Origin of the sequence: Collinsella aerofaciens (assembly GCF_015670795.1) — a bacterium.
Taxonomy (GTDB): domain Bacteria; phylum Actinomycetota; class Coriobacteriia; order Coriobacteriales; family Coriobacteriaceae; genus Collinsella; species Collinsella aerofaciens_Q.
Genome location: NZ_JADPCJ010000003.1, coordinates 46,243 through 103,913, shown reverse-complemented (window position 1 = coordinate 103,913; position 57,671 = coordinate 46,243). Strand labels below are relative to the sequence as shown.

The 57,671-nt window shown below is 59.5% G+C and carries 45 protein-coding genes (1 of these 45 running past the window's edge); 36 read left to right on the top strand and 9 right to left on the bottom strand.

All coding sequences use genetic code 11. From position 1 onward, the window contains the following. The 6 genes from I4W09_RS02205 to I4W09_RS02180 all read left to right on the top strand — a co-directional run. Positions 1 to 1,908, top strand: the 3' portion of a protein-coding gene (locus I4W09_RS02205) for a pectinesterase family protein (RefSeq protein ID WP_196031460.1). The gene continues 258 nt to the left of window position 1, outside the view; the window shows 1,908 of its 2,166 coding nt (coding positions 259-2,166); its start codon lies beyond the left edge, outside the window; the stop codon is at positions 1,906 to 1,908. A gap of 69 nt (positions 1,909 to 1,977) precedes the next feature. After that, the gene (locus I4W09_RS02200; RefSeq protein ID WP_229077198.1) at positions 1,978 to 2,646 is read left to right on the top strand and encodes an SGNH/GDSL hydrolase family protein; all 669 of its coding nucleotides are present in this window, start codon (positions 1,978 to 1,980) and stop codon (positions 2,644 to 2,646) included. A gap of 107 nt (positions 2,647 to 2,753) precedes the next feature. Next, complete coding sequence (locus I4W09_RS02195; protein WP_229077197.1) at positions 2,754 to 3,992, top strand: glycoside hydrolase family 88/105 protein; 1,239 nt, start codon at positions 2,754 to 2,756, stop codon at positions 3,990 to 3,992. A gap of 1 nt (position 3,993) precedes the next feature. Continuing rightward, a complete protein-coding gene (locus I4W09_RS02190; RefSeq protein ID WP_195520943.1) occupies positions 3,994 to 4,899 on the top strand; it encodes a sugar phosphate isomerase/epimerase family protein in 906 nt (301 codons plus the stop codon). A gap of 103 nt (positions 4,900 to 5,002) precedes the next feature. Then, positions 5,003 to 6,220: an FAD-dependent oxidoreductase gene (locus I4W09_RS02185; protein WP_196022536.1), complete on the top strand. Its 1,218-nt coding sequence runs from the start codon at positions 5,003 to 5,005 to the stop codon at positions 6,218 to 6,220. Between the two features lie 197 nt (positions 6,221 to 6,417). After that, positions 6,418 to 8,367 (top strand): FAD-dependent oxidoreductase, encoded by a 1,950-nt coding sequence (locus I4W09_RS02180; RefSeq protein WP_196031459.1) that lies wholly within the window; start codon positions 6,418 to 6,420, stop codon positions 8,365 to 8,367. Positions 8,368 to 8,487: 120 nt separating this feature from the next. On the opposite strand, the gene I4W09_RS02175 is transcribed toward I4W09_RS02180, so the two are convergent. The 3 genes from I4W09_RS02175 to I4W09_RS02165 form a co-directional block, all read right to left on the bottom strand. After that, the gene (locus I4W09_RS02175) at positions 8,488 to 9,129 is read right to left on the bottom strand and encodes an RpiB/LacA/LacB family sugar-phosphate isomerase (RefSeq protein WP_117563655.1); all 642 of its coding nucleotides are present in this window, start codon (positions 9,127 to 9,129) and stop codon (positions 8,488 to 8,490) included. 140 nt (positions 9,130 to 9,269) lie between these two features. Beyond that, complete coding sequence (locus I4W09_RS02170; RefSeq protein WP_055309684.1) at positions 9,270 to 10,079, bottom strand: gluconate 5-dehydrogenase; 810 nt, start codon at positions 10,077 to 10,079, stop codon at positions 9,270 to 9,272. A gap of 160 nt (positions 10,080 to 10,239) precedes the next feature. After that, positions 10,240 to 10,932: a FadR/GntR family transcriptional regulator gene (locus tag I4W09_RS02165; RefSeq protein ID WP_230318618.1), complete on the bottom strand. Its 693-nt coding sequence runs from the start codon at positions 10,930 to 10,932 to the stop codon at positions 10,240 to 10,242. Positions 10,933 to 11,166: 234 nt separating this feature from the next. Here I4W09_RS02165 and I4W09_RS02160 point away from each other — a divergent pair, with 234 nt between their 5' ends. Both I4W09_RS02160 and ilvD read left to right on the top strand, forming a co-directional pair. Then, positions 11,167 to 12,528 carry a GntP family permease gene (locus tag I4W09_RS02160; protein ID WP_117770598.1) on the top strand — a complete coding sequence of 454 codons (1,362 nt, stop codon included), beginning with the start codon at positions 11,167 to 11,169 and terminating at the stop codon, positions 12,526 to 12,528. 108 nt (positions 12,529 to 12,636) lie between these two features. Beyond that, positions 12,637 to 14,415: a dihydroxy-acid dehydratase gene (ilvD, locus tag I4W09_RS02155; protein WP_230318617.1), complete on the top strand. Its 1,779-nt coding sequence runs from the start codon at positions 12,637 to 12,639 to the stop codon at positions 14,413 to 14,415. A gap of 172 nt (positions 14,416 to 14,587) precedes the next feature. On the opposite strand, the gene I4W09_RS02150 is transcribed toward ilvD, so the two are convergent. Then, positions 14,588 to 14,929, bottom strand: a complete 342-nt coding sequence (locus tag I4W09_RS02150; protein WP_006234747.1) for an arsenate reductase family protein — start codon at positions 14,927 to 14,929, stop codon at positions 14,588 to 14,590. 520 nt (positions 14,930 to 15,449) lie between these two features. Here I4W09_RS02150 and I4W09_RS02145 point away from each other — a divergent pair. From I4W09_RS02145 to I4W09_RS02130, 5 genes are all read left to right on the top strand, one after another. Beyond that, positions 15,450 to 16,889: an MDR family MFS transporter gene (locus I4W09_RS02145; RefSeq protein WP_035136865.1), complete on the top strand. Its 1,440-nt coding sequence runs from the start codon at positions 15,450 to 15,452 to the stop codon at positions 16,887 to 16,889. 3 nt (positions 16,890 to 16,892) lie between these two features. Then, the gene (locus I4W09_RS02140; protein ID WP_006234745.1) at positions 16,893 to 17,399 is read left to right on the top strand and encodes a CBS domain-containing protein; all 507 of its coding nucleotides are present in this window, start codon (positions 16,893 to 16,895) and stop codon (positions 17,397 to 17,399) included. A 174-nt stretch (positions 17,400 to 17,573) separates the two neighbouring features. Beyond that, complete coding sequence (locus tag I4W09_RS02135; RefSeq protein ID WP_006234744.1) at positions 17,574 to 17,882, top strand: MGMT family protein; 309 nt, start codon at positions 17,574 to 17,576, stop codon at positions 17,880 to 17,882. Positions 17,883 to 18,467: 585 nt separating this feature from the next. Further along, positions 18,468 to 18,803: a hypothetical protein gene (locus I4W09_RS10330; protein WP_230318616.1), complete on the top strand. Its 336-nt coding sequence runs from the start codon at positions 18,468 to 18,470 to the stop codon at positions 18,801 to 18,803. Positions 18,804 to 18,808: 5 nt separating this feature from the next. Then, positions 18,809 to 19,489, top strand: coding sequence for a site-specific integrase (locus I4W09_RS02130; protein WP_229077193.1), 681 nt, complete (start codon positions 18,809 to 18,811; stop codon positions 19,487 to 19,489). A gap of 411 nt (positions 19,490 to 19,900) precedes the next feature. On the opposite strand, the gene I4W09_RS02125 is transcribed toward I4W09_RS02130, so the two are convergent. Together I4W09_RS02125 and I4W09_RS02120 are read right to left on the bottom strand one after the other, a co-directional pair. Next, entirely contained in the window at positions 19,901 to 20,992 is a 1,092-nt protein-coding gene (locus I4W09_RS02125; RefSeq protein WP_196031458.1) for an ATP-binding protein, read from the bottom strand. A gap of 113 nt (positions 20,993 to 21,105) precedes the next feature. Beyond that, complete coding sequence (locus I4W09_RS02120) at positions 21,106 to 21,786, bottom strand: YczE/YyaS/YitT family protein (RefSeq protein WP_196031457.1); 681 nt, start codon at positions 21,784 to 21,786, stop codon at positions 21,106 to 21,108. 487 nt (positions 21,787 to 22,273) lie between these two features. Here I4W09_RS02120 and I4W09_RS02115 point away from each other — a divergent pair, with 487 nt between their 5' ends. The 3 genes from I4W09_RS02115 (at position 22,274) to I4W09_RS02105 (ending at position 25,053) form a co-directional block, all read left to right on the top strand. Then, the gene (locus I4W09_RS02115; protein ID WP_196031456.1) at positions 22,274 to 22,708 is read left to right on the top strand and encodes an HIT family protein; all 435 of its coding nucleotides are present in this window, start codon (positions 22,274 to 22,276) and stop codon (positions 22,706 to 22,708) included. Positions 22,709 to 22,774: 66 nt separating this feature from the next. Further along, complete coding sequence (locus I4W09_RS02110) at positions 22,775 to 24,109, top strand: gluconate:H+ symporter (RefSeq protein ID WP_196031455.1); 1,335 nt, start codon at positions 22,775 to 22,777, stop codon at positions 24,107 to 24,109. 254 nt (positions 24,110 to 24,363) lie between these two features. Then, on the top strand, positions 24,364 to 25,053 hold the full coding sequence (locus tag I4W09_RS02105; RefSeq protein ID WP_196031454.1) for a GntR family transcriptional regulator: 690 nt from the start codon (positions 24,364 to 24,366) through the stop codon (positions 25,051 to 25,053). Positions 25,054 to 25,444: 391 nt separating this feature from the next. On the opposite strand, the gene eda is transcribed toward I4W09_RS02105, so the two are convergent. Further along, entirely contained in the window at positions 25,445 to 26,086 is a 642-nt protein-coding gene (eda, locus tag I4W09_RS02100; RefSeq protein WP_055286010.1) for a bifunctional 4-hydroxy-2-oxoglutarate aldolase/2-dehydro-3-deoxy-phosphogluconate aldolase, read from the bottom strand. 254 nt (positions 26,087 to 26,340) lie between these two features. Beyond that, positions 26,341 to 27,375: a sugar kinase gene (locus I4W09_RS02095; RefSeq protein ID WP_196031453.1), complete on the bottom strand. Its 1,035-nt coding sequence runs from the start codon at positions 27,373 to 27,375 to the stop codon at positions 26,341 to 26,343. Between the two features lie 235 nt (positions 27,376 to 27,610). On the opposite strand from I4W09_RS02095, the gene I4W09_RS02090 reads away from it, so the two are divergent. The 10 genes from I4W09_RS02090 (at position 27,611) to I4W09_RS10500 (ending at position 37,407) form a co-directional block, all read left to right on the top strand. After that, positions 27,611 to 28,633, top strand: a complete 1,023-nt coding sequence (locus I4W09_RS02090; RefSeq protein ID WP_196031452.1) for a LacI family DNA-binding transcriptional regulator — start codon at positions 27,611 to 27,613, stop codon at positions 28,631 to 28,633. Between the two features lie 42 nt (positions 28,634 to 28,675). Next, positions 28,676 to 29,170: a type II toxin-antitoxin system RelB/DinJ family antitoxin gene (locus I4W09_RS02085; protein WP_196031451.1), complete on the top strand. Its 495-nt coding sequence runs from the start codon at positions 28,676 to 28,678 to the stop codon at positions 29,168 to 29,170. Further along, positions 29,157 to 29,528 (top strand): HepT-like ribonuclease domain-containing protein, encoded by a 372-nt coding sequence (locus tag I4W09_RS02080; protein ID WP_196031450.1) that lies wholly within the window; start codon positions 29,157 to 29,159, stop codon positions 29,526 to 29,528. The genes I4W09_RS02085 and I4W09_RS02080 overlap by 14 nt, the downstream gene beginning before the upstream one ends. A gap of 134 nt (positions 29,529 to 29,662) precedes the next feature. Then, positions 29,663 to 31,000 carry a glutamine synthetase family protein gene (locus tag I4W09_RS02075; protein WP_196031449.1) on the top strand — a complete coding sequence of 446 codons (1,338 nt, stop codon included), beginning with the start codon at positions 29,663 to 29,665 and terminating at the stop codon, positions 30,998 to 31,000. Between the two features lie 50 nt (positions 31,001 to 31,050). Next, a complete protein-coding gene (locus I4W09_RS02070) occupies positions 31,051 to 31,713 on the top strand; it encodes a response regulator transcription factor (RefSeq protein WP_118256204.1) in 663 nt (220 codons plus the stop codon). A gap of 208 nt (positions 31,714 to 31,921) precedes the next feature. Next, positions 31,922 to 33,382, top strand: coding sequence for a S1C family serine protease (locus tag I4W09_RS02065; protein WP_196031448.1), 1,461 nt, complete (start codon positions 31,922 to 31,924; stop codon positions 33,380 to 33,382). A gap of 447 nt (positions 33,383 to 33,829) precedes the next feature. Further along, on the top strand, positions 33,830 to 36,058 hold the full coding sequence (gene ligA / locus I4W09_RS02060; protein ID WP_196031447.1) for an NAD-dependent DNA ligase LigA: 2,229 nt from the start codon (positions 33,830 to 33,832) through the stop codon (positions 36,056 to 36,058). Between the two features lie 284 nt (positions 36,059 to 36,342). After that, on the top strand, positions 36,343 to 36,735 hold the full coding sequence (locus I4W09_RS02055; RefSeq protein WP_195246044.1) for a type II toxin-antitoxin system Phd/YefM family antitoxin: 393 nt from the start codon (positions 36,343 to 36,345) through the stop codon (positions 36,733 to 36,735). After that, positions 36,732 to 37,154, top strand: coding sequence for a PIN domain-containing protein (locus I4W09_RS02050; RefSeq protein ID WP_195246043.1), 423 nt, complete (start codon positions 36,732 to 36,734; stop codon positions 37,152 to 37,154). The genes I4W09_RS02055 and I4W09_RS02050 overlap by 4 nt, the downstream gene beginning before the upstream one ends. Positions 37,155 to 37,278: 124 nt before the next feature. After that, the gene (locus tag I4W09_RS10500) at positions 37,279 to 37,407 is read left to right on the top strand and encodes a hypothetical protein (RefSeq protein WP_006234727.1); all 129 of its coding nucleotides are present in this window, start codon (positions 37,279 to 37,281) and stop codon (positions 37,405 to 37,407) included. Positions 37,408 to 37,547: 140 nt separating this feature from the next. Here I4W09_RS10500 and I4W09_RS02040 read toward each other — a convergent pair whose 3' ends face one another. Then, a complete protein-coding gene (locus I4W09_RS02040) occupies positions 37,548 to 38,894 on the bottom strand; it encodes an MATE family efflux transporter (protein ID WP_196031446.1) in 1,347 nt (448 codons plus the stop codon). A gap of 260 nt (positions 38,895 to 39,154) precedes the next feature. On the opposite strand from I4W09_RS02040, the gene I4W09_RS02035 reads away from it, so the two are divergent. The 10 genes from I4W09_RS02035 (at position 39,155) to I4W09_RS01990 (ending at position 56,846) form a co-directional block, all read left to right on the top strand. Then, entirely contained in the window at positions 39,155 to 40,984 is a 1,830-nt protein-coding gene (locus I4W09_RS02035; protein ID WP_196031445.1) for an ABC transporter ATP-binding protein, read from the top strand. Then, positions 40,977 to 42,875, top strand: a complete 1,899-nt coding sequence (locus I4W09_RS02030; RefSeq protein WP_161115511.1) for an ABC transporter ATP-binding protein — start codon at positions 40,977 to 40,979, stop codon at positions 42,873 to 42,875. Before I4W09_RS02035 ends, I4W09_RS02030 begins: the two co-directional genes overlap by 8 nt. A gap of 215 nt (positions 42,876 to 43,090) precedes the next feature. Further along, entirely contained in the window at positions 43,091 to 44,128 is a 1,038-nt protein-coding gene (locus I4W09_RS02025) for a putative endonuclease domain-containing protein (protein ID WP_196031444.1), read from the top strand. 233 nt (positions 44,129 to 44,361) lie between these two features. Continuing rightward, complete coding sequence (gene moaA, locus I4W09_RS02020; RefSeq protein ID WP_271756726.1) at positions 44,362 to 45,417, top strand: GTP 3',8-cyclase MoaA; 1,056 nt, start codon at positions 44,362 to 44,364, stop codon at positions 45,415 to 45,417. A 4-nt stretch (positions 45,418 to 45,421) separates the two neighbouring features. Then, positions 45,422 to 46,726, top strand: a complete 1,305-nt coding sequence (gene mobB / locus I4W09_RS10625) for a molybdopterin-guanine dinucleotide biosynthesis protein B (protein WP_196031443.1) — start codon at positions 45,422 to 45,424, stop codon at positions 46,724 to 46,726. A 265-nt stretch (positions 46,727 to 46,991) separates the two neighbouring features. Then, complete coding sequence (locus tag I4W09_RS02010; protein WP_196031442.1) at positions 46,992 to 48,272, top strand: MFS transporter; 1,281 nt, start codon at positions 46,992 to 46,994, stop codon at positions 48,270 to 48,272. 218 nt (positions 48,273 to 48,490) lie between these two features. Continuing rightward, the gene (locus I4W09_RS02005; protein ID WP_196031441.1) at positions 48,491 to 49,312 is read left to right on the top strand and encodes an HAD family hydrolase; all 822 of its coding nucleotides are present in this window, start codon (positions 48,491 to 48,493) and stop codon (positions 49,310 to 49,312) included. A gap of 507 nt (positions 49,313 to 49,819) precedes the next feature. Then, positions 49,820 to 53,338, top strand: coding sequence for a Spy0128 family protein (locus tag I4W09_RS02000; RefSeq protein WP_196031440.1), 3,519 nt, complete (start codon positions 49,820 to 49,822; stop codon positions 53,336 to 53,338). Further along, on the top strand, positions 53,331 to 55,001 hold the full coding sequence (locus I4W09_RS01995; RefSeq protein ID WP_196031439.1) for an isopeptide-forming domain-containing fimbrial protein: 1,671 nt from the start codon (positions 53,331 to 53,333) through the stop codon (positions 54,999 to 55,001). The genes I4W09_RS02000 and I4W09_RS01995 overlap by 8 nt, the downstream gene beginning before the upstream one ends. Positions 55,002 to 55,115: 114 nt before the next feature. Then, positions 55,116 to 56,846 carry an isopeptide-forming domain-containing fimbrial protein gene (locus I4W09_RS01990; protein WP_230318615.1) on the top strand — a complete coding sequence of 577 codons (1,731 nt, stop codon included), beginning with the start codon at positions 55,116 to 55,118 and terminating at the stop codon, positions 56,844 to 56,846. Positions 56,847 to 57,671 lie beyond the last annotated feature (825 nt).

Sequence of the window (57,671 nt, the reverse complement as noted above, 5' to 3'; positions counted from 1 at the left end):
GTGGACGGCACGCTCGGCACGTTTAGGACCTATACCGTTTTGGTCGATGCCGACGACGTACGGCTCGAGAACCTCACGATCGAAAACGATGCGGGCGATGGGCGCGAGGTCGGTCAGGCGATTGCCCTGTATGCCGATGGCGACCGTCTGGTTGTCGATGCCTGCTGCATTAAGGGGCACCAGGACACACTGTTTTTGGGTCCGCTGCCGCCGCATGAGGCCAAACCGGGCGGGTTTATAGGACCCAAACAGTATGCGCCGCGCCGGGTGGGGCGCCAGTATTTTCGACGTTGCCGGATCGAGGGCGATGTCGACTTTATCTTTGGCGGCGCGCGTGCCTACTTTGAGGGGTGCGAGATTCGCTCGCTCAATCGCGATATGGATGTCAACGGGTATGTAACGGCAGCCTCCACGCCTAAAGGCGAGCCGTACGGATTTGTGTTCCACGGCTGTTCGTTTACAGCTCCGGATGGCGTGGCGCTGGATTCGGTCTACCTGGGTCGTCCTTGGCGCGAATGGGCGCAAACTGTGCTGATCGATTGCTGGCTGGGGCGACATATCAAGCGCGAAGGCTGGTGGGATTGGAATAAGCCGGCGGCGCACAGCTGCGCGCAGTATGCTGGCGCAATCCTGCATGGGCCGGCGGGTGATACTACCGACTGGGTGCCGTGGGCAAATAAACTCGATGTGATGGCTGCCGCCGGGTACGCTCGCGAGCAGGTGCTTGCCGGTGGGGATGGCTGGGATCCCGAGGGCGGCGACGGTGATGCGGTTGAGACGGCTGGGCTATCTGCCAATGGCCGCACCGTGCACATCGAGACGTACTGCGAAGACGAGCCTGCGCTGCGTGCCCGGCTGAAGCGCGAGGGACGTTCGGCTGCTTTTACGGGCAAGACTCCTGCAGATTTTGAGGCGTGGAAGATTGCGACCAGGACTCGTCTGTACGATGTTTTGGGCCTTTCGCTTATGGACCGCGTCCCGATTGAGATTCGTGAGCTCAGCCGCGTGCGGGTTGCCGGCGGCATCGTGCGCACCCATGCGATGCTGCAGGTGGAGCGCGACGTTTGGATGCCGTTCTACCTGCTCGAGCCGCAGTCGCCTAAGCTCGATGCGTGCGGCCGCAAGTGTTGCTATATCTGCCCGCATGGCCATCAGGGAGCGGGTGCTGCAAGCGTAGCCGGTGTTGCGGGCGTGCCGGCGGTCGATGATGCCGTGCGTAAGTTCAATTACGACTACGGTCTGCGTTTGGCACGCATGGGTTACGTGACCGTCTGCCCCGACGCACGCGGTTGGGGATACCGTCGTGACTGGAAGGGCCAGGGCGATGACGAGAACAGCTTTCTGCGCGGCACGTGCCTAAACCAGGCGCGCATGGCCGAGCCGCTGGGACTTACCGTTGCGGGTCTCAACGCCTGGGATAACATGCGTCTGATCGATTACCTAGAGGCGCGCGGCGACATTGCCATGGACGACCTGGGCTGTTTTGGCTTTTCGGGCGGCGGATACATGACGCTGTATCTGGCGGCGCTCGACCCACGCGTATGCAAGACGTTTGTCTCGGGCTACCTGTACGGTGTCGATGATTCGCTGCTGCACCTCAACGGCAATTGCAGCTGCAACTACACACCCGGACTTTGGCGCTTGCTCGACATGGGCGATATTGCCTCGCTTATTGCGCCACGCCCGCTGTTGGTGCAGAGCTGCGAAGAGGATCATCTGAACGGTTCGCGCGGGCTGAAAAATGTTGACGAGCAGCTCGAGATCGTGCGCGATGCCTACAAGTTACTGGGTCGCAGAGATGGCCTGCGGCACGAGGTGTGTCCGGGTGAACACCATCTGGGCGTGACACATCTTGCCGAGGATATCGAATGGCTCGATTCGCACGTTGCGGAATGCGCCCGTGCATAGCCCCTCGGCATGCTGCGAATAAACGGTACGTTCCTGTATGACCGCCGATGGGCGGATGAGGAGAAGATTATGGAAACGAAGAGTTTGAGTGAATCGACCATTTGCTGCTTTGGCGACTCAACGACCTGGGGCGACAACGGCTGCGGTGGGGGAGGCAACGACATCTCGTGGACCTCGCATTTGGGCGCGTTGCTGGGAGGCGCGGTCGTCGAGAACTTTGGCATCAAGGGTTCGCGTATCGCCATCAAGGCCGACCGTACCGATTCGTTTGTCGAGCGCCTTGACGGTATCGACGATGCGGCCGATATCTACATCGTCTTTGGCGGCGTCAACGACTTTAGCCGCAACGTGCCGCTTGGAGAGCTCGGCAGCACGGACGTGCATGAGTTCTATGGTGCACTCGATTACCTGATCCGTACCATCACGGCGCGCTCGCCTCGGGCAAAGCTCGTGTTTATGACGCCGTGCAAGACGAGCGGCAAGCACGAGAAGGATATCCCGGCAAGCGACGAGCTCAACCACCTGGGGTTGACGCAGGTCGCCTACGTGCGAGCGATGCTCGAGGTCTGCGACCGCTACTCCGTGCCGGTGATTGACCTGTATGCGCAAAGCGGTATCAGCCCGTTTTTGCCGGAGCACCGCGAGCTCTATATGCCGGACGGTCTGCATTACAGTCCTGCCGGCTATGAGCGCCTGGCGCATCGCATCGCCGCGGGTCTCACCGCCGTTTGCCGCTAAAAGTCTGCCGTTCGCGAGGAATATAGGGTTAACGTTCACCCTATATTCCTCGTTCGCGTTACACTAGGGGTAACGTTCACCTATCGTTTATGTCAGAGGGGACAGCAATGGGTTGCAATCAAATCCTGGACCGTTATATCGAGCAGTTGATCGAAACCTCTACGCCGCAGGCGCCGGCTTGGAATATCGAAAAGATTCGCGCCGGCAAGGAGAACACCTGGAACTATATTGACGGCTGCATGATCAAGGCGCTCATCGAACTGTACGAGATCACGGGTGAGCAGCGCTACCTGACTTTCGCCGATGACTACATCGATTTCTTTGTCCAGGACGACGGTACCATAAAGCATTACAACCCCGAGGAGTACAACCTCGATAACGTCAATGCGGGCAAGACCCTCTACAAGCTCTATGACCTGGTGGGCAAGCCCAAGTACCGTGCCGCCATGGACACCATCTACCGCCAGCTCGAGACCCAGCCGCGCACCAAAGAAGGCGTGTTCTGGCACAAGGCCGTCTATCCCAACCAGATTTGGCTCGATGGCATGTACATGGCGCAGCCGTTCTACATGCAGTACGAGCTGAGCTTCCACAACCGTCGTGCCTGCTCGGACAGCTTCCATATGTTCCAGGTCGTGCATGACCTGATGCGCAACCCCCTCAACGGTCTGTACTATCACGCTTACGACGCGAGCCGCAAACAGTTCTGGTGCGACCCGGTCACCGGCCTTTCGGCTAACTTCTGGCTGCGCGCCGAGGGCTGGTTTGCCATGGCGCTCATCGACACCTGGGAGCTTATGCCGCCTTCGATGTCGGCCGAGAAGGACGAGATCCGCAAGATGTTCCACGATCTGATCGACGCCATGCTGCCGTATCAGGACGAGAAGACCGGCATGTGGCACCAGGTTATCAACCTGCCCAATATCGCCCCCAACTACCTGGAGGAGTCGGGCAGCGCCATCTTTGCCAACGCCATCATGAAGGGCGTGCGTCTGGGCGTGCTGGGCGAGCGTTACTACCAGTACGGCCGTCGCGCCTTCGACGGCATCTGCGAGACCTGCCTGTCCGAGTATGACGGGCAGCTGGCGCTCGACAACATCTGCCTGGTTGCGGGCTTGGGAAACACCGCGCACCGCGAGGGCACGTTTGATTACTACATGAGCGAGCCCGTGGTCAAAAATGATGCAAAGGGTGTGGCGCCGCTGGTGCTTGCCTATATCGAGACCATGCATCACGACAAGCTGGCCGGTAAGCGCGATCCGCTCGCCCCCTCGGGCGTGTGCTCCATCGAGGACCCGTTTGGCGGATACACCCCGGGCATCAACGCTCATAAGGGATGTGAATAACGTGGGGGCTATTACTCCGGGCGTACGTTTGCACGACCTTCCGCAGGGGACCGTCGAGGAACGCATTCGCATGGCGGGAGAGCTGGGCTTTTCGTGCATTCAACTGCCGAGCAAGGTGCTCTACGCATCGATGGGGATCGATCGAGGCGGCCTGACCCACGAGCTTGCCGACCATTTGCGTGCGGTGCTCGACGAGGCGGGCGTTTCGGTCACCGTGCTCGGCTGTTATAAGAATCTGGCGACGCCCGATCGCCAACAGCTCATGGATAACTTTGCCGAGTACGAGGCATGCTTGAACTTTGCCCAGATGCTCGGCGGATGCCCGGTTGGCACCGAGACCGGTCGCCCTAATGCACAGAACCGCGTTGCTGACGACCGCATGACCGATGAGGCACTCGATGCGTTTGCAGACGGGCTTGCACACGTCTGCGATCGGGCCGAGGCCGTGGGTGGGCAAATTTTGATCGAGCCTGGTTGGAACGAAACGGTCAACACGCCGGATCGCTGCCGTGAGGTGCTAGAGCGCGTCTCGAGTCCGTCGCTCGGCGTGATCTATGACCCGGTATCACTGCTGCACCCCAGTGTTGTTGACGAAGCGCAGGAAATCACCGCGCGCATGCTCTACTTATGCGGCAGTAAGATCCGCGCGCTGCACGCCAAGGATTTTGAGGTCGTTGATAACGAGGACGAAGCCGGTTGGTGCGACGGTACGGGTTCGCGCCTGGTGTGTCATGGCGTGGGCGAGACGGGACGATATGACTTTGAGCCCGTGGTGGCCTGGGCGGCTGCCGCCTGCCCTGGGATTCCCTGCGTGGTCGAGAACAGCGTGCCGGCGACGGCGGCTGACTGCCTGGCGACACTCGAGCACATGTCCGCTCGCTGCGGGGCTTCGCATCGCGAGTTATAGCATTGGCTTTTGCCGTGTCGGCAGATTGAGATTACCTGTATGGGGGCGGCGGTGAAGGGTCTTTATCGTCGCCCCATTGGATTGCATTAAAAAGGGGAGTTGCGTGGCTATCCACATTGTCGAAGAGGCGAATCGTTGCCTGGGTTGTAAAAGGGCGTTCTGCCAGATTAAGGGCTGCCCGGTTCAGACGCCTATTCCACAGGTCATTGACCTGTTCAAACAACGTCGTCTAGAAGAGGCGGGCGAGCTACTGTTCCAGAACAATCCCATGAGCGCGGTCTGCTCCATGGTTTGCAACCATTCGGGCCAGTGCGAGGGCGCGTGCATCCAGGGCCGCAAGGGCGCGCCGGTGCATTTCTCGAGCATCGAGAACTATATCTCCACGGCATATTTGGATCGTAAGGAGTGGAAGCCCGCACCGTCGTGCGGTAAACAGATTGCTGTGGTCGGTTCCGGTCCCGCTGGTATTACCGTGGCCATTAAGATGGCCCAGCTGGGCTGTGCCGTCACGGTATTTGAGCAGCGGCCCGAGATCGGCGGTGTGCTGGAGTACGGTATCCCCGAGTTCCGCCTGCCCCGTGCGCTCGTGCAAAAGTATCGCCACGTGATGTGCTCGCTTGGCGTGCGCGTGCGCCCCTCGACCACCATCGGTGGCGCGCTGCATATCGACGACCTGCTGCGCGACGGCTACGATGCGGTCTTTGTCGGTACTGGTACCTGGCGAGCTCGAAAGCTGGGTATTCCCGGCGAGTCGCGCGGCAACGTGCTGTTTGGTATCGATTATCTGGTCGATCCCACGAGCGTGGCAATCGGGCAGAACGTGGCGGTTATCGGCGCCGGCAATGTGGCCATGGATGTTGCCCGCACGGCGCTGCGTTCGGGTGCTCGCAAGGTCACTGTGTATGCACGCTCGCGCCATATCTCGGCCATCGACGACGAGGTCGAGCTGACCGAGCTTGACGGTGCCGAGATTGTGCGCGGCAAGGCGATCTGCGCCATCGATGATAACGGTCCGGTGTTCGAGACGGCTATCTTTGACGAGGACAACAATGTGGTGGGCTACGAGGAAGAGCTCGACCATGCGTCTGCCGACACAGTTGTGATTGCGGCTTCGCAGGTGCCCAAGGACAAGCTTGTGCTTACGACGGGCGGTCTGGAGACCGACCATCGCGGCCTTCTTTCGGTCGACGAGCGCGGCATGACCACCGTGCCTGGCGTCTTTGCCGCCGGCGACGTGGTCAACGGCCCGCTGACGGTTGTTCACGCCGTAGCCGGCGCCAAGCTCGCCGTCGAAGGCATGACTACCTATCTGGGCCTCTAACTCCATCCCACCCATCAGTTGCGGTGAAATACGGACTGTTTTGGCTGTCAAAAGCCTCGATTGCTCCGTATTTCACCGCAACTTTTTGGGGTTGAGCAGAGGCTGGAGGAACGCGCACGGTCGGGTGCTGCGCGGTTGCTGGTACAATAGGTACGTCAGCAACTGCCGCCGAGCGGCTCAAATGAAAGGAACCCTGTATGGAGTCCTCCGCCTACCCGATGCTCTTTAGTCCGATCAAGGTCGGTACGACCGAGGTCAAGAACCGCGTCTTTATGCCGCCGGTGTCCACCAACCTGGCCGATCATGGCTATGTGACCGACGACTTGGTCGATCATTACCGTGCCCGCGCCAAGGGCGGCGTGGGCCTCATCATTACCGAGGTCGTGACGGTCGAGCCCACCTATACCTATCTGCCGGGTGACATGTGCTGCTACGACGACACGTTTATCCCTGGCTGGGAAAAGCTCGCCGCCGCCGTGCATGAGTATGGCTGCAAGATCATGCCGCAGCTCTTTCACCCCGCCTACATGGCCTTTAACATTCCGGGCACGCCGCGCCTGATCGCTCCGTCCTTCGTGGGACCGTCCTATGCCCGTGAGGCACCGCGTCCCATCACGGTCGACGAGATTCACGAGCTCACGCATCAGTTTGGCGACGCTGCCGTGCGTATGCAGAAGGCCGGTGTCGATGGCGTCGAGGTCCATGCGGCGCACGCCCACGGCATGCTCGGCGGTTTCTTGACCCCGCTCTATAACAAGCGTACCGATGAGTACGGCGGCTCGCTCGACGCCCGCATGCGCTTTTTGCTCGAGGTCATCGCCGAGATTCGCGAGCGCTGCGGCAAGGACTTTATCATCGACGTCCGCATCTCGGGCGATGAGTACACCGATGGCGGTCTGACCCTCAACGACATGATCTACGTCTCGCGTCGCCTGGAGAAGGCCGGCGTCGACATGATTCATGTGTCGGGCGGCACCACCATCAAGCGCGGCTCCGCAATTCCCGCCGCCGGTACCCAGCAGGCCTCGCATGCCGCCTGCTCGCGCGAGATCAAAAAGCACGTCAACATTCCCGTCGCCACCGTCGGACGTATCAACGAGGCCTGGATCGCCGAGGAGCTGATCGAGGACGGCGCTGCCGACATATGCATGATGGGCCGCGCCAATCTGTGCGATGCCGAGTTCTGCAACAAAGCCGCTGCCGGCAACGCCGATGATATCCGTCCCTGCATTGGCTGCCTGCGCTGCCTGAACGGCATTATGTTTGGCAAGCGCATCTCCTGCACCGTCAACCCGGACGTGGAGCGCGATGAGGCCGGCTACGAGCCTGCCGCCGAGGCCAAGAACGTGCTCGTTGTGGGCGCTGGTCCTGCGGGCATGGAGGCAGCCTACATTGCCGCCAAGCGCGGCCACAACGTGGTGCTCGTGGATAAGCAGGATGAGCCGGGCGGCGAGATGCGCATCGCAGCCGTTCCGCCGGCAAAGCAGGAGCTCACCCGCGTGATCAAGTATCAGTACCGTCGCCTGGCCGAGGCCGGCGTGAAGTGCGTATTTGGCACCGAGCTTACTGCCGAGGACATTCAGCGTGACTACGCGGGTTACGAGGTCGTCCTGACTTATGGCGCCGAGCCCATCGCTCCGGCCTTTATGAAGGGCTTTAAGCAGGTTATGACGGCCGACGACCTGCTGGGTGGCAAGGCTTTCCCGGGTAAGAAGATCGTCGTCGTGGGCGGCGGCACCGTCGGCTGCGAGACGGCAGATTACCTGGCCCCGCTGGTCAATGACCTCTCGCCGGCCAACCGCGATGTCACCGTTATCGAGATGACCAAGACGCTCGCCGCCAACGAGGGTGGCGCCGGTCGCGCGGTGCTCATCACGCGCATGCTCTCCAAGGGCGTCCACGTGCTGACCGAGGCCAAGGTGACCGAGATCACAGAGGACACCATCAGTTACGAAAAGGACGGCGAGGTCCACACCATCACCGGTGCCGATACGCTGGTGCTTGCCATGGGCTATCGTCCCAATACCAAGTTGGCCGACGACCTTGCTGCAGCCGGCGTTACCACCCACGTGTTGGGTGATGCCAACAAGTGCGGCAACATCCGCGACGCCATCGGCGACGGCTACAAGATTGCCTGCGAGCTCTAGTCAACCCCTTGGTGCATGTGAGGCCTATCCCCGCGGCGTCAGTCGGTAGATAGCAAAAAGCGGCGGTCGTCCCGTACGTGGGACGACCGCCGCTTGCGTTAGCCGCAATGAGTCGTGCGATTAGAGCCCCAGGAGCTCCTTGACCTTGGCGATGATGGCCTCGTCGGTGGCGTTGGCAAAGAAGTACTCCTGGAAGTGCTCGCCGGCAAGTGCGCCCTTCACCAGGTCCTGATCGATCTCGCCCAGGACGTCGACGAGCGGACGCATGGTCACAGCGCGCACGCCGTCGAGGATCTTCTTGTTGCGCTGCTCGGGCTCAACGCGCTCGGCAGGATAGCCGTTGCCCGAACCAAAGCCAAAGAGCTTCTCGAAGGTGTACTCAAGATTGAGCTCCTGGCCCCAGCCGTTCTTGAGGGCGAAGGGCATGGCAACGGCGTTGCCATCGTTGACCTGGGCAAAGGTGTAGGCGTCGAGCGGGTCGGCAACGTGGCCGCACAGCACGCCGGGGAAGGAGTTACAGGCGAGCATGGCGCCCTCGCCGGTGCCGCAGCCGGTCACGACGTAGTCGGCAGCGCCGGAGTTCAGCAGCACGGCGGCAAGGATGCCGTTCTGCACGTAGGTGAGGGGCTTGGAATCGGCGTCGGCATACATGCCATAGTTAAAGACGGTGTGCCCCATGGGCTCGACAACCTTCTTAAGGGCAGCCTCGATCATAGGGTTCTTGGAGTTCTGAGAGTTCTCATTGATCAGAGCGATCTTCATTGCGAATTACCTTTCTATTTCTAACTTGCGGTGAAATACGGACTGTTTTGCCTGATAGAAGCCAAAACCAATCCTTATCTCACCGCAACTCAAATGAAAAACGAGTGGATGAAACCTGATATGGGCAGTTGCGGCGACGCTTATTGAGGCTGCTTTCCAATGTATGCGAGGATTCCACCGTCGACGTAGAGGATGTGGCCGTTGACGAAGTTCGATGCATCGGAAGCCAAGAACACGGCGGGGCCCTTCAGATCCTCGGGCGTGCCCCAACGGGCGGCCGGCGTCTTGGCAATGATGAACTGGTCAAACGGGTGGCGGCTGCCGTCGGGCTGCGTCTCGCGCAGGGGTGCGGTTTGCGGCGTGGCGATGTAGCCGGGTCCAATGCCGTTGCACTGGATATTGGCCTCGCCAAACTCCGAGCAGATGTTCTTGGTGAGCATCTTGAGTCCGCCCTTGGCGGCGGCATAGCCGGCGATGGTCTCGCGACCTAGCTCGCTCATCATCGAGCAGATGTTGATGATCTTGCCGTGGCCCTTGGCGATCATGCCGGGCAGGCAGGCCTTGGACACGATAAACGGTGCGTTGAGGTCAATATCGACGACGCGGCGGAAGTCCTCGGCGCTCATGTCGAGCATCGGGGTGCGCTGAATGACGCCGGCATTGTTGACCAGGATGTCGGGCGTGGTGCCAAAGTCGGCCTCGATTTTGGCGATGAGCTCGGCAACGGCGGCCTCGTCGGTGACGTCTGCCACGTAACCATGAGCCTCAAAGCCCAGCTCGCGGTAGTGCTTCTCGGCCTCGGCGACCTTGTCGGCGTGACGTGCGTTAAAGGCGATCTTGGCGCCGGCCTCTCCGAGCGCCTCGGCAATGGCCATACCGATGCCATAGGTGGCGCCGGTCACGAGCGCGACCTTGCCATCCAGGCGGAAGCTGTCCATAAGATCAGACATAGCGATCCTTTCAAAAGAAACGTTCATCTATATAAGTCTTGCTTTTCATACAAGGTCAGTATAGGAGAAGAGGGGGAATTAAAAGACAGATTCTCCTAAAAACAGGTGAACGTTCACTTTTAAAAGGTAAACGGTGGTCTCGCCCTTGCCGTGCGGACGTCTATTTGCTCTGTTCCTGCGCTCCCTCTGCGATCATGTTGCGGTTGTACACCAGATGCAGGTACATCGCGTCGTGCGCGGCGGTGGGATTGCGCGAGGCGATGGCGTCGGCCACATCGCGGTGCGTGCGGATAGTTTCCTCGACGAGCTTTTTGCCAGTCACGTCGATAAAGAGGGGGACGGATGCCTTGAGCACGCCCATCAGGCGGGGAACGACGAGGTTTCCGGAGCTCTCGGCAATGGCATTGTGGAACGCGGTGTCGGCGGCGGAGTAATCCTTACCGGCCTCGGCCAGGCGCTCGGATTCATCGCAGAGCTCTTCGATACAGACGACCTGATCGTTGGTTGCGTGCTCGGCCGCCATGCGTGCCATCTGCGGCTCGATCATAAAGCGCACCTCGAGTAGGTCGCGCGCCAGACGCTGCTTGTCGTCGATAAAGGTAAAGCCCAGCGGGTCGTCGGCAACGCCGGGGTTTGACGCCACATAGGTGCCCGAACCCTGCTTAATGCGCACGATATTGCGCGACTGCAGCAACTTCATGGCCTCGCGCACGGTGCTCCTGCCGGCGCCCAAGCGCTCGACCAGCACGGTTTCCTTAGGTAGGCGATCGCCTTGCTCAAGGTGTTCATCCAGAATCAATTGAATGATTTTCTCCGATATTTGCTCGGGGAGTCCCGATTCGGCGCGGGCCATAGCTATACCTTTCATTACAAAATTCATCTGAGCTATTTTAGCGCACCACGGATGCGATATTGGCCGCTGGATTTGAGTCGGGCGGCTTAGATATACCGTTCGCAGCGCAAATACGACCGTTTACCAAATACATCAGATGTATTTCGAACAAATTTCAAAATGAAACATCAGACCTTTCCAAAACACGCTATAGTCATCAGACGAATTCAAAAGGTCTGATGAATTGGAGGAAAGATGTCAGACCCAACGTTTATGGCTGATCCCACCAGGCTGGTCATCGCCGCCATCGTGGGCATCGCGCTGCTGCTTGCGCTCATCATCAAGTTCAAGCTGCACCCCGTGCTTTCGATGATGGTCTCGGCGCTCGCGATCGGCATCGGCGCCGGTATGCCGCTCGACCTGGTGGCGGACACTGTCACCAAGGGCGTGGGCGCCACGCTGCAAAACATCGCCCTGCTCATTGGCCTGGGCTCGATGTTTGGCCAGATTCTTGAAGAGAGCGGCGGCGCCAAGAAGATTGCCCAGACCTTCATCGATACCTTTGGGCAGGGTCACTCTAGCTGGGCACTGGGTATTACCGGTCTGGTCATCGGCACTACGGTGTTCTTTGAGGCCGGCGTGGTCGTTTTGATCCCGCTTGCCTTTAGCGTGGCGTCGCAGACCAAGAAGTCGACGCTCTACTACGGCATCGCGCTGCTCGCAGGACTTGCCGCTGGCTATGCGTTTGTGCCGCCATCGGCCGGTTCGGTTCTGGTCGCCGGCACGCTCGGTGTCGACCTGGGCACCATGATTCTCGTCGGTATCCCTACCGCCTTCATCGCCATGGCGATCGCCGGCGTCATCTGGGGTCGCAACGTGGGCGGTCGCATCTTTACCGATGTTCCGGAGCACTTTACCTCTGCCGAGGGCGCGAGCGACGAAAAGGAGCTTCCCTCCTTTGGCATGGTGCTTGCCATCGTGCTCACGCCGCTTTGTTTGATTTTGCTGGGCACGCTGTCCTCTTATATCCCCATGCCCGCCGAGCTCGCTTCGATTCTCGCCTTCCTGGGCAAGCCGTTCGTCGCCTTGACGCTTGCCACGCTCGTCGCGATGTATCTGCTGGGCGCGCGCCGCGGCTACTCCGGCGCCGAGCTCAAGGCCTTGCTCGACCGCTCTCTTAAGCCCGTCGGCATGATCTTGCTGGTTATCGCTTGCGGTGGCGTCATGCGTTGGATGCTGCAGGACTGCGGCCTAGGTCAGGTTATTGGCCCCATGCTCGAGGCTTCTCCGCTGCCTTTGGTGGTCGTTGCCTTTTTGATTGCCGTCATGGTGCGTGCCTCTGTCGGCAGCTCCATCGTCGCTATGACCATGGCATCGGGCATTATGGCCGCCATGCCCGCGGTTGCAGGAGCCTCGGTGCTCATGCGTGCCGCTATCTGTCTTGCTATCTGCGGCGGTGCCACGGCCCTCTCGCACGTCAACGATGCCGGTTTTTGGATGTGCTCCTCGTTCCTGGAGATTGACGAGAAGACAACCCTCAAGTCCTGGACCGTTATGGAGACGCTCATCGGCCTTTCGGGTCTTGCCTGCGCCCTGGTGATTTCGTTCTTCGCCTAGTTCGCGTAGCTAAGCATCTTTCACCGAGTGCATCGCTCGGTACCCATTTTCACCTGATTCATTAACCAACGATTGGTACAACCGTTCAAACCAAAAGAGGAGAACATCATGGACGAGAAAACCAAAGCACAGATTCAGCAGGAGGCCGCCGACCTGGTTGCCAAGCTGCAGCCGCGTTCTGGCAAGTTCCGCACCATCAGCCCCGAGATGGACCCGCTGCGCCTGGGCTCTGGCTGGTCCATCGAGGATCTGGACAAGCCGCAGGTCATTATCGAGTCGACGTTCGGCGACTCGCACCCGGGTTCTGCCGGCCTGTTTGATCTGGTCGAGGAGGTCCGTGCTGGCGTTGCCGAGGCTGGCGGTCACGGTGCTCGTTACTTCTGCACCGACATTTGCGACGGTGAGGCCCAGGGCCACGACGGCATCAACTACTCGCTGCCCAGCCGCGACATGATCGCCAACATGATCGAGATTCATGCCAAGGCCACTCCATTCGACGCCGGCGTCTTTGTCGCCAGCTGCGATAAGGGTCTGCCTGCGAACCTCATGGCCATGGGCCGCATCAACATCCCCTCCATCGTCGTTACCGGCGGTGTCATGGATGCCGGTCCCGACCTGCTGACCCTGGAGCAGCTCGGCGCCATCTCGGCCCGCTATGAGCGCGGCGAGATTTCCCGCGAGGAGCTCGAGTTTGCCAAGCACAACGCATGCCCCAGCTGCGGCGCCTGCTCCTTTATGGGTACCGCCTCGACCATGCAGGTTACCGCCGAGGCCCTGGGCCTTATGCTCCCCGGCACGGCTCTGCTGCCCGCAACCAGCTCCGATCTGCGTGAGTTTGCGCGCGAGGCTGGCCGTCAGTCCGTGTGGCTCTCCGAGCACAACCTGTGCCCCCGCGACATCGTGACCAAGGAGTCCTTCGAGAATCTCATCATGGTCCACGGCGCCATCTCCGGTTCCACCAACTCGCTGCTGCACATTCCCGCGATCGCCCGCGAGTTTGGCATCGAGATGTCCGCCGACGACTTCGACCGTCTGCACCGTGGTGCCCACTACCTGCTCAACGTTCGTCCCGCAGGTGAGTGGCCGGCGCAGTTCTTCTACTATGCGGGTGGCGTGCCGCGCATCATGGAGGAGATCAAGTCGATGCTCCACCTCGACGTCATGACCGTCACCGGCAAGACTCTCGGCGAAAACCTCGAGGACCTTAAGAACAACGGCTACTACGAGAAGTGCGGCCGCTACTTGGAGAAATGGAACCTCAAGCGCGAGGACATCATTCGCCCGTTTGACCAGGCTTTTGGTACCGACGGCTCCATCGCCATCCTCCACGGCAACCTTGCCCCCGAGGGCGCCGTCGTCAAGCACACGGTTGTTCCGCGCGAGATGTTCCAGGCCACGCTTAAGGCCCGTCCGTTCGATTGCGAGGAGGACGCCATCCACGCCGTCCTGACGCACGAGGTCAAGCCCGGCGATGCCGTTATCATTCGCTATGAGGGTCCCAAGGGTTCCGGTATGCCCGAGATGTTCTACACCACCGAGGCTATCGCCAGCGATCCCGAGCTGGGTGCGAGCATTGCCCTTATCACCGATGGCCGCTTCTCCGGCGCCTCCAAGGGCCCGGCTATCGGTCACGTTTCGCCCGAGGCTGCCGTGGGCGGCCCGATTGCCCTGATCGAGGAGGGCGACCTTATCCAGATCAACATCCCCGAGCGCTCGCTGTCTATTGTGGGCATCGCCGGCAAGGAGATGGAGCCGGCCGAGATCGATGCCGTCCTGGCCGAGCGCCGAGCCGCTTGGAAGCCCAAGGCTAATCGCTATACCTCCGGCACGCTCAAGTTCTTTACCGAGCATGCAGTTTCCGCCATTCAGGGTGGCTACATGGAGTAGCGCACGTACGCATCGAATATCTCCTCTCATAGATGCGCGGCACAAAGAGCCCCGAGCCACGTCACCGGGGCGCGTTGTTCAGCGCCGCCGGGGCGCTCCACTCAAACGACAAGAGACGTCTTACGCAAGCGCCCGCGTCCGTGGATAAAACCACGGGCGTGGGCGCTTCACTTTATTCCCAGCCCTTCCACACGTCAGGCTCGTAGCCAACGGTTGCCTGGCGGCCGTTGCGAACGATGGGCTCACGAAGAATCTGCTGGTTATCGAGCACCTTTTCGAACTTCTGGTCGGCAGCAAGATACTGTACGAGCGCAACCGTGTCGGCATCTTTCGCCTTTGGATCGATCACAGCGTCGATCCCGCCGACGGCGCGCGCCACGCTTTCGAGCTCGCCTTTGCTCATCCCCTTTTCCTTCAAGTCGATGAACTGGAACTTCACACGACGTTCCTTGAAATAGCGCTGCGCCTTCTTAGTATCGAAGCTTTTCTTCGTGCCGAATATCTGGATGTTCATACGTACCGCCTTCGCTCAATTCTCGTCCGTCCATGATACGACAAGGGAGCCGAGCAAAAACAGAGCAGGCGGAGATGGAGGAGGACGGCGACCGACCGTCGGCAAGAGTCGGCCGGATCGGACTGGCGCCCAGCGCGCGCCGGCGACACGCTCGCAGCTGCACACATAGCCGATGTACAAGCTCGCCGCGGCGTTCCCTCGCCCCGCGGTGTGGCGATAGAGAAGCACGCCACCCGTCAACGATGGCGCCTCGGTGAAGAAAATCAACGTCTGGGTTACATCCCTTGAAAGGGGCGAAGACGGCTGCTAGAATACCTCCCCGCTATGAAGGATTTGACCAAAGCATACATCGCAATTCGGCGGCCCCTGGTATACGGGGCCTCTCCTGTTGTTCCCCAAGTGCGCTCTGAGCAGCCGCTTTCTTCCTGTCGTATCTGATGCACGCATAGCACGTGCATGTTATTTCGCCCGTGGGCCGGCGCGCCTTCGGCGAAGAATCGAATAGATACGAAGGAAGCTTATGTCTGATAATTGTACGGTCGCGCCCGCCAATGGGCGCATTACCGGTACCCAGATCCGCATCGTCGCGGTCGTCGTCCTGGGTGCCTTCTTGGCGCTACTGAACCAAACGGTGATGTCGCCTGCGCTGCCGGTCATCATGTCCGATTTCGCCATCGATGCCTCGACTGCCCAGTGGATCATGTCCATATACCCGCTGGTGAGCGGCATCATGGTCCCCGTTTCGGCGTTCCTTATCGACAAGTTCAGCACCCGCGCGCTATTCTTCGGGGCGACGCTGGTGTTCGCGCTGGGCACGCTGCTGTGCGCCGCAGCCCCTGATTTCCTGTTCCTCATCATCGGTCGCGTGTTGCAAGCGGCGGGCTCAGGCGTGCTCATGCCGCTTGTCTCGGTGGTTCCCATGCTGGTGTTCCCCGTCGAGAAACGAGGAACGGCTATGGGCATGGCGGGCATCGTCATGTCGGCGGGTCCCGCGGTCGGCCCCGTCGTAGGCGGCGCGGTGATCGACACGTACGGCTGGCGCACCATGATCGGCGCCATCGTCCCCCTCGCAATTCTCGTGCTGGTGCTGGGCGTGTTCATGCTGAAAAACGTGGGCGAGCTGAAGAACCCCAAGCTCGACCTGCCCTCGGTCGTCCTCTCCACCATCGCCTTCGGCGGACTTCTCTACGGGTTCTCGAGCGCCTCGTCGATGGGTTGGGGCAACCCCGTGGTGCTCGGCTCGATCGTCGCGGGTGTCGTGTGCTTGGTGCTGTTCGTCGTACGCCAGGGCAAAATCGAGGACCCGCTGCTTCAACTGGGCACGCTCAAGACGCGCGAGTTCCGCGTGGCCGCCATCATCGTCACGCTCATCAACGCCGCATGCCTGGTCACCAACACGCTGTTGCCGTTGCTGCTGCAAACCTCGCTTGGCGCTTCGGCCTTCGAAACCGGCATGGCCATGCTTCCCGCCGCGGCGGTGGGCATCATCATCAGCCCTATCTCCGGCGTGGTGTTCGACAAGTTCGGTCCGCGTGCCATCTCGATCGTCGGCCTGGCCCTCATGACCGGCGCCCTGTTCCTGCTCTCGCTTTCGACGGTAAACACGCCCATCTTGGTGGTTGCGCTGTTCTGCATGCTGCAGTCCGCCGGCCAGTCGCTCGCGAACATGCCGGTGAACACATGGGGTGTCAATGCCTTGAAAAATGACATGATCGCCCACGGCAACGCCATCGCGAACACCGGCCGCCAGGTCGCCGGCGGTTTGTGCACGGCGCTCATCATCACGGTCATGACAAGCGTCACCGCGTCGGCCGGCGTCGATGCGAGCATCCAAGTAGCCACCGCCGTGGGCGCGGGCGTCGCTTACAAGGTGTGCGCGGCAATCGGCCTCGTTTCCCTTATCTGCGCCATATTCAGCGTGCGCACCAAGAAAACCGCACCGAAAACGAAGGAGGCATAAGCGATGTCCGAGATTCTGTCCGAGCGCATCCCGCTCGAGCTCGAGGGGACGCCCGTTTCGAGCATCATGATTGAAGAGCCGTTCACCTGCACGCAGGATTGCACGATTTCCGACGTGGTGCGCATGCTCGCCGAAAACGAGGTGAGCAGCATGCCCGTAATCGATGAGCGCAACCAGGTGGTCGGGTTCATCTCCGACGGCGATGTCATGGGAGCCATCGCGCAGCATCGCGCTCACACCATCTTCACGGGCGGCGACGCGTCCATGCTGTACTTCGACGATCAGAGCCTTGAGCAGCGCATCGAAGACCTGAAGGATCGCTGCGTCATGGATTTCGCGACGCGCCAGGTAGTGTGTGCCCGTCCCGAGCAGAGCATCGCCCGCGTCGCCGCGCTGCTGGCGAAGAAGAAGTTCAAGAAGCTTCCTGTGGTTGATGACGAGGGCAAACTCGTGGGGGTCATCCGCCGCTCCGCCATCACCAAATACATCTTCGGCATCCTTTTCCAATAGGGGCAGGTCGCACTTGAGGCGAACATCTCGAGGCATCGAGCCAGCAACTGGACCAGACAACCTTGACACGCACGCGCTTTCCCTCGATGCTTCGGTAAGGGGAGCTGCGAAAATCGCAGCACGGGTGATCGGCGCCGCGCCCCCGAAGGCAAAAGCGAACACGGGAGCGATACGATGGGAAAAGTCCTGGACGAAGATTTGGTTTATGAGATTCTCTCCGTCGTGGCAGAGATTCCGGCGGGATGCGTCGCCTCGTACGGTCAGATAGCGCGCCTCATCGGCAGGGAGAAAAACTCTCGCCTGGTCGGAGCGGTGCTGAGCGAGGCGGATCGCTACGGCGATTATCCCTGCCACCGCGTCGTCAACCACGCGGGACGCCTCGCGCCAAACTTCCCCGACCAGCGAGCACTACTGACGGAGGAAGGAGTCGCCTTCCGAGACAACGGCTGCGTCGACATGAAAAAGCACCAGTGGAACGAGTAGCCAGGCAGCGTAGCGTCGAAAGGAGCGACGCCACGGGGAACGACCTGCGCCCCGCCGCCGGACAACCTATGGCAAAGTGACACGTCCCACAAAGAGCGGCGCACCAGTACGAGACACGACCGCGACGTAAAAAGACCCTATGATACTCGTAAGCATCTATCTGATTGCCCGTCTCGAGGTACCCAAAGAACGAGAGATGCCGAAACCCCTAGACAAAGAAAAAGGTCGGGAGCTTTTATGCTTCCGACCTGAAGTTTCATGGTCGCGGGGGGCGGATTTGAACCACCGACCTTCGGGTTATGAGGTCGCTACGACGTTGTTTCATTAAGACATTTCGACCCAAATTGAAGTCAATATAACTCCAGGTCATTTGATGTTTTCATAGATTTACGAAAGAAAAGTACGCGGAATAATTCGACCCAAATTCGACCCACAACGAGCTTGAAAGCGGTCAGGCGGAGCATTACCCTTGGGGTGTGACCCCACGCAGGGCCTACCACCAAGGGTAATGCCCACCCGCCCCAGCCCTTTGCGCCATTCCGCGCAACCGAGCGCGATTCTCAGGCACTTCAGGCAAGGAACACGATGAACGACCGACCTCTCGTCATGGGCAAAGGAACGAAGCAACGCCGCGACAAATACACGTGGCGCTACCGTCACAGCCTCGGCAAGGATCCGGTCACGGGCAAATACCGCTATTCGCCGTGGCAGACCATACATACCACCAAAAGCCGAGAGGTCGACGCCGCACTCGAAGCCTACAAGGCAGAACTCAACAGCGGCACCTACGTCCAAAAATCGAGGGACACCGTCGGCTCGTACGCAAAAAAGTTCCACGACAACCGCGAAGGAACCATCACGCCGCTCGCCTACTCGACATCCTACTCAATCGAGAACCGGACGCGCACATCACATGCGTGATGCTCATGCTCGACACCGACATGAGAAGGGCAGAAGCCCTCGGGATGACGTGGTCCGATGTCTCCGTCGAGAACAGAAGCATCCTCATTGAGCAGCAGTTCGCGGCCGATCGAAGCGTTCGCTCGCCCAAAAGCAAGAAAAGCGTGCGGAGGATCTCGATAAGCGAGACGCTGACGTCGTATCTCGAATTCTGGAAAAAGGAGCAGGCCCGCGAAATGGAAGCCTTCGGCCTGGAACAAGTCAAAGGCACTCCGCTCGTCCACTCATTCGAACGAACGAAAGACAGGCATCCCCAAGTCAACTTCATGGACCTGAATGGGTTTTCGCGCTGGTTCAGAAACTTCAGCGTCGAGAACGGGTTCGGCAAGTTCGAAGGCGTTCGAACATACCATTATGTGAAGGAAACTGTCGACGGGGAAACGATTTCGAAGCGTTATGAGCATAAAGAGTGGCTCGAATTGAGGGATTACCTCAGGAAGCATCCCAAGGTTCGCGAGGCGAGGCATATCAGCACATATGAGAGCGAGCACCTTCCTTACGGATATTCGGGCCTATCGAGCCACACCGCTACTGCCGCTACTGCCCGCCAGCTTCCGAACCAGCGGGCGGTAGCAGCACCCCGAACATCTCGCCGACAGCGCAGAGAGTCGTCGACCTGGCGGCCAAGGCCGACATCGAGGACGTGATGCTGTGCGACCTGCCCGGCGTCCTGTCCTTCCTAGGGCTGCCACCTGAGACGGAGATGCCGCCGGGCAACAAGGGGAAGACGAAGCTCAAGAAGCTCTACAGGAAGGTGGCGCCGAACAAGGCATACCACTCCGGCGAGCGCGCCAAGGATTTGATCTCGCACCTCGACATGGCAGAGATCAGGGCATCGGCGCCCGTCCAAGAATTGGGATGCAGTTCAATACGAGCTCGGGGCTCTTTTCGTCTAGATTGGGGACGCATGGCCGGACGAAAACAATTTGCGTCTGGTAATAAGCGTACGAAAGCGCAATTTACGTCTTAATTCCGGACGCAAATCAAGACGTAAACCGTTTGTGTCTGCTATAAATCCGCACGAAAACGGTTTTCGTCTTGCATGGCAGTTACCGCTTCTACAGTTCAACTTCCAGTTCGGCTTTGTGTTCGTAGAGGTAATTGCGCATGTAGGGGATGGCAAATGAGACCTTGCCGTACGAGGGGGCCTCGATAATCGATTCTCTTAACAGGCGGCTGCGGACGGAGCTCACCTGTTGAGGCGTTTTGTTTAGGGCATCGGCAACCATGCTGGTCGAGCTCGTCTGCCCCAAAGACGCCATGCTCAGCAGATAAGCGATGCACGTGGGCGGAATGCGCCGCAGCGCGGGCTCAATCACCATGGCGCAGAAGCGTTCGCGTGCCGTTGCAATGCCGCGCTCGGCTTCTTCTTCTCCAATAATCGCTGTATGTGCACGTCTCGCCAACTGCCATGCGTAGTATCCAACGAGTTGGATCATGAAAGGATAGCCTTGCGTTGCCTCGGCAAGTTGGCCGGCAATACCTGGCTGCAACTCCATGCCAGACGCTTCAATGGTTTCCTCGAGGGAGTACGACACTTCGGTTACTGCCACAGCCTTCAGATCAAAGGGGAGGGCACGGCGCAAAAACGTAAGTGTCTTTCCGTTGATGATGCTTTCAATCATCGAAGGCAGCCCAGCAAAAACAAAGGCTATATCAAGGTCTTCGCCGATAACCTGCTGAATCGCAATGGAGAGCGTTCGGACCTCATCGAGCTCTGCGTCTTGAACCTCGTCGAGAGTGATGAGCAGGCCATTTTCATTCTTGGATATTGTCTGTCTCATGGCGTCGCGTAGCGATGGACCGATTCGCTCAATGTCTATGCTGCCGATGGATATGCCAGCTACGGTGGGCTCAAATCTGGCGTGTTTGGCCTGGAATTTGGGCTGCAGCTGTTCGAGAATGCGTTGGCAAAGTCCCTCGGTTGCGACCTCTTTTATGACCGTCCAGCCACGGCTTTGCGCCAAACGTGAGCACTCGTCAAGGAGGACCGTCTTGCCCGTTCCACGGACGCCGGCTATGCGCATTAGGCGCCCCGGGGCACCAGGCCCGTTGACGAGGCCATCATTGAATTCTTCAAGTACATCTTCGCGGCCGATAATCGTGGGAGGTGTTTTACCTGCTGTGGGCTTAAAAGGGTTTGTTTGCATGTGAGCCACCTTTGCTCAAGATATAGCAAGATATAGCAAAGTATAGCAAGATATAGCAAAGTATAGTGAGATATAGCAACGTATAGCGCTGTTTGCGGGTTCTTACGGTGGTGCTATTTCCCGAATGCCGCGCGCACAAAGCGCTGGGCGAACAGCTTATTAGCGATGTTGATGACATGGCCCAAGAACAGCGCCGAGATGGCGGTGGTCACGCCAAAGCCGCCCAGGTTGTGCATGAGCGCGAGCGACAGAACGAGAGACACGGCGACATGCGAGCAGTCGAACACGACTTTTACGTCGCCAAAGCGGCGTTTAATCTTTTCGGCAATGACCTGCACCAGGCCGTCGGGCGCGTTGGGGACAACACCCATGTTGACGACGAGACTTACGCCAAATGCAGTGACAGCGAGGGAGAGCAGCATGGTCTCAACCTGTATGGGGAGTACTGCGGGATGCAGCGGGTTGACCGCCATGAAGAAGTCGGTGAAGCCGCCGATGAGCGTTGAGAAGCACAGCTCGAGCAGGATGCGCGGCTGGAACTCGCTTCGCAAGATGGCTAATTGCGCCACGATGTAGGCGACGTAGGCCGCGGTGATCCAAAAGCCGAGCGTCTTGCCCGTGAGCATGGATAGGGTCGTGGCAAAGCACGTGAGCGCGACGACGCCCAGACCGGATGCCGTCTGGAGACTCATACCGAGTGCCAGTACTGCAACGCCCACCAGATACATCAGCATCCTGATGACGGTATGGAACCAATCGATCTTCTCGCCATTCATGATGATGAGCGGTCGCATGTTGCTACCCGTCCTTTCGGTTGTGTGAAAAAACTGACCCGGACCGGCAAAAGAGGGTTATCGGAGGCACTGCTGTTAAAGCAGAAAAGCCGGCCCCACGGTCAGTTGTCTAGGAAGTGTCTCGCTGTGCCGGAATGGGACTGAAGGGCCAGCGAGACGGGAGGAAAGCAAATGACATTGCGTGGGCAATAGGATGCCAAGATGGTAGGGTGCGTCTTAGCATCCTATTGCTCACGCTTGACGAAATCGGTTTCGTTTGAGCCTTAGTATACGCACGGGATTCTATTTGCAAAGAGAAAAACAATAAAAAGTGAACGTTCACCTAATCGTAACAACTCGTTGGCTGTATCATGGCGGTAGTCGATACGAAACCGATTTCGTATCGACTACGCATGCGTTGTATCTGTCCATTATCTGGTGGTGTAAACGAGGGGTTACACCTGCCGCAAAAGCGGCATTCATCATTGTCCAGATTGAAAGGATCACCATGGAACAGCATACCGATTGCTCGTACTGCATGTGCGGGACCGACAACACGCTCGTCGATGCCTTTGGCATCCCCATGCTTGACCTGCCTGCCAGCAAGCTCATCTTGTTTAAGGAGCAGAGTCATAAGGGCCGCGTAATCGTGGCCTCCAAGCAGCACGTCGATGACATCTCCTGCATGTCCGAGGAAGACGCCGCCGCCTTTATGGCCGATGTCCGCCACGTCGCGGCGGCACTGCACAAGGCGTTCAATCCCGACAAGATTAACTTTGGTGCCTACGGCGACACCATGCATCACCTGCACGTGCATATCGTCCCCAAGTACAAGGACGACCCGTTTGAGTTTGGCGACGTGTTTGCCATGAACCCCGGTCGCGTCACGCTCGAGTCGGCTCAGTACGACGAGATCGCCCAGGCAATTGTCGCCAACCTGTAAGCGAGTAAAAGCTGCTATTTCGAATAGAAGCACTTGGCTTCATTGCCAGTTAAAAGGAGCTTATCTATGAATGCAGGAGTTGTTTCACTCCTTTGGGTGCTGGTGGGCGTAGTCCTGCTGGTCGCCATGATCGTTAAGTTTAAAATCAACAGCATCATTGCGCTTATTCTTTCCGCCATTTTTATCGCCCTTGCCGACGGCATCTCTGTGGGCGACCTTGTCACCACCATGGAAGATGGACTGGGCGGAACGCTTAAGTCGCTTGCGCTGATCATTATCTTTGGCGCAGCCATCGGAAAACTGATGACCGATTCGGGTGCCTCGCAGCAGATTGCCGACACTATCGTTGACAAGCTCGGTATTAAGCTGCTGCCTGTTGCGCTTCTGATCATCGGCGTTATCTTTGGTATGAGCATGTTCTACGAGGTGGCGTTCCTTATCGTTACGCCGCTCGTTATCAGCATCGCCAAAGAGGCCGACATCCCCTATATGCGCCTGATTATCCCGGCTGTTTCTGGTACCACGATGGGCCATTCTCTTTTTCAGCCGCAGCCTGGTCCTATGGCGCTGGTGAGTGCCTTTGGTGCCGAGGTTCCGCCGGTCTACATCTTTGGTCTGATCGTTACGATTCCGACACTTATCTGCTCTGGTCTTTTGCTGTGCCATTTCATCCCCGGTCTCGATGACATGCCGCTTGGCAATGTTATGAAGCCGGCGGAGCGCAGGCCCGCGGACGAGCTTCCGCCGTTCTGGCTTTCCATTCTGGTGCCGCTGTTCCCGGCAATCATCATGATTGGGGCTTCGATTATCAAGAACACGGTGGGTGAGGGTTGCTTTGCATACGATCTTGCCAGCTGCATCGGTAGCGCAGATATCACTATGCTCATCACGATGATTCTTGCCATGGTTGCGTATGGTTATACGCGCGGCATGGATGGCGGAGAGATCTCTAGCTCTATGTCCGATGCTATCAAGGGCGTCGCGAACGTGCTGCTCGTTATCGGTGCCGGCGGCATCATGAAGCAGGTCATCATTACTTCTGGCGTTGGCGCGACGCTTGCCGACATGGTGAGCCTCATGCCGGTGTCGCCGCTGATTTTGGCTTGGGTGATCACGGTGGTCCTGCGCCTGCTCACCGGCCAGGGTACCGTCTCGGCCATCACCGCCGCCGGCGTCGTGGCACCTATGGTTACGCAGTTTGGCATCAACCCGGTGCTTGCAGTACTGGTCTGCGCCTGCGCATCCAATACCATCACGCCTATGTATGACGGCGGCTACCTGCTGTTCCAGCAGTCGTTTGGCCTGTCGATGAAGGATACCTATAAGACATGGGGCCTGTTGGAGCTCGTCAACTCCGTTGTCGGCCTCATCATGGTTCTAATCCTGAGCCTGTTTATCTAGGCGAGAAACGCATAAGACAAGCGTGTCTCACCGCAAGCCGCGGACAGTTGCCTATCAAACTGTCCGCGGGCCTTTGCTTTTTATACCAACGGCATGTCGCACCCGTCCCCCCATAAGTTGCGGTGGAATAGTTCCTGTTTTTGCTGCTGAAGGCTTTGAGCAGGAACTATTCCACCGCAACTTATGGGGGGACGGGGGATGCGATAGTATTGCATGGTGGTATTCGATTAACCGAGGCTTCATCCGAGGGCTTTATGGAACAGCAGCATTATCAGAGCCTGCAAGACCAGGCGTACAACGCATTGCGGTCCAAGATCATCTATGCCGAGCTCAAGCCCGGCACGCGCCTTTCGGCGATTGGTCTGGAAAAGGAGACGGGAATCGGACGCACGCCCATTCGCGAGTCCTTTGTGCGCCTGCGTGAGCAGGAGCTGGTGGAAACGCGTCCCAAAAGCGGCACCTATGTCTCAAAAATCAGCATGGAGCGCGCCGAGAACGCCTGTTTCTTGCGTGAGAAACTCGAGAGAAGCGTGCTCATTAAATGCTGTTCGGCCGCCTCGCCCGAGCAAAAGCAGCGGATTGAGCAGATCCTTGCCGAGTCCGAGTCGCTCGACCATGGCGAAACGCGCCGTTTCTTTGACCTGGATAACCTGTTCCATGAGACATGTTTTGAGATTGCCGGTCGTCACATGTTGTGGGATTGGATGAAGAGCGTCAACACGCATTTTGAGCGATACAACTGGTTGCGTATGGTGTCGCAGGATCTGGATTGGGAACCGATTCGTCGGCAGCATCGCCGGATTCTCGAGGCCATTAAGAGGGGCGATACCGATGCGGCGAGTTATCTGGCGGAGACGCACTTGCACCTGATGCCCGAGGAGCAGGGCCCGGTTATCGCCTTGCATCCCGACTATTTTGAGCTGTCCAAAGACTCGTTCATCTAATCAATCCCCATATAAGTTGCGGTGAAATAGGGACTGTTTTGCGGCCTAGGTGGCGCAAACAGTCCCTATTTCACCGCAACTGCGTTGGGGCGTAACCGGGGCACAAAGCTGCGGCGCCGCTTGGAGGAAAAGACCGGAAGCAAGGGTCCATTCCTCCAGACGGCGCCGCAGCTGTTTTGATGGCTCGGTTTTTGTCGATGTGGCTCAACTGGGCGCGGTTGCCAGCCGAGTAGGCAAAGCGGCTCGGGGGCGTGTCGCTTCCGTCACGTTCTATCAGCATACAAGACGGTTTTGGTTCTTGTTCGTGACGGAAACGGCGCGCTTCCGAGCCGCTTTAAAAGAAAGGGGGCGAGGTCTAGGGCACGCCCCCTTTCACGATAGAGAGCTAAACCTAGCCGCGGACCTTCTTGACGACGTCCATGGCCTCGCGGGCAATCTGCTCGACCTTGGAGAAGTCGCCGTCGGCAAACAGGGCCGGCTTGACCATCCAGGTGCCACCGCAGGCGATGATGGCGGAGGAGCTCAGGTACTCCTCGACGTTGGCGGTGCTCACGCCGCCGGTGGGCATAAAGCGGTGACCGACAAACGGAGCGGCGAGGGCCTTGATGGTGTTCAGGCCGCCATACTGGGACGCGGGGAAGAACTTGGTGACCTTGAGGCCCAGGTTCTCGGCTGCGGTGACCTCGGAGGGGGTTACGGTGCCGGGAAGGACAGGCAGGTCGATGTCGATGCAGTGCTTCACAACGTCCTCGTTGTAACCCGGGGAGACGATGAACTTGGCACCGGCTGCGCGGGCCTGCTCAACCTGCTCGACGGTCAGGACGGTGCCGGCACCAACGCACATCTCGGGCTCGGCCTCGGCCATAGCGGCGATGCACTCGGCGGCGCAGGCGGTGCGGAAGGTGACCTCGGCGGACTTCATGCCAGCTGCCATAAGGGCGTGGGCGAGCGGAGCGGCGTCCTCGACCTTGTCGAGCACGACGACCGGCACGATGCCCAGGGACTCAAGCGTGGTGTAGAACTGATCGAACATGATGTTCCTTTCGATGTATGGCGCGCATGGGCGCGTGATTGCCAAATATGCTGGTCAGGAGCCGATTTTGGATTGGTTATCGGAGGCACTGCTTGGGGTTCAAGCAATTCCAAAACCGGCTGCTCGACCAGTCATGTAGGGAATGCCAGGCAAAACCGGAATGGGACTGGTGGTTTTGCCCGACCGGAAGAATCGGGGAGCGGGCCGCAGGGGTATGGGATTGGAAAGCTGCGGCCCGCGGAATGGGGAACGAATTAACGGGCGACGCGGGTGCCACCGTCGGCGGCGGATGCCACGGCTGCGATCTCGTCTGCGGTCACCAAGTTGGAATCGCCCTTGATGGTGAGCTTGAGGATCGAGGCTGCAATCGCGTAGTTGACGGCGTCCTGCGGGTCAAAGTCGTTGGTGAGGGCATGGACGAGGCCGGCGTTGAAAGCGTCGCCGGCGGCAACGCCTTCGAGCACGTGCACGTCGTGAGCAGGGGAGAACCAGTGCTCGCCGCTCTCGGCGTCAAAGAGCATGCCCATCCAGATGGAGCGCTCGACGCAGGAGATGTTGCGGACGACCGAGGCGACCTTTTTGCAGCCGTACTCGGCGCAGATCTGACGGGCCATCTCGACGTAGGTGTCGCGCTCCTCGATGCCATGGGCAAGGGAACCGGAGACGCAGGTCATGCCGAGGCCGGCGGGCGCATCCTCGTCGTTGGCGATGCAGATGTCGACGAGCGGCAGGAGTTCCTTCATGGTGGCCTGCGACTTCTCGGGCGACCACATCTTGCCGCGATAGTTCACGTCGCACACGGTGGTGATGCCCTTGGCGCGGCAGGCGGCGAGTGCCTCCTTGCAGGCGGCGGCCATCTCATCGGAGACGGCGGGGGTCACGCCGGAGAAATAGAAGACATCGATGCCCTTGAGGATCTCGTCCCAGTCAAAGACGTCGCGTTTGGCCATGTTGATGGCAGAGAACTTGCGGTCGTAGACGCAGCCGTTGCCGCGCTGCGAGGCGCCGACCTCAAACACATAGGAGCCAAGACGGTCGCCCTGACGCACGACGCGCGTTGTGTCGACGCCGTAGGCCTTCAGCGAGCGCAGCGCGCACTCGCCTAGGCGGTTGGTCGGGACAACGGATACGTAAGCGGCCTTGTCGCCTTGGTAGGCCAGGGAAAGAGCGGTGTTGGCCTCGGCGCCACCGTAGCGGACGTCAAACTCGGTTGCCTGCTCAATGCGCAGATGATCTTTGGGCGAGAGCCTCATCATGATTTCGCCGAAGGTAAGAACCGTTTTACCCATGGTCGCGCAGCTCCTTCTTGCTCGTGCGTACACCTTTGATATGGCGTTGGCGCGGAGGTGCCAAGACGGTAGGGTACATCTTTGCACCTCCGCGCCAACGCTTGCCGAAATCGGTTTACGAAATCGGTTTCGTTTCGAGTTGTAGTATACTCACCTACAGCGTTTTGCAAGCGAGATTTTTAAAAAAATGCCTAAAATGGCTCAGACTGCTGACAATTGGGAAACGGGGTGCGCCATGGCGCAGATGAGAATCAAGGACATTGCCGCCGAGGCGGGCGTGAGTCCGGCCACGGTCTCGCGCTATCTCAACAACCGCCCCGGGCAGATGACCGAGGAAACCCGTGCTCGCATCGCGGCGGTTATCGAGCGCACCGGCTATCGCCCACGTGCCGCCGCACGCAATCTGCGCAGCTCGCGCACCAACCTCATCGGCGTGATCCTGGCCGACATCGCCAACCCGTACTCGAGCGCCATGCTCGAAGGGCTTTCCGCCAGTGCCGCCGCGCGCGGCTGCTCGCTTATGACGGCCATTAGCGGCAACGATCCCGCTAAAGAGGCCGAATCGCTCACCAGGCTTATCGACGCCGGCGTGGACGGCCTGGTCGTCAATACCTGCGGCGGTAACGACGAGGCAATCGCCGCTGCCGCGGGACGTTTACCCGTTGTGCTGCTCGACCGCGATGTTGCCGCCGGCGGTGTCGATCTGGTGACATCTAACAACCGTGAGCTGGTCGCCGGCTTGGTAGACGCCTTGGCCGCCGCTGGCAGTGAGCGCCTGTGCCTGCTCACCGAGGCGAGCGACGACAGCCCCGTCCGTCGCGAGCGCGCCGAGGCCTTTGCCGACGAGCTTTCGCGACGCGGCCTTGCGGGCGAGGTCGTCACCCTGGCCGACGGTGGCGCCACGGGCGTCGGTCGCTTGGACGAGACTATCCGCGGCTATGCAGGCAAAAAGCTCGGCCTCATTGCCGTCAACGGTCTGGTCTTCCTGCGTTTGACCGAGGCGCTAGCACAGCTGGGGCCCTCGCTGCCGGCGGGGCTCAAGATCGCGACGTTTGACGACTACCCCTGGAACCATGTGCTCTTTGGCGGCGTGACCACGGCCGCGCAGGACACCCTCACCATTGCCGAGCGCGTGGTCGAGCGCCTGTTCGAGCGCATCGACATCGTTACCACTACGGTGGGCGAGGCCGCAAAGCTCGCCCCCAAGCGCATCGAGGTCCCCGGCCACATCGAACACCGTGCCTCGACCTCGCGCTAGTCTGTGTGATAATATATAGACAATGTCATACAGGAGGTATCCATGGCTGCGTCTGTGCTGAGTGTGCGAGTGGACTCGTCAATTAAAGACTCATTTGCCGAGCTGTGCGAAGAGCTTGGCATGACTTCGTCTGTTGCGGTCAATATGTTTATGAGGCAGATGCTGCGCGAGCGCTCTCTGCCGTTTGTTCCTTCACTTGGTAAAAGCTCTGCGAGCGAAAGCGCCGCGACGGGCATTTTGGATACTGCCCAGATTGAGTCCGCCGTCCGCGAGGCAGCCAGCTCGATTCCCGCCATCAAAACCGTGATTCTTTTTGGTTCGTATGCCCGGGGCGAGGCACATGTCGATAGCGATATTGACTTGCGTCTCGAAGTCGATCGCGAGCAGGGCTTTGGTCTTTTCGCGTTGTCGGCGTTTGGCGAGGCGGTTCGCAAAGAAACCGGGAAGCAGGTTGACCTTGTCTCGAGTGACTATCTTGATGACGATCTTGCCGCGGTAATCGAGCGCGAAGGAGTGATCCTTTATGATCGCGCGTAAGTCAGACAGCCTTCGCGCCCAAGAGGTTTTGGAGGCCATCTCCGAAACGAACGAGCGCATCAAGGCTTTTGATATCACCGAGGACCAGTTTCTGCATGCGAATGACGTGCGGACGAGGGCGTTGGCGGACTCCCTTTTGATGTGTGCGCTTAGGGTGACGGAAGAAGCGGGCAAATTGTCGGAACGCTCGCAGCGGCTTCATCCCGAAATTGAATGGCGTGGAATTATCGGCATGAGAAATTATCTTGCGCATGATTACGGCAATGTCGACCGCTCGGTTGTTTGGGATGCAGTGACGATGGAGTTCCCTGCGCTGGAACGAGCCTGTAGACAAATTGTCTCCGAATCTGAATGCTAACCGCTCGTTCGCAACGGCCTGTTCGCGCACGTTTTTTGAGCGCTTGATACGCTTTAACCCTGCGGAAACATTTTTCTGCGATAGTATCTGCGATATAGACCAGTCGAAACCCGCCCGAAAGAAAGGGGAGCGACATGAACCAGCAGAACATTGATTACGTACTCCGCTCCGTAGAGCAGCGTGACATCCGCTTTGTGCGTCTGTGGTTTGTCGACATTCTCGGCCGCCTCAAGAACTTTGCCATTAGCCCCGAGGACCTCGAGGTCGCTTTTGAGGAGGGTATTGGCTTTGACGGCTCTGCCATCGAGGGCTTTGCTACGCCCGAGGAAGCCGACATGCTGGCGTTTCCCGATGCTTCGACCTTCCAGATCCTGCCGTGGCGCCCGAGCCACAACGGCGTCGCCCGCGTGTTCTGCGACGTGTGCACCCCCGATCGCAGGCCGTTTGCCGGCGACCCGCGCGACGCCCTGCGCCGCATGTTCTATAAGGCCGAGAAGGCCGGCTACCTGCTCAACGTGGGTGCCGAGCTGGAGTACTATTACTTCCCCGACGAGCACACGCCCGAGCCGCTCGACAACGTGGGCTACTTTGACCTTTCGGTGAGCGATGCCGCCCGCGACCTGCGTCGCAACACGGTCCTCACGCTGGAGAAGATGTCCGTGCCCGTGGAGTACACCTTCCACGCCGCCGGCCGCTCGCAGCACGGCATGAGCTTGCGCCACGCCGAGGCCCTGAGCATGTCCGATGCCATCACCACGGCCAAGCTCATCATTAAGCAGCAGGCCTACGAGAGCGGTTGCCACGCCTCCTTTATGCCCAAGCCGTTGGCGGGCGAGGACGGCAGCGCTATGTTTTTGCATCAGTCGCTGTTCGACCACGACGGCAACAACGTCTTTTGGGGCGAGGACGACGAGAAGTACCATCTCTCCGATACCGCCAAGCACTATATGGCCGGCATCTTGGCGCACGCGCGCGAGATCAGCGCCATCACCAACCCCACGGTCAACTCGTACAAGCGCATCACCACGGGTGGCGACTCCGTGCCGCAGTACGCCACGTGGGGCCTGCGCAACCGCGCGAGCATGATCCGCATCCCGGTCTACAAGCCCGGCAAGCAGCTGTCCACGCGCATCGAGCTGCGCAGCCCCGACCCCATGGCCAATCCGTACCTGGTTAACGCCGTCACGCTGGCGGCTGGTCTCGATGGCATCGAGCGCAAGCTGGAGCTCCCGCCCGAGGCCACGGCCGAGACACTCAAACTCACCGACCGTCAGATGCTCGAGGCCGGCTACACGCCGCTGCCGCGCTCGCTCAAAGAGGCGCTCGACGTCTTTGAGGACTCGCAGTTTATGAAGGATGCCCTCGGCGAGCACATCCACAGCTTCTTCCTCAAAAAGAAGCGCAACGAGTGGCATAAGTTTGAGTCCACGATCACCGAGTGGGAGATCAAGCATTATCTGGCGAACTCCTAATCGCGCTGGCTTGTTCCAGTACGATTGAGCTCATTTCCTTGGAGGCCGATATGTCCGAAAAGAGTGCCCTGTTCATGGCGCGCACGACGCGCTTCCACGAGTTTGCCCGCAGCTTGACGACCACCCTGGGTGTCGAGGTGAGCCTGGCCACCCCCGATTCGCCAACTGCGGCGCACGACTTTGACTTGCTGATTCTCGATTCCGATGGCATCCGCAGCGACCGCATCGATCAGATTGCCAAGTGGCTTGACGATCGTGGCGGCGTCCCCATGCTGGTGATCGTCGATGACGAGGCGCTCGGCACTCTGCGTCTGCCGAATCACGCGCATGCCGACTTTGTATGCCCCACGGCGACGCCCAACGAGCTCAAGGCTCGTGCGCAGCGCCTGATGGGCGAGGAGGAGACCGTCGCCGCCGACGATGTGCTCAACATCGATAACCTCGAGATTAACCTGGCTACCTACCAGGTGACGCTCGATAACGAGCCCATCGACCTGACGCTGATGGAGTACTCGCTGCTGAGCTTTTTGGCGACGCATCCCAACCGTGCCTACAGCCGCGAGGTGCTGCTGCACCGCGTGTGGGGCTTTGAGTACTGCGGCGGCACGCGCACCGTCGACGTGCACATTCGACGCATCCGCTCCAAGGTGGGCCCGCAGATCGCGGCACACATCACCACCGTCCGCGGCGTGGGTTATCTGTTTAAGGACTAGATTTCCACCACAAAGGGGACAGGCACCTTTGTGGTGGTATTGACGCAGGTGCGGGTTCCTTTCGGGCCTGCAACAGAACTTAAGCCTTCCTAAAAGATTGCGTTCTCATACACGTGCGCCCGCATATTGGGGTACAACTCAACGTGAACAATGATGGCCCGCCACATGTTTGGCGGGCCTTTGGTTATTAGACGAAAGGATCGCAGCCATGAGCGAGAACGATTCCCAGCGTCCTCAGGATGCGGGCAACGCTGGCGAGACCCAGCAGCAGCCGCGTGTGCAGGTGGAGTCGACGCCTGCCGGCAGTAACATTCCCTACGTGCAGGCTTACGATACACAGACCGGCCAGCCGCTGGGCGGTCAGCAGGTTGTAAACAAGCACACGGTGGTCAAGACCAAGACCAAAAAGCTGCCGATCTTTATTACGGCACTCGCCGGCTGTGCCTGCGGAGCCCTGCTGGTCATTGCGCTCATTATGAGCGGCACGCTCAATATTGGCGGCGGAAAGAATGCCGTGACGGCGGGCGCTTCGGGTTCATCGACGCAAAAGATCACCATCGACTCCGAGGACACCACGCTGGCCGAGGCCGTTTCTGCCAAGGCCCTGCCTTCCGTCGTTTCCATCACCGCCACTTCGAGCGGCAGCCAGAATGGCTCGCTTTCGCAGTCTGCCGATGAGTCGGACAGCTCGGGCAGTGTCGGTTCGGGCGTGGTGCTCGATACCGAGGGCCACATCCTCACCAACAACCACGTGGTCGATGGCTACGACCAGTACGTGGTGACCATGGACGACGGCACCACCTATGAGGCCGAGTTCGTGGGCAACGACGCCTCGAGCGACCTGGCCGTCATCAAGCTCAAGGATGCTGACGCCTCCAAGCTCACGCCGATCGAGATCGGTGACTCCTCCAAGCTCAACGTGGGCGAGTGGGTCATGGCGATCGGTTCGCCGTTCGGCAACGAGCAGTCTGTCTCCACGGGTATCGTGTCGGCGCTGTATCGCTCCACGGCCATGAGCTCCACCAGTGGTAACACCATCTACGCCAACATGATCCAGACCGATGCCGCCATCAACCCGGGCAACTCCGGCGGCGCGCTTGTCAACGACAACGGCGAGCTCGTGGGTATCAACTCGCTCATCGAGAGCTACTCGGGCTCCAGCTCGGGCGTAGGCTTTGCCATTCCGGTCAACTATGCCAAGAATATTGCCGACCAGATTATCGACGGCAAGACGCCGGTTCATCCGTATCTGGGCGCCACGCTTTCGAGCGTCAACGCGCTCAACGCCCGCACCAACAAGCTGAGCACCGATAGCGGCGCGTATGTGGCGAGCGTCGTTGAGGATGGTCCTGCTGCCAAGGCCGGCATTCAGGAGGGCGACGTCATCACCAAGCTGGGCGACGACGAGATCACGAGCGCCGATGGCCTGATCATCGCGCTGCGCAGCCACGAGGTGGGCGAGAAGGTCGAGATCACGCTTATGCGCGGCAAGGAAGAGAAGAAGGTCACGGTTGAGCTGGGCTCCGACGAGGAGCTGCAGAACCAACAGCAGGACGACAGTTCGACCGACACCGGCAACGGCGGTATTACCGACGAGCAGCTGCGCCAGTATCTGGAGGAGCTGCTGGGCCAGCAGGGCCAGGGTCAGGGCTACGGCCAGGGTTACTAACGAGCCATTTCGCACATGCCGAAGCCAGAGGGGCTGTCCCGCCAGCGCGGGACAGCCCCTCTTTTCTTATTGATCCGTTGGGGACGGAGGAAAACGGATCACTTGTGGCTGGCAAGAGGCCTGGTTCGTAATGGTCTGGACAGTTAGTTCAGATACGTATAAATCTGGGGCAGCTTGGGATGCGTTTTGAGCAATTTTTGATTGGGATGGGGCTCGAATGGGTGTTTGGAAGGGAGAGCGGGACGTTTACATGGTCTCGAGGAGCCCAAATTAGTTGAAACAGGGGTGTTCGTGCCTGATTCAGCTCTAGGATTTATACGTATCTGAACTAACTGTCCACCCCGGTCTGGCGGCTGCCGATTCGGTGCGGTTCGAAAGGGCTATTCGGCCTCATTGCGACCGGTGGTACTCTAGTATCCGTTTGAAATCGAGCGAAGGAGTGCCGCTATGGAGCAATCGAGCCTGTTTGGTGACGGCGTGGACATCGATACCGAAACGCCCGCGAGTGCGGATGCCGCTGCACCGACCGATGCCCGTGCCCAGGCGGCAGCACGTGCGGCCGAACTGCGCCACGAGCTCGATTACCACGCCTATCGCTACTACATGCTCGACGCGCCCGAGATCACGGACGCCGCCTTTGACAAAATGCTCGTTGAACTGCAAGAAATCGAGGCTGCCTACCCCGATCTGGTGACGCCCGACAGCTATACTCAGCGCGTGGGCGGCTACGTGAGCGAGCAGTTTACGCCGGTCACGCACATGGCGCGCATGTATTCCATGGACGATGCCATGGATCTGGACGAACTCGACGCGTGGCTCCAGCGCACCGAGGATGCGCTCGGTGCCGGCAGCGTCACCTATACCTGCGAGCTCAAGATTGACGGCTTGGGCGTTGCGCTTACCTATCAAAACGGCACCTTCGTACGTGCGGCCACACGTGGCGATGGCACCACGGGCGAGGACGTATCGCTCAACGTTCGCACCATCAAGGATGTGCCCATGCACCTGTCCGAGCCGGCGCTCGCTCACATGGGCGCCGACCGCGAGCGCACCATTGAGGTGCGCGGCGAGGTCTACATGCCTAAGGGCAGCTTTGTTCGTCTGAACGACGAGGCCGATGCCGAGGGTCGCGACCCCTTCGCCAACCCGCGCAACGCTGCCGCCGGCAGCCTGCGCCAAAAGGACCCCAAGGTCACGGCGCGCCGCGACCTCGCCACCTTTATCTACGCCATCGCCGATACCGACCCGCTGCACGTCCACAGTCAGCGCGAGTTCCTCGATTGGCTGCGTAGCGCCGGCTTTAGCGTCAACCCCAACGTTGCCCGTTGCGCCACGCCGGCCGAGGTCCACGAGTTCTGTGCCCAGGCGCTCGAGCACCGCGGCGACTTGGACTACGACATCGACGGCGTGGTCGTAAAGGTGGACAGCTTCCAACAGCAGCTCGACCTGGGCTTTACCGCCCGCGCACCGCGCTGGGCCATTGCCTTTAAGTTCCCGCCCGAGGAAAAGCAGACCGTCCTGCGCGAAATTCGCATCCAGGTGGGCCGCACCGGTGTGCTCACGCCGGTCGCCGAGTTCGACCCGGTGACGGTTGCCGGCTCCACCATCGCGCGCGCCACGCTGCACAACATTGACGAGATCCGTCGCAAAAACGTGCGCGAGGGCGACACCATCATCGTGCGCAAGGCAGGCGACGTAATCCCCGAGGTCGTGGGCCCGGTGCTCGATAAGCGCCCGGCCGATTCGGTCGACTGGCACATGCCCGAGGTCTGCCCTGTGTGCGGCAGCCCCGTGGTCCACGAGGATGGTGAGGTCGCTTACCGCTGCGTCTCCATCGACTGCCCCGCGCAGCTCAAGGAGCGCCTGCTTCACTGGGTGAGCCGCGGCTGCATGGACGTCGACGGCCTAGGCGACGAGATTGTCGACAAGATGATCGCCGCTGGGCTGATTCACGATGTTGCGGACTTCTACCAGCTCACGGTCGACGACATCGCCGGCTTGGACACGGGGCGCACCTATGCCAGCTCCAACAGCAAAAAGGGCGTCAAGAAGGGCGATCCCATTCCGGTAGGCCTCAAGACGGCCGAGAAAATCATCGCCGAGCTCAACAAGTCCAAGAGCCAGCCGCTCGGTCGCGTGCTGTTTGCCCTGGGCATCCGCCACGTGGGCAAGAGTGTGGGCGAGGTCATCGCCGAGCGATTCCTGTCGATTGACAAGCTCATTTTGGCGAGCGAAGAGGACATCGCCGAGTGCGAGGGCATCGGTCCCAAGATTGCGGCGAGCGTCAAGCAGTTCCTGGCCGTGCCCGAGAACCTTGCCGTGCTGGAGCGCCTGCGCCAGGCGGGCCTGTCGCTCGAGGTCGACTTGGGCGCCGCGCACGCGCAAGCCGCAGCCGACGCTGGCGTGGCGGGCGAGCTCGCCGACGCACAACCACTCGCAGGCCTGACCTTCGTGCTCACCGGCACGCTCGTCAACCGCACGCGCGACGAGGCGGGCGCGGCGCTCAAGGTGCTTGGTGCCAAGGTTTCGGGCAGTGTTTCAAAGAAGACGAGCTATCTGGTCGCCGGCCCCAAAGCAGGCTCCAAGCTCACCAAGGCCGAGCAGCTGGGCGTACCCGTGCTGGACGAGGGCGCACTCGAGCAGATTTTGGCTACTGGTCAGGTGCCCCAGGCTTAGGACATCGATAATCAAATTAGAAAACCTCCCGGAAAGGTTGATACTTTCCGGGAGGTTTTTATTTGGGCGTGGTGGCGGGCAGCATGATCTGCGTCATGTAGGTTGCTGAGGGTGACCCTGCGGAGCGGTGTCGTTCCGGAGCGATAGAAGATTCATACAAAGCAAAGGGGCCCCGCAGTGAGGTCCCACAACGGGGCTGCCCCATTGTGATGAGTTTTATACACTTTAACATTAACATTAACGTGTATACTTAGCAGTGAAGATATATGTTGAGAGGAGCAGTTATGGTTACCGTCGCGTTTTCGGAACTGCGCCAAAACCTTACGCAGGTGGCCGAAAAGGTTGCCAATGAGGGCGAGGAGGTTGTGGTCTTCAAGCGGAGCAAGCCGTTGTTCAAGATCGTGCCGCTCGACTATCAAAGCCCGGTTGCAGTGGAATATGACGCTGCCCAGGAGCGCGGGGGTGCAAAGCCGACGTGCGGCTCGGACAAGCCCAAGCGCGACGTGGGTACGATGTGGCATCCCAAGATCACCTGGAAGGAGATCCGTGAGATGCTCGCGGAGAATGAGGACTACCAGGAGTATCTCGATATCGTAGCCAAAATGCCAAAAGGAACGCCGCTCGATACGATGACGGTTGAAGATGAAAAGCGCGTCGCGAGGGAGCGCTACCTATGAGAGCATTTCTCGATACCAATTTTCTGCTCGATTGCGTGCTTCCGGGCCGGCCGGAGCACGCAGCGGCGCAAACGATCAAGGGACTCGTCGACGTGGGGCTTATCGAAGGCGTTGTTTCGGCCTGCTCTCTCAAGGACGCGTATTACATTCTCACCAAACAGGCCGGCGAGGCGCGCGGGCGCGAGGTAGTGCGCGACTGCCTTAAGAGCTACTCGGTAGAGTCTCTCGACCAAGAGGCTTGTTTTGCCTCCGCCTATTCCGATGAGCCGGACTTTGAGGACGGCTGTATCCGTGCGATGGCCGAGCGTGCCGGCGTGGACTTTATTATCACGCGTGACCGCGCCGCTTTTGTGCGCTCGACCATCAAGACCTTCTCGCCTGCAGAGTTCATCCGTGCGTTTCCGATTCCGGAGGAGTAAAACCGCCATATCGGGGATTGTCCCCGGCGTTTGGCGAGCTTGTTGGGAGGCCCCTGGTCCAGTGACTGTTACAAAAAACGGCTATAGCAAATTTGTTGTACTTCGATCCGAGGACTACGACCTCATGGTTCAGGAACAGGCTAAGGCTCGTCTGATGGCTCGTATAGCTGTGGCCGAGCGGGAGCGTGCTGCTGGCACGGCGCGTGATGCCTTTGAGGCTCTCGATGACCTTGAGGCAAAATATGGCCTATAACGTCAAGATTCTGCCTTCAGCCGAACGTTTTCTGGGCAGTTCTTATTTGGACGGGGCAACCGGCACCGTGATCTGCGTCACGTAGGTTGTGGGGTCGTCGCTGATGATATCGTCGATGAGGGCGATTTCGCGTCGTCCCGCTACGCCACCAACTTGTCAAAAGCCCCGCGCCGGTTGAGCACGGTAAACGCGACAACACAGATAACTGCCGACAAAATCGATCCGCACGGCGAAGCGATGCCCATGGGAAACAGCGTGTTGGAATAGGCATTCGATAGCAGCCATGCACCGGGCACGCGAATGAGCGCCACGGCCAGCACGTTGTGCGCAAAGCCGATGTAGCTCTTGCCATACGCAGCGAAAAAGCCGCTAAAGCAAATGTGGATGCCGGCAAAGATTGCGTCGAAAATATAGCTGCGCATATAGCCGGTGCCGGCCGCGACCACCGCAGAGTCCTTGGCAAAAAAGCCGATAAACGCCGGCGCCACTAGCCACATCAGCACCGTGATCAGGCAGCCGTACACCAGCGAGATCGTCATGGCGTCTTTGAGCACCTGACGTGCACGGTCGCCCTTGCCCGCGCCGGCGTTTTGCGCCGTGAGTGCACTGACGGTAGCGCCCATGGAACTCGGCACAATGAACAAAAAGCTGATCATCTTCTCGACCAGGCCCACGGCGGCGGCGTCGACGAGCCCTCGGTGGTTGGCGATGACGGTGATAAACATAAACGCCACCTGGATGCAGCCGTCCTGCACGGCCACGGGCACGCCGATCTTAAGAATGCTGCCGAGCACCTCGGGCTGGGGACGCAGGTCGCTGCGCTTAACGTGGATGTTCGTGCGGCGGCTCTTAAGCCACACGAGCGCGAGGGCAACGCTGGCCGTCTGGGCGGTTACCGTGCCGAGCGCCGCGCCCACGGGGCCGAGCCCCATGTGTCCGATAAACAGAAAGTCGAGCGCGATGTTGATGATGCATGCCACGCCAATCACGTACATGGGCGAGCGCGAATCGCCCAGCCCGCGAAAGATGGCCGAAAGAATGTTGTACGCGGCGATAAACGGAATGCCGACAAAGCAGATACGCAGGTAGGCGGCGGTTCCTTCGACTGCCTCGGGTGGCGTGCCAATGAGCGCCACAACCTGCGGGCACAGCGCAAGCAGGACAACGGCCAGCACCACCGAGACACCCATAAAGAGCGTGATGGTGTTGCCGATGGCGGTCTCGGCGCGGTCGAAGCGACGCGAGCCCACGGCGTGGCCGACGATGACCGTCGTTCCCATGGCCAAGCCCACGAGCGTCACGGTAATGATATAGAGCGTCTGAGCGCCATTGCCCACGGCGGTGATGCCGGCGGCGCCGCTAAACTGCCCCATCATGTACAGATCGGCCATGCCGTAGAGCATCTGCAAAAAGTACGAGAGCATATAGGGCAGGGCAAAGACCGCGATGGTCTTAAGGACATTGCCGCGTGTGAGGTCGTGTTCCATGGGCGGGGCACTTTCTGACTGGGTTTGTTTGCGTACCAGTGTAGTGAAAACCCTACAACGATTGTAGAGTCAAGGTTTGTGATGACGTCGGAGCGAAAAAGTCTCGCGCACCATTATTCCGAGTGAATATGGACACACATCACGAGAACTCGCCGCCGGCGCTAACCTTGCAGAAAACGATTTCGGAATACTTGACACCATTATTCGGCGCGCAATAATACGTGCGTTTGCGAACAACGTTTGATGGGGGTTGAACCTGCGTGCGCAATCTCAAAATACTGTTTTCCTATCTAGGGGCATACCGTCGCGATGCCATCCTCGGCGTGTTCTTTGTGTCGGTCGAGACGGTGCTCGAGCTGTTTATCCCGGTCATCATGGCCAACATCATCGATGTGGGCGTGCCTGCGTGTGATATCAACTACATGCTGCTACAGGGTGCGTACATGTTGGTGTGCGCTGCGCTTTCGCTGGTACTGGGCTTGGGTTATGCCCGCACGTCCGCCCGCGTTGCCTCGGGCCTAGGCGCTAACCTGCGCGAGGCCGAGTACAAAAAGATTCAGACGCTCGCTTTTGGTAACCTGGACAACTACGACGCCAGCTCGCTCGTCACCCGCATGACCACGGACATCACCGTTATCCAAAATGCTGTGGGCAACGGCTTTCGCCCTATGGTGCGCGGCCCGGTGACGCTTATCGTCGGCCTTATCTACGCGCTGATGCTGTCGCGCCCGCTCGCCACCGTCTTTGCGATCATCTTGCCCGTGCTTGCAATCGTACTGGGCGTCATCACCTATCGCGTCAGTCCGCTCTACCGCCAACTCCAGACCTCGATGGACCACCTCAACGGCGTGGTACAGGAGGACCTCACCGCCGTGCGTGCCGTCAAGGCCTACGTTCGTACCGAGCACGAGGAGGCCAAGTTCGACACCGTCAATACCGAGCTCGCGCGCACTGCGACAAAGACCTTTGGCAACGCGGTGCTCAACCTGCCGGTGTTTCAGCTGTCGATGTACGTGGCTGCGCTCTCCATCCTGTGGATTGGCGGCCACATGATTCTCGCCGGCAAGCTGGGCGTGGGCTCGCTCACGGGCTTTATGAGCTACGTGCTGCTGATCATGAATTCGCTCATGATGATTTCCAACGTGTTTTTGCTGCTCACGCGCGCTCTTACGAGTGTGGGCCGTATCGCAGAGGTGCTCGATGAGGAGTCCTTTATCGCCAACCCCGCGGGAGACCTCGCGATTGCGGCGCCAGCGGACGGCAGTATCGAGTTTCGCGACGTTTCCTTTAAATACCGCGCGGATGCAGCCGAGGATGTGCTCCAGCATATCGACCTTCGCATCGAGAGCGGCTCGACGGTGGGCATCCTCGGCGGCACGGGCTCGGGCAAGAGCTCGCTTGTGCAGCTGATTGCGCGCCTGTACGACGCCACCGAAGGCGCCGTGCTTGTGGGCGGACACGACGTGCGCGACTACGACCTCGCCGCCTTGCGCGACGCTGTGGGCATTGTGCTGCAAAAGAATGTGCTGTTTACGGGTACCGTGCGCGAGAACCTGCAGTGGGGCAATCCGCAGGCGTCGGACGATGAGCTCCTCGCGGCTTGCCGCGCGGCGTGCGTGGACGAGTTCCTTGATCGCATCGGCGGGCTGGACGGCGAGTTGGGCCAAGGCGGCGCCGGTGTCTCGGGTGGCCAGAAGCAACGCCTGTGCATCGCGCGCACGCTGCTCAAGCATCCGCGCGTGCTCATTTTTGATGACTCCACCAGCGCGGTCGATATGGCGACCGACGCTAAGATTCGCGAGCACATCGCCCGGATTTCCGATACGACCGTGCTCATCATCGCCCAGCGCATCGCGAGTGTCATGGATGCCGATCGCATTGTGGTGTTGGACGACGGTCGTGTCCACGGCGTGGGCACGCACGAGGAGCTGCTGGCGGGCGACAACATCTACCAGGAGATTTACGCCTCGCAGATGGAGTTTGCGAGGAACGCGGAAGCCGGCGACGGCAGTGACGATGGTTGCGCGAATGATCCGTTTTCCTCCGTCGCATGCGGATCGCCCTTGGAAGGGGGTGAGCGTCATGCCTAAGACCGCAGCCCAAGCACGCCCGGCCGACCTCAAGCGCACTGTGCGCCGCTTGCTCTCCTACATGGGGCATGCCAAGTTCTCGTTGCTCGCGGTGGGCGTGCTCGCCTCCGTCGCCGCCATCGCGAGCCTCGCCGGCACCTACATGGTGCGCCCCATCGTTAACGGTTTGGCCACGGGCGGGGAGGAACTGCTTGCCAAGCAGGTCATCCTGACGGCGATCATCTACGCCGCGGGCGTGCTTTCGGCCCTGGGCTACTCGCAGATCATGGTGCGCGCGGCCCAACGCGTGGTGTCCGATATTCGCCGCGACCTGTTCGCGCACATCCAGACGCTGCCGCTCAGTTATTTTGACAGCACGCGCTCGGGCGACATCATGAGCTTTTTCACCAATGACGTCGACACCGTCTCCGAGGCGCTTAACAACAGCTTTGCCAACGTGATTCAGGCCACCATTCAGGTTGTGGGCACCACGGCCATGCTCATCATCCTTAACTGGCAGCTCACGATTATCACACTCGTGTGCGATGCGGCCATTGTGCTGTATGCGCGCTATTCGGGCGCGCGCTCTAAGCGCTTCTTTGCCGCCCAGCAGGCATCGCTTGGCGACCTGGACGGATATATCGAAGAGATGGTCTCGGGCCAAAAGGTCATCAAGGTCTTTAACCGCGAGGCGGCGAATGTCGCCGGCTTCACCTGCCGCAACGACGAGCTTCGCCGCACCGGTACCGCCGCCGTGAGCTATGCCAACTCCATGGTGCCCATGACCGTCGTGATTGGCTACGTCAACTATGCCATCGTCGCCGTGGCGGGCGGCATACTCTGCATCAAGGGGCTCGCCGATGTGGGCGCACTTGCAAGCTACCTGGTCTTTGTGCGCCAGGCCGCCATGCCCATCAACCAGTTTACGCAGCTCGGCAACTTCTTGCTCAACGCGTTGGCCGGTGCCGAGCGCCTGTTTGCGGCTATGGACCTTGAGCCCGAGGTGGACGAGGGCTGCGTGGAGCTGGTGCAGACGGGCGACGCCGCGTGGGCGTGGAAGATTCCCGAGGGCCAGGGCGTGGGCGCGTACGGGCACTTGCATGACGTGGCAGCCGTTGATGAGTCGGGCCGCGCGGTGGCCGCCGACGGCATCGAGCTCACGTGCGGCTTGGTCCCGCTTGCCGGCGACGTGCGCTTCCATGCCGTGGACTTTTCCTACGTGCCGGGCGCCCGCGTGCTCACGGACCTCAACCTGTTTGCCAAGCCGGGGCAAAAGATTGCGTTTGTGGGCTCCACGGGCGCCGGCAAGACGACCATCACCAACCTCATCAACCGCTTCTACGAGGTCGATGACGGCGAGATCACGTACGACGGCATCGACGTCAAGCACATTGCCAAGGCCAGCCTGCGCGGGTCGCTCGGCATTGTGCTGCAGGACACGCACCTGTTTAGCGGCACCATTGCGCAGAACATCCGCTTTGGCAAGCTCGACGCGACCGACGAGGAGGTGCGCGCCGCTGCCGAGGCCGCCTGCGCCGACTCGTTTATCCGCCGCCTGCCGCGGGGCTACGACACACCGGTCACGGCCGACGGCGCCAACCTGTCGCAGGGTCAGCGTCAGCTGCTCGCCATCGCGCGCGTGGCCGTCGCCGATCCGCCGGTGCTCATCCTGGACGAGGCCACGAGCTCCATTGACACGCGTACCGAAAAGCTCATCGAGCGCGGTATGGACCGCATCATGCGCGGTCGCACCACGTTTATGATCGCGCACCGCCTGTCCACTGTCCGCGACGCCGACGCCATCATGGTCCTCGAACACGGCCGCATCATCGAGCGCGGCACGCACGAAGAGCTGCTCGCCCAGCACGGCGAGTACTGGCAGCTGGCGCATGGCTTAAAAGAGCTGGATTAACCCGTTCGAGCACGATGCTTTGATCCCTCCGTGCCCCTCACCTCGCCTCAAACCATCACAACATTCGACGTTTTTCGCCAAAATCGGGAAAAGCATCGAATGTTGTGATGGTTTTTCTGCCACTCGAACGGGCGGAATCGCTTTCTTGCGCACGAAGGTGTGCGGACTCGTGGGCAGGGGAATAAGGTTGGTTATCCGACTCCATTGGAGGGCTCATGGACCTGCCGATCGTCCTGTCCCATAAGACTGCCTGGCTGTACCACAACGTGGCGCGCCCGTCCGAGCCGCTCTCGCGAGCAAGCAGCCTATACGATGAGGACTCGCTTGCTAACGAGGCGGAGCCGACCGCGAGCCTGCCCAAATTGGGACTCGATGCCAAGGGGCTGAGGGCTTCAACGGCAGTTGGAATCGTTGCCGACTATCTGGTCTCGCTCGGTATTCCGCGAGAAGAGCTCGATCATATCGACACGCTCGTCAACTTCGATTTTGAGCGCTCGACGCCGGCTGGATTCAGGTGCCACGTGTTTGGGGCGCCGGTACCTCCAGGCCATCTTATCGAGGTGGCAGAGGGCCTTCTGGTGGTTGATGAGCTCATGTGCTTTGTCCAGGCGGGTTCGTGGATGAGCGAGCCCGAGCAGCTGGAATATGGCTACGAAATCTGCGCCCGATACCATTTGAATCATCTGTCGACAGGCGATTATATCGAGATGGGGCAGAGATATACCGTTGCCGACTTGATTGCTTATTGCAATGAGAACCGATCTCGTCAGGGGGCCATACGCGCGGCCGCCGTGCTCAGGCGCGTGCACGATGGCGCGCGGTCGCCCATGGAGACGGCCACCGCAATCATGGTTGTAGCAAAACGTTCCCAGGGCGGGCTGGGATACGCCAAGATCGAGCTCAACCATCGGGTCGATGTTCCCAACGAGTTCAAGTATCTCGCAAAGGCCGGGTATTTCGAGATTGACGTATATGCGCCTGCAAGCGGTACGGGGATTGAATACAACGGCTCGGACCATCTTGATAAACAGCGCAGCGCGTCGGATGCGGAGCGTATGACCGTGCTGAGCGCGCTGGGCTTTAGGATGATCGTCCTCACCGGGACTCAGTTTGCCCACCAGCTGCAATTGCACCGGGCGATGAACGCCATCGCGCTCGCTATGGGCCTCAAGTGCGACCGAAGCGAAGCGTTCCAGAAACGTCAGAACGACCTGCGAGAATTCGTGATTCGGCACTGGGACGGCGGCCTTTAGGGGCGTTTTGGTCCTTCTGCGGGGTGCCGTGGGTAGGCAAACCATCACATCATTCGACGTTTTTTGCCAAAAACGGGAAAAGCGACGAATGTTGTGATGGTCTGTGCTGAGGATGGGCTTGGGAAGCCGGTTTTGCTCGAAGCGGCCTGTCCTGTCGTACGGGTGTCGGCGTGGTTCTCCCGTGGGGTATTATGTTTTCCGAAGAATAAAACGCCGCGTGAGGGGAGGGCTGCGTGGACGGGCACGTGCAGCATGACGGCTTTGGCCGCGATATCAACTACCTGCGCATTGCCGTTACCGACAAGTGCAATTTCCGCTGCATTTACTGCATGCCGGCCGATGGCGTGGCGCCCCGCGCGCACGACGAGCTGCTCAGTGCCGAGGAAATCGCCCGCTTTGTGCGCTTGGTGGCGGGGGAGGGCATTCGCCGCGTGCGCCTGACGGGCGGCGAGCCGCTGGTCAGCCGCCGTATCATCCCGCTCATTCGCGACATCCGCGCGATTCCGCAGATCGAGGATATCTCGCTCACTACCAATGGCGCCCTGCTGCCCAAGCTGGCGCCGCAGCTCAAAGATGCCGGGCTTAACCGCGTCAACATTTCGCTCGACACACTCGACCCTACGCTGTTTGGAAAGATCACGCGCCTGGGTCGACTCGAGCAGACCATGGCTGGCATCGACGCGGCGCTGGCTTGGGGCTTTGAACCCGTTAAGGTCAACTGCGTTGTGGTGCGCCGACTCAACCAGGATGTGGCGGCCCTTGCACGCCTGACCGTCGACCGCCCCATCCACCTGCGCTTTATCGAATACATGCCCATCGGCGACGAGCACACGAGCTCGCATTGCGCCGTAGACCCGCATGCGCCCGCGCTCAATCCCGAGCTGTGGGACGCGAGCGATACCGTGCCGAGCGACGAGCTGCGGGCGCGCATCAATGCCGGGGCCACCGCGGCGGGACTGGGCGAGCTCGAGCCGCTCGGCATCAACGACGCTCCTGCCGGCGCGGGCCCTGCGCGCTATTGGCACTTTCCGGGCGCGGCGGGAACGGTTGGCTTTATTAGCGCCATGTCCAATCATTTTTGTGCGAATTGCAACCGTCTGCGCCTGACGGCCGATGGCAACGTGCGTCCGTGCCTGTTTAGCGATGCCGAGTATTCGGTGCGTGAGGCGCTGCGTCGTGGTGATGATATGCAGGTACTTTCGATTTGGCGCGATGCCGTGGCCCACAAACCGCAGGAACACGCGATAATTGAGGGTACGCAACGATTTATGTTCCAAATCGGAGGATGATCATATGGCCAAGAGCAGGTACGCCGATGCCACCAAGGCCGCTCGCAGGGCCGCGATGTCTGCCCACAAAGTCACGGCTGCGGCGAATGCTGGCAGCGCCGACGCGTCCGCGCAGCCGACTGCCGGTGCTGCCACCGAGCCCGCCCGCGACGCCCGTCGTGACGAGCTGACGCACGTGGACGCCAAGGGCGAGGTGCGCATGGTCGACGTGTCCGACAAGGCCGAGACCCATCGCATCGCCATCGCCGAGGGCGCCATCCTCATGCATCCCGAGACGCAGGCTATGGTGCTGCAGGACCGCGCCAAAAAGGGCGACGTGCTTGCCTGCGCGCGCGTGGCGGGCATTATGGCCATCAAGCGCACGAGCGACATTATCCCCATGTGCCACCCGTTGCTCATTACCAAGAGCAAGTGCGATATCGAGCCCATCGCTGCGGCGGGGACGCCGGCCGATGACGTGCCCGAGGGCTGGGCGCCGGCGCGCGCGGACGGGCAGGTTGGCTTTCACGTACTGGTTACGGCCGGCGTGACGGGCAAGACGGGTATTGAGATGGAGGCCCTGACCGGCGCGAGTGCCGCGTGTCTGACCATCTATGACATGTGCAAGGCGGTCGATCGCGGCATGGAGATCGTCGACGTGCGCCTGCTGCACAAGGAGGGCGGCCGCTCGGGCATATGGGATCGCGCAGAGCGTCAGGCCGCTGCCGTTGAGGCCGTGGCCGCTGACGGTGCCGCGCCCGCGAGCGCACCCGTCGCCGTCGCGCCTGCAGCTCCGACACCGGCCGTCCCCGCGATCGCGTTTATCGGCTACCAGAACTCGGGCAAGACCACGCTTGTCGAGAAGGTCATTGCCGAGCTCACCCGCCGCGGCCTGCGCGTGGGTTCGCTCAAGCATCATGGGCATCACGGCTTTGATATCGATGTGCCTGCTAAGGACACCTGGCGCCATCACCAGGCCGGATCCAAACACGTGGGCCTCATCTGCGCCACGCGCTGGGCGGAGTACGCCGACACGCGCGAGGAGGACGAGATGCCCGCGCGCGAGCTGCTGTCGCGCTACAACGATGTCGACGTGGTGATCATCGAGGGTTACAAGACCGAGGGCTTCGACAATATCGTGGTCGCGCGCTCCGGTGTCGACCGTCTGCGCGGCAAGAGCTCGCTCGACCTGGTCGACGGTCACACGCTGGCCCTTGCCTGCAACGAGGCCCTGGCGCGTCAGGCCTTCGACGCCGGCTTTGCGACCCGAGCCATCAACATCAACGACGCCCGAGCCATCTGCGATCTCATCCAAGATCATCTGGCCTAAAACCTGCCAAAAAGGGACAGGTTTATTTTGGCAGGTTTTATCTGGGCAAACGTCATTTCCACCACAAAGGGGCCAGGCACCTTTGTGGTGGATTTTGCTTTAGTAGATGTGTGGGACATGCCTTACAATCTACCAAGTAGTTCATGACGGGCGAAAAACGGAGAGAAGGGGCTTGATGCGTCCTTAATGTTTCATGCGGATAGATTGATTTGACAGACGGTGGCGAATGCCCGCCGTCCGCATTCGTATGAAACAAGGAGTCTCCATGCTCGCCTCTCTTTTCTCAAAGCCTCAATCATCGCTGTCCGCGCAGGCTAAGCACCTGGTGGCAATGCGCTTCCTCATATATACCGGCTTTCAGACTAGTTATTTTATCGGCGTTATCGGAACGCTCACCTATGCAGACGATGCCTCGGTCGTGGCGACATCGCTGGCCGTCCTCTTTATGAACGTCTTCGTAATCTTGGGGTCCTTTGCGGGTGGCGCTGCGCTCGACGCCTGGGGCCCGCGCCGTCATTTCTTGCTGAGCATCGTGGGCACGCTGGCAACCGGCGCGGCGATCCTCGTTTTTGGCAGCGCGACCGGCATCGTCCTGCTCGGCGCGGTGCTCCTGGGCTTTGTGATGGGGTTCGCCCAGCCCATCGCTACATCCTATCCAGCCTACCTCACCGATGATCCTCTCGAGCTCAAAGGCATCAACTCAGCCATCGTCATGTTTTCAAACGTGAGTATCATCGTCGGTCCCACGCTGGGCGGCCTTGTCGCAGCGGCTGCGTCGTCGCGCGCGGTGTTCGTGCTCATGATGCTCTTTACCGTACAGGCGCTCGTTGCCGGTTGGGGCTTTAGGCCGCAGACCAGCCATGCCGCCGGGCATACGGATGCCGATTTGGCAGAGGAAGGGGAGCGTGCGGGACAAAGCTCTAACTCCGGCACGTCCGCCCGCGTCACCTTCGTGACCAGCATCAAGACAGTCTTTACCAACAGCGTCCTCACCCTGCTGTTCTGCATCATATTTCTTTCGAACTTTGGCTATGGCGCCTTTGACCCGCTGGAGTCGTTCTTCTACCGCGATGTTCTGCGCGTCGGTGTCGAATGGATGGGCTGGCTCTCGTCGGCCAGCGGTGTGGGCGCGGTGCTGGGCGCTGTGGTCGCGCTCCGCTTGCCGCCGCGCTTCGTCAGCCTCAAAACGCTGCTCGTGGCACTCATGTCCGTGGGCGTGGGAAGTTTGATTTATGTGGGGACACCGTACGTGTGCGTGGCCCTTATCGGCCAGATTGTCCTGGGCGTGGCCTGGGGTGTTGTCAACCCGCTCCACAACACAATCGTGCAAACGACGGCTCCGCTCGAGCAGCTCGGTCGCGTTAACTCGGTCATGGGCTTTGGCAACATGTTCGCCGGCGTGGCCCCGCTGGCGATTGCCCCGTGGCTGGCGGCGACGTTTGGCGTGCAGCAGACGCTCGTAGGGGCGGGCATGATCGTGACGGCAGTTCCCGCGGCGTTGCTGTTGTTTGGGCACCGGCATTTTGATCGTGCTGCACGGCAGTAAAAACCATCACAACATTCGATGAAAATCTCGATTTTGGCGAAAAACATTGAATGTTGTGATGGTTTGCGCCCCGGGTCCGGCCACCCTTCGGGTTCGGCCGCCACAAAGGGAGGCAGGCACCTTTGTGGCGATTGGGTCCCAACGGCCCGTGCCTTGGTATACCATGTACGCCGTTCACGAATACACCCCACACCGCCGCACAACCCAGAAAGGCCCCCATGGACACCACCTTCAGCCACATCAAAGCCGTGTTCTGCGATATCGATGGCACGCTGCTCACGAGCCAGCACACGGTGTCCCCGCGCACCGTGGCGGCGATCCACGCCCTGCGTGAGCGCGGCGTGCTCTTTGGCCTGTGCACCGGGCGCGACGCCCACGCGACCGAGGCCATGTACGAGCTCTGGGGCATCGAAGGCCTGGTGGACGTGCTGGTGGGCTGCGGTGGCGCCGAGGTCATCGACCGCGCGCACGACATCAACGAGCTGAGCTATCCGCTACCGGGCGAGACCATCGCGCGCATCTGCAAGCACATGGCGGACCTTCCGGCAACGCCCGTCTGCCCCCGAGACGGCGTGTTCTACGTGCCCGAGAGCAACGCGTGCGTCGAGCACCTGTCGCGCGTCGACGGTGTGCCCTACCAGGTGGTCGATTTTGCCGAGTTGTTGCGCGAGCCGCAGCCCAAGGTGATGTTTACCATGGCGCCCGAGGTGATGCCGCGGGTGATTGAGCGGGCGTCGACGTTTGCCGATAACACTGTTAAGGCGGCGGCTCTGCAAACCACGCAGCGGCTCTACGAGTTCATGGATCCGCGCGTGTCCAAGACGCGCGGCCTTGTGCGCGTGGCGGAGCTCAACGACATGGAGCTCCAGAACATCTGCGTGTTTGGCGATGCGGACAACGACACCTGCATGGTGGCCGACGCCGGCGTGGGCGTGGCCATGGCAAATGGCAGCGACGCCACCCGTGCCGCCGCCGACTTTGTAACCGCGAGCAACGACAAAGACGGCATCGCGATCTTTATCGAGGAGCATCTGCTGTAGCGCCGGGGGAGAGCCACCATAAAGGGGGGGGCAGGCATCTTTGTGGTGGCCTCAGGCGATTTGGGCGAATTGATGCCTAAAATCTGCGCGAAAATTCAGATATGGTTGTCTGAACATTGCGCTTCTAACTACCGATGAGTTAAAGATATTCCCATCAATTTGGTAGTCTATTCATCCCGGCTAATGACCTACCGTTCACGGTCGATTTTCGACCGTTCACAGGATGTTTGCTCTTGAGCAAAATGTTGTGCAAATAAATCTAATGCCATTAAAAAATAATAGGCAACTAAATTACCAGCAGAAACAAAAAACAGATAGCGAATAAACGAAGGTAAATCCGAGCAAATGTCAAGAGAATTGAGAACCGAGTACAAAAATGTCGGTTTTGTTGTTCGGATGTTTAAACAATAGTTACAATAGTATTACTAAGCGTGCGCAATTACAGGTTGCGCAGATATGTTTGATAGTGAAAGAGCAAGATCGCGGTCTCTTGGGGAGGAGACATCGATGAAAGCGAATTCAGAAAAAACTAAGCAGAGTAAAAAAGCGACGCGCCGCGTACTGGCAGGCGTTTTGTGCGGAGCCTCCGTTTTGAGCCTGGTGCTGTCGCTCGTCATGCCTCCGATCTCGCAGGCCATTGCCAACGATGCCGAGGCGGGTGCAGCCGAGGAAACTGTGGCGGCGGCTGATTCCTCAAGTGAGTCTACTGATGTAGAAAACACCAACAACGGGGATACCGAGAACCAGAATAGTGACGACGCTGAGGGTGGCGAGGGAGAAGACGCCGCTGCCGCAGGGCTGCCGTCCGACGACACGAAGGTCGAGGGTGACACGCAGCCTTCCGACGCACAGCCTGCGGATGATGAAAATAACGATGAAAACGCTCCCGCCACCGTCAGTGCCGATGACTATACCAAGGTAAACGGCGATGTTGCTAAGGCATTTACCAATGGCGGCAAGTTCCAACTGACGGGTCCTGCCCATTCGAATCAGCAGATTGCCATCGACAAAGCCACCACCATCGATCTTAACGGCAACATGCTCTACAACGACGCCGGCGTCTACAACGACGCCGGCGCCCCAGACTCCTTCTTTGTGGTCAAAAAGGGAGCCACGCTCACCATCGAGGACTCAGGTAAAACTTCAGGTAAAACAATAGACGAACAGTCTCGGGCCGAAACGACGGCAGGTCAGCCTGCGATTATGACGTGGGAAGGGGGAAACGGATCTAGCTCTAATGGCGTTGCACCCAAGAGTCTTACTTACTATGAGACTACGAGCGCGCCCAAACAAGATGGACTCGGGACCACCGAGACTACAACTAAGCATGTCGTCAGCGGTTTCGGCGCAATCGTTGCTGCATCCCACAGCGGTTCGGTCAAACAAGTCATTTCGGTTGCGGATGGCGGTACGCTTAACCTCAACGGGGGCATGATCACGACACCGGGGGATTTGGCCGGCGACGGTCATATCATCCTTGCCGTGGGGAATAGTAACGAAACTCAGGTGAATATCAATGGCGGTTTTATTACCGGCGCGAATCTTAATCAGCAGCGTGGCGGCTGGGGCGGTGGCCTGTGCGTAGTGGGCGCGGAAGTCACGGTCAACATGACTGACGGCGTGATTGCAGCGAATAATGCCGCTTCTGGTGGCGGTATTTATGCTGAGAATGCCAAGCTGAATCTCTCCGGTGGTGTCATCTCGGGCAACGCTACGTATTCTGATTCGGATGGTCTCGGTGGCGGCATCTTGGTTTCGGGCGGTAGTGTGACCGTTTCTGGTGGCTACATCACTAACAATAAATACGCTAAGTTTTGCGGCCACGATGGCTGGGGTTGTCATGGCGGCGCTGGGCTTGCTGCCAATAAAGGCGCCCATGTCACCATTTCTGGTGGCAAGATTACTGGCAATTATTCTGAAGAAGCTGGTGGCGGCGTTTACGTTACCAATCAAAAGCAACAAGGTATGGCATGGCTCAAAATTACGGGAGGAATTATTGCCTCTAACGTGAGCCACCGATCTGAAGGTGCCGGCATCCGAGTGGGCCAGCAGGTTGACGCGATGATTAACGGCACTCCAAACAGCAAAGTCTACATTACTCACAACCGCTGCATGTCTCGCTTTGACTGGGGCGGTGGCGGCATCTTTGTTCAGGGAAACTCGATTGAGGGTCAGGAAAAGACCGCTGGTAGATTATTTGTATACAACTCGTACATTAGCAGCAATACCGCTGGCGGCTATGGCGGCGGCGTAGCAGCCTGCCCCACGGGCAAGACGTTGGTAACGAACACAAAGGGCACGGCAATCTTTGGCAATTTGTCTGCCGGCGCTGAGCAAGAATTCAAAGAATACAATCGGGCAGATGGCACTGGTAATGATGGTACGCCCCATCTTTCAGCTGGTGGTGCTGAAGGTACTAATAAGACTGAAGATCAAGAGGCATACAATTCGGAGGATTTTCGCAAGTACGGTCATGCCGATTTCTTCCTCGCAGCGACAGGTCACACAACGCCGGTCGCAGTGGTAAGCGGCAAGATGCTTGGCGATATAGACGCCAAGTATTCGGGAAGCATTGAGCTAAAGGGTCCCATTACCATCCCCGCCAACGGTGTTGCTCAGGTAAAAAATAGCATCGGTCTGATTTCGGGTGTTAGCGCCAAGGATAAAGCGGTGGCTGAGGCAGTACAGAATGATAGAGTGACAACTTTCATCACGGACAACTATTCCTGGAACCATGGTGGCGGCATCATGTCGAATGGCGACTTGTACCTAGGCGAGCCTGCGGATACGTACGTCTACCCGAGCCTTAAGTTGAAGGCAACCAAGAAGTTGACCGGCCGCGACCTCAAAGATAAGGAGTTCACCTTTACGGTTTATCGCAAGGCCTCGGATACTGCGAAGGCGCCTTATTGGAAGAATGATGAATTCGACAAAGGTGGCTGCGAGTTTGTCGAATCTGTCCCGAATAACGCTGACGGCAACATCGCCTTTGACCTTAGCGAAGACGTTCGCAAGCAGCTTCTTAATAACGAAGACGTTCGCAAGCAGTTCTTAGCGAATGGTGCTGCCGAAATTACATACTACTTGGTCGAAGATGCGGGCAAACTTCCTGGTGTCATATACGATCGTGCTGTATATGAGATTAAGGTGACAGTCAAATACACGTCGACTGTACTTATGTCTGTTCCGATACAGGGAAAGACGGATGAGTTTAAAAATCTTAATGTCTATAGCTACACGATTGATCGTGTGGACGTGACTAAGAATCCTGGGGGTTCAGCTAGCTCGCCGAGGACTGTGTCAGTAGATGCTAATGGGTATTATTCGATCGTCGACTCCAGCAGCGCAACCTCCACCAACAAGGCAACCTTCACCAACAAGTACGACCCTGAGGTTTCTTGGACTCCTGAGGCGACTAAGGTCGTTGAGGGTGGCGAGATGAAGGAGTTTACACTTCAGCTTGCGACAGACAGAGACTTTAATCACATCATCGGAACTGCCGTGACCTCTGGTAATGATAAGGGGCAGACGCTATCGTTCAAGGACGTCACTGATAAAAATAAAACGGTTGAGCTCAAGTACTCGCTCTCTGATATCAGGAATAATCCCGACCCGGGCGACTCAACGGGTGGCCCTTCCAAGACCTTTACGTACTATGTGTGCGAGAAGAACGAAGGATCGACCTATCCGCATTACAAGTTTGATCAGACGGTCTATAAGCTTACGGTTGTCGCAAAGGATGACGATGCTGGAATCACAACCAAGGTGACCTACACCCAGATCAAGGATGCTGACGGCAAACCCATCGACGAAGCGGCTCCCGTGGAATACAACGATGGATCCGATACTACCAAGCCCAAGTCCATCCCCACCTTCACCAACACCTACTCCACCTCTTTGCCCCTTTCTGGTATGTCGGGCGTCACTCTGACGTACCTTGCCGGCGCGGTGGTGCTTTGCGCTGCTGCGGTCTGGATGCACATTCGTCGCAAGGCGAATGCGAAGGGAGGTAAGCGTCGTGAATAAGAAAGTTTGCTCCTTCCCGATCTTGTTTGCGCTGCTTGCCCTTCTGATCGGCACCTGCGCGGTTGTGTTCCCCGCTTCCGCGCAGGCCGCGCCGACCTCGACCGGTTCCATCACGGTGAGCGGCACCGTGGCGCGCAGCTACGACGCCTACCAGATCTTTAGCGCCAACGTCGTCGACGGCGACAGCGACGCCAAGATCGCCACCGCCCTCGCCTGGGCAAGCGACGCCGCGCGCGACGCCGCGCTGCCTGTGCTGCACAGCGCCGGCATGCCCAGTTCCCAGACCACCGCGCAGGAAGCTGCCGAGTGGCTAAACACCGATTCCCACCTTACGGGCGCGCTGAGCGCACAGCTCGCTCGTTCCCTCCAGCGCTCTGGCGCCGTGTCTGTGGCCCTTAACGCCGGCACGGCGGCCGAGCTGCCCTGCGGCTACTGGCTCATCGTCGCCGACGACGACGCCATCGCCCAGGGTGAGGCCGGCACCGCGCCGATCATGGCCCTGGTCGGCGGCAGCGCCGTTACCGTCAAGCCCAAGGCCGCGACCCCCAAGGTCGCCAAGCACGTGCTGGAGGACGGCACCGCCGCCTGGCAGAAGGCCGCCGACGCCACGGTCGCCGACGACCTGTACTGGCGCCTCTCGGCCACGGTCCCGGCGGGGCTCACGGCCTACGACACCTACACGGTGCGGTTCGTCGACACCATGAGCGCGGGGCTCGACCCCTCCAAGGTGGCCGCGAGCGTGCGCGTGTACGTGGCGGCGGGCGCGGACGGCGGCTTCGACGCCGTCTCGGCCGGCAAGGACGGTCGCGCCGGCACCGAGCCCGCGAAGGGTTGGACCGACATCACGGCCCAGTGCGCCACCAAGGTAGCGGCCGACGGTAAGACCTTCACCGTGCGCACCGGCGACCTGATCGCCGCGCTCGGCGGGGCCGACGCCTTTGCCGCGGGCGCCCGCGTGGTCGTCGTGTACAATGCGCCGCTCAACAGCGCGTGCAACCACGGCATCGCGAAGGGCAACCCCAACGAGGTCTACCTGCGCTACCCGCGCTCTCCCTTTGCCGACCAGTCCGGCGACGCCGGCTTCACCCGCACGCCGAGCGACGATGCGTGCGCCTACACCTGGGATCTCGCGCTCACCAAGCGCGGCAGCGACGGCGACAAGCCGCTTGCCGGGGCGGTCCTGAGCATCGCCGACGACCGCGGCCGCACGCTGGCGGCCGACGGTACGTGGGATGCGGAGGGCAAGGCCACCGTCACCACGGGCGAGGACGGCCGCGTGACCGTCTCGGGCGTGGACTCGGGCAAGCTGGAGGTCCGTGAGCTCAAGGCGCCCAAGGGCTACACCGCCTTTGAGGGCACGCGCTCAATGACGGTCAAGGCCGAGGGCCTGGACGTCGACCAGGTGGCCGCCGCCAAGCCCAAGCTCACCATCACGGCCGAGTCGCCCCTGCGCGCCGACAGCGCGGACGGGTCGACGGGCAGCCTGGAGGCGTCTCTCATCAACACGCCCACCGGCACACCCCCTAGCATTACCACCGGAGGCTTTATGCCCTCGACTGGCGATATGGCAATGTACGCCGCGGCCGCCGCAGCGGTCGCCGGAGCCGCGCTCATCGTGGTCGCGCTCCTGGTCAAGCGGGGAGGTGGCAGCCATAAAGAGTAGCTGGCAGCCCCACAGAGAGCGGGGCGAGACGTAGCGAAGTAGATGCTAAGACACAGACAGACAGATTTAGATCAAATGGAATTCGAGCAGAAAGCAGAGGAAAAGAAGATGAGCATGAGCAAGAACATCGCACGCCTGGCAGTAACCGCCGGCCTCACAGCAGCACTGAGTTTCGGCGGCGTCATGGCCCCGGTGACCATGGCGTTTGCTGATGATGTGGCGGCTGCCACGACCAATAGCATCACCATCAATAAGAACACTGAGAACGGCGATGCGAAGTACAAGGCATACCAGATCTTTAAGGCCGATGTCGTGGACAAGGACGGGAAGAAGGTCGCGTCCAACGTCGATTGGGCCGACGGACTATCTGCCGCTGCTAAGAATGGCATCATTGCCGCCATAAAGAGTGACGAGAAAGGCGGCGAGCTTCCCGAGACTCCCTCTGCACAGGACGTCGCCGACTGGATGGCCACATATCTCCAGGATGCTTCTCAGGTTGTGAACAATGGTGATTTGCTCGATACGATTGCTAGCTTGGTCAAGGACACTACTCCTGTCACGCCAAGGGGAGCTTCTACCGCTGCTTTCGCCGCGGACATCTCAGTATCATTTGATAACTCTGGCTACTATCTCTTCCTGACGGACGTTGACTCTATCGGCACTGCGGATAGCCATTCCGGCAAAAAGCAGACTGGTACTTCCCCGATTTTCGCTGTCGTGGGCGGCAGCGCTGTTGAGGTTACCGAGAAGACCAGCATTCCTACGGTCGAGAAGAAGGTCAAAGACGACAAGCCCGGTAGCGATTGGAAAGACAAGGCAGATTCCCAAATGGATCAGGACGTCCATTACCAGCTGACGGGCACCGTTGCCGACAACATCGCCACGTTCGACACCTACTATTATGAGTTTAACGACGTGCTCTCTGCCGGCCTTACGGCAGACGCGGGCACCATTGAAGTTAAAATCGGCGATAAGACCCTTTCTCGTAACTCGACTGAGGGCGACAAGACTGGTTACGATGCTTCGATTGATAATACAACTAACACGTTGACCGTAAAGTTTACCGACCTCAAAACTGCTGCGAACGTAGCCGGCGCGACGCTCGACGGCCGCTCTAATGTCGTCGTCACTTATACTGCCAAGCTCGACCACAAGAAGGTCGATAAGGTTACTGTTGGCGGCGAGGGCAATCCCAACAGCGTCAAGCTCATCTACTCCAATAACCCCATGAGCGATGGCAAGGGTGAGTCCGTGCTCGATACCGTTCGTGATTACACCTATGCGCTTAAGCTCGTCAAGGAAGATTCGGAAGACAACACCAAGCTCAAGGATGTTGAGTTTACCATCAAGGCCACGGGCGCTGACGAGCTTGAGACTGGCAAAGTGGGCCTGCAGTATGTTCAGGAGAACGGTTCGCTTGGCAATGATGAACATCGGTTTAAGACTAATGAGAGTGGTGAAATCAGCGTAACCGGACTCGACGCCGGTACCTACACGGTGCACGAGGTTGAGGGCAGTAACCCTGGCTACAACACGTTGGATGACTTTACCTTCACCATTACCGCCGAGGGTCTTGGTGAACTCGAGGGCAAGACGTTCGCTGGGAACACTGATCCGAATACGTTGAAAGTGACCGCAGGGAAGGACGGTTCCACTTTGGTCACCCCGAAAGTCACCGACGGCACCGTCACCCTCACCGTCAAGAACAAGAAGGGCTCTAACCTCCCGTTGACCGGTCTCAACGGCGTGACCTTCACTTGGATCGCTGGTGGCGCGGTGCTGTGCATCGGCGTGGCGCACCTCATCCGCAGCCGTAAGCAGGCTGAGGAGTCCGAGCAGGAGTAACGCTCGCTCACCCATCCCTTTGGCAGGTGGGATGTGATGGCCATGAGACTTGCGGACACTTTTCTCGTCCATCCACGTTCTTGCTTTGCCATTCTCTTTTCGGGGCAGACTCCGCACTGGAGTCTGCCCCGTTCTTTTTGGGATAACGCAGCCAGGCTCCATTGCCCGATGTATCAAGCGTATGAATATCGAACAGATGTTTGCAAATATTGCGTTTACCAGCTGTAAGTGCGAGTGCTCGCAGTAAAATACCCTTGCGACGCATCCCGTGCGCGGGCGGCCGACGACTCGATCGGAGGTCCCCAAATGCTGAAATTCCTTAACGCGCTCGCCGCCCTCGCGGCAGTGGGCTCGTTCGTCATCGCGTTTCTTGACTCGTATGAGGTTCGGTTTAAGGTCCGTAGGCGCACGCGCGGTGCGGACGGTAGAAGGCATTTGCGCCGCAACAAGCGCAAATAAGAATGCCCGGGGTTAGAGGCCCGGGCATTTAACAAAACCAGAAAACTAGGCCGCCCGCGCTTTCGAACACTTACGCGGGGTGCGTCGTTTCCTGTAGTTATTGTATCCCGAATCGCTTCGCCGATTCGGGACATTTTGAAAACGCAAACACGTCGGGCAAACCCGGACAATGCGGCCAGGTTCCGCTGGATGAGGAATCGTGTTTATAGCTATCGAACAAATGTTTGTCAAAATCGCGTTTACCAGCTGCGGGTGCATACGCTCGCAGTAAAATATCCTTGCGACGCATCCCGTGCGCGGGCGGCCGACGACTCGATCGGAGGTCCCCAAATGCTGAAATTCCTTAACGCGCTCGCCGCCCTCGCG

Excerpts from the sequence above, each read along its gene's own strand:
- I4W09_RS02200 (WP_229077198.1), top strand. The coding sequence starts at position 1,978 with ATGGAAACGAAGAGTTTGAGTGAATCGACCATTTGCTGCTTTGGCGAC.
- I4W09_RS02195 (WP_229077197.1), top strand. The coding sequence starts at position 2,754 with ATGGGTTGCAATCAAATCCTGGACCGTTATATCGAGCAGTTGATCGAA.
- I4W09_RS02180 (WP_196031459.1), top strand. The coding sequence starts at position 6,418 with ATGGAGTCCTCCGCCTACCCGATGCTCTTTAGTCCGATCAAGGTCGGT.
- I4W09_RS02175 (WP_117563655.1), bottom strand. The coding sequence starts at position 9,129 with ATGAAGATCGCTCTGATCAATGAGAACTCTCAGAACTCCAAGAACCCT.
- I4W09_RS02170 (WP_055309684.1), bottom strand. The coding sequence starts at position 10,079 with ATGTCTGATCTTATGGACAGCTTCCGCCTGGATGGCAAGGTCGCGCTC.
- I4W09_RS02165 (WP_230318618.1), bottom strand. The coding sequence starts at position 10,932 with ATGGCCCGCGCCGAATCGGGACTCCCCGAGCAAATATCGGAGAAAATC.
- I4W09_RS02160 (WP_117770598.1), top strand. The coding sequence starts at position 11,167 with ATGTCAGACCCAACGTTTATGGCTGATCCCACCAGGCTGGTCATCGCC.
- ilvD (WP_230318617.1), top strand. The coding sequence starts at position 12,637 with ATGGACGAGAAAACCAAAGCACAGATTCAGCAGGAGGCCGCCGACCTG.
- I4W09_RS02150 (WP_006234747.1), bottom strand. The coding sequence starts at position 14,929 with ATGAACATCCAGATATTCGGCACGAAGAAAAGCTTCGATACTAAGAAG.
- I4W09_RS02145 (WP_035136865.1), top strand. The coding sequence starts at position 15,450 with ATGTCTGATAATTGTACGGTCGCGCCCGCCAATGGGCGCATTACCGGT.
- I4W09_RS02140 (WP_006234745.1), top strand. The coding sequence starts at position 16,893 with ATGTCCGAGATTCTGTCCGAGCGCATCCCGCTCGAGCTCGAGGGGACG.
- I4W09_RS02135 (WP_006234744.1), top strand. The coding sequence starts at position 17,574 with ATGGGAAAAGTCCTGGACGAAGATTTGGTTTATGAGATTCTCTCCGTC.
- I4W09_RS10330 (WP_230318616.1), top strand. The coding sequence starts at position 18,468 with ATGAACGACCGACCTCTCGTCATGGGCAAAGGAACGAAGCAACGCCGC.
- I4W09_RS02130 (WP_229077193.1), top strand. The coding sequence starts at position 18,809 with ATGCTCGACACCGACATGAGAAGGGCAGAAGCCCTCGGGATGACGTGG.
- I4W09_RS02125 (WP_196031458.1), bottom strand. The coding sequence starts at position 20,992 with ATGCAAACAAACCCTTTTAAGCCCACAGCAGGTAAAACACCTCCCACG.
- I4W09_RS02120 (WP_196031457.1), bottom strand. The coding sequence starts at position 21,786 with ATGCGACCGCTCATCATCATGAATGGCGAGAAGATCGATTGGTTCCAT.
- I4W09_RS02115 (WP_196031456.1), top strand. The coding sequence starts at position 22,274 with ATGGAACAGCATACCGATTGCTCGTACTGCATGTGCGGGACCGACAAC.
- I4W09_RS02110 (WP_196031455.1), top strand. The coding sequence starts at position 22,775 with ATGAATGCAGGAGTTGTTTCACTCCTTTGGGTGCTGGTGGGCGTAGTC.
- I4W09_RS02105 (WP_196031454.1), top strand. The coding sequence starts at position 24,364 with ATGGAACAGCAGCATTATCAGAGCCTGCAAGACCAGGCGTACAACGCA.
- eda (WP_055286010.1), bottom strand. The coding sequence starts at position 26,086 with ATGTTCGATCAGTTCTACACCACGCTTGAGTCCCTGGGCATCGTGCCG.
- I4W09_RS02095 (WP_196031453.1), bottom strand. The coding sequence starts at position 27,375 with ATGGGTAAAACGGTTCTTACCTTCGGCGAAATCATGATGAGGCTCTCG.
- I4W09_RS02090 (WP_196031452.1), top strand. The coding sequence starts at position 27,611 with ATGGCGCAGATGAGAATCAAGGACATTGCCGCCGAGGCGGGCGTGAGT.
- I4W09_RS02085 (WP_196031451.1), top strand. The coding sequence starts at position 28,676 with ATGGCTGCGTCTGTGCTGAGTGTGCGAGTGGACTCGTCAATTAAAGAC.
- I4W09_RS02080 (WP_196031450.1), top strand. The coding sequence starts at position 29,157 with ATGATCGCGCGTAAGTCAGACAGCCTTCGCGCCCAAGAGGTTTTGGAG.
- I4W09_RS02075 (WP_196031449.1), top strand. The coding sequence starts at position 29,663 with ATGAACCAGCAGAACATTGATTACGTACTCCGCTCCGTAGAGCAGCGT.
- I4W09_RS02070 (WP_118256204.1), top strand. The coding sequence starts at position 31,051 with ATGTCCGAAAAGAGTGCCCTGTTCATGGCGCGCACGACGCGCTTCCAC.
- I4W09_RS02065 (WP_196031448.1), top strand. The coding sequence starts at position 31,922 with ATGAGCGAGAACGATTCCCAGCGTCCTCAGGATGCGGGCAACGCTGGC.
- ligA (WP_196031447.1), top strand. The coding sequence starts at position 33,830 with ATGGAGCAATCGAGCCTGTTTGGTGACGGCGTGGACATCGATACCGAA.
- I4W09_RS02055 (WP_195246044.1), top strand. The coding sequence starts at position 36,343 with ATGGTTACCGTCGCGTTTTCGGAACTGCGCCAAAACCTTACGCAGGTG.
- I4W09_RS02050 (WP_195246043.1), top strand. The coding sequence starts at position 36,732 with ATGAGAGCATTTCTCGATACCAATTTTCTGCTCGATTGCGTGCTTCCG.
- I4W09_RS10500 (WP_006234727.1), top strand. The coding sequence starts at position 37,279 with ATGGTTCAGGAACAGGCTAAGGCTCGTCTGATGGCTCGTATAGCTGTG.
- I4W09_RS02040 (WP_196031446.1), bottom strand. The coding sequence starts at position 38,894 with ATGGAACACGACCTCACACGCGGCAATGTCCTTAAGACCATCGCGGTC.
- I4W09_RS02030 (WP_161115511.1), top strand. The coding sequence starts at position 40,977 with ATGCCTAAGACCGCAGCCCAAGCACGCCCGGCCGACCTCAAGCGCACT.
- I4W09_RS02025 (WP_196031444.1), top strand. The coding sequence starts at position 43,091 with ATGGACCTGCCGATCGTCCTGTCCCATAAGACTGCCTGGCTGTACCAC.
- mobB (WP_196031443.1), top strand. The coding sequence starts at position 45,422 with ATGGCCAAGAGCAGGTACGCCGATGCCACCAAGGCCGCTCGCAGGGCC.
- I4W09_RS02010 (WP_196031442.1), top strand. The coding sequence starts at position 46,992 with ATGCTCGCCTCTCTTTTCTCAAAGCCTCAATCATCGCTGTCCGCGCAG.
- I4W09_RS02005 (WP_196031441.1), top strand. The coding sequence starts at position 48,491 with ATGGACACCACCTTCAGCCACATCAAAGCCGTGTTCTGCGATATCGAT.
- I4W09_RS02000 (WP_196031440.1), top strand. The coding sequence starts at position 49,820 with ATGAAAGCGAATTCAGAAAAAACTAAGCAGAGTAAAAAAGCGACGCGC.
- I4W09_RS01990 (WP_230318615.1), top strand. The coding sequence starts at position 55,116 with ATGAGCAAGAACATCGCACGCCTGGCAGTAACCGCCGGCCTCACAGCA.